Origin of the sequence: Microbacterium paraoxydans (genome assembly GCF_018224615.1) — a bacterium.
Taxonomy (GTDB): domain Bacteria; phylum Actinomycetota; class Actinomycetes; order Actinomycetales; family Microbacteriaceae; genus Microbacterium; species Microbacterium paraoxydans_B.
In genome coordinates, this window is sequence record NZ_JAGTUK010000001.1 from 1,075,592 (window position 1) to 1,131,467 (window position 55,876).

At 72.4% G+C, this 55,876-nt stretch carries 52 protein-coding genes and 1 riboswitch (2 of these 53 cut by a window edge); of the genes, 27 read left to right on the forward strand and 25 right to left on the reverse strand.

The genetic code is table 11. The features are described from left to right. Both KE274_RS05045 and KE274_RS05050 read right to left on the reverse strand, forming a co-directional pair. A protein-coding gene (locus tag KE274_RS05045; protein ID WP_211541541.1) for a primary-amine oxidase crosses the window boundary here: on the reverse strand, positions 1-293 show its 5' end (the start). The gene continues 1,696 nt to the left of window position 1, outside the view; 293 of the gene's 1,989 nt are visible here — the first part of the coding sequence; it begins with the start codon at positions 291-293; its stop codon lies beyond the left edge, outside the window. A 127-nt stretch (positions 294-420) separates the two neighbouring features. Next, on the reverse strand, positions 421-1,005 hold the full coding sequence (locus KE274_RS05050; protein WP_211541542.1) for a TetR/AcrR family transcriptional regulator: 585 nt from the start codon (positions 1,003-1,005) through the stop codon (positions 421-423). A gap of 66 nt (positions 1,006-1,071) precedes the next feature. Between KE274_RS05050 and KE274_RS05055 the strand changes: the two genes are divergently transcribed. Further along, positions 1,072-1,611 carry a hypothetical protein gene (locus tag KE274_RS05055; RefSeq protein ID WP_211541543.1) on the forward strand — a complete coding sequence of 180 codons (540 nt, stop codon included), beginning with the start codon at positions 1,072-1,074 and terminating at the stop codon, positions 1,609-1,611. 56 nt (positions 1,612-1,667) lie between these two features. On the opposite strand, the gene KE274_RS05060 is transcribed toward KE274_RS05055, so the two are convergent. The 6 genes from KE274_RS05060 to KE274_RS05085 form a co-directional block, all read right to left on the reverse strand. Continuing rightward, a complete protein-coding gene (locus KE274_RS05060) occupies positions 1,668-2,879 on the reverse strand; it encodes a multidrug effflux MFS transporter (protein WP_249185841.1) in 1,212 nt (403 codons plus the stop codon). Further along, positions 2,876-3,859: an alpha/beta hydrolase gene (locus tag KE274_RS05065; protein ID WP_211541703.1), complete on the reverse strand. Its 984-nt coding sequence runs from the start codon at positions 3,857-3,859 to the stop codon at positions 2,876-2,878. Before KE274_RS05065 ends, KE274_RS05060 begins: the two co-directional genes overlap by 4 nt. Then, positions 3,856-4,854 carry an alpha/beta hydrolase gene (locus KE274_RS05070; RefSeq protein WP_211541544.1) on the reverse strand — a complete coding sequence of 333 codons (999 nt, stop codon included), beginning with the start codon at positions 4,852-4,854 and terminating at the stop codon, positions 3,856-3,858. The genes KE274_RS05065 and KE274_RS05070 overlap by 4 nt, the downstream gene beginning before the upstream one ends. A gap of 26 nt (positions 4,855-4,880) precedes the next feature. Beyond that, complete coding sequence (locus KE274_RS05075; protein WP_211541545.1) at positions 4,881-5,840, reverse strand: aldo/keto reductase; 960 nt, start codon at positions 5,838-5,840, stop codon at positions 4,881-4,883. An 8-nt stretch (positions 5,841-5,848) separates the two neighbouring features. Beyond that, complete coding sequence (locus KE274_RS05080; RefSeq protein ID WP_211541546.1) at positions 5,849-6,982, reverse strand: zinc-binding dehydrogenase; 1,134 nt, start codon at positions 6,980-6,982, stop codon at positions 5,849-5,851. A 63-nt stretch (positions 6,983-7,045) separates the two neighbouring features. Beyond that, positions 7,046-7,780, reverse strand: a complete 735-nt coding sequence (locus KE274_RS05085; RefSeq protein WP_211541547.1) for an SDR family NAD(P)-dependent oxidoreductase — start codon at positions 7,778-7,780, stop codon at positions 7,046-7,048. 133 nt (positions 7,781-7,913) lie between these two features. Here KE274_RS05085 and KE274_RS05090 point away from each other — a divergent pair, with 133 nt between their 5' ends. The 9 genes from KE274_RS05090 to KE274_RS05130 all read left to right on the forward strand — a co-directional run bounded on the left by KE274_RS05090 (position 7,914) and on the right by KE274_RS05130 (position 17,375). Further along, the gene (locus KE274_RS05090; protein ID WP_211541548.1) at positions 7,914-8,876 is read left to right on the forward strand and encodes an aldo/keto reductase; all 963 of its coding nucleotides are present in this window, start codon (positions 7,914-7,916) and stop codon (positions 8,874-8,876) included. Positions 8,877-8,967: 91 nt separating this feature from the next. Further along, positions 8,968-9,204: a hypothetical protein gene (locus KE274_RS05095; RefSeq protein ID WP_211541549.1), complete on the forward strand. Its 237-nt coding sequence runs from the start codon at positions 8,968-8,970 to the stop codon at positions 9,202-9,204. 511 nt (positions 9,205-9,715) lie between these two features. Then, positions 9,716-11,245, forward strand: coding sequence for an ABC transporter substrate-binding protein (locus tag KE274_RS05100; RefSeq protein WP_249185843.1), 1,530 nt, complete (start codon positions 9,716-9,718; stop codon positions 11,243-11,245). 79 nt (positions 11,246-11,324) lie between these two features. Beyond that, complete coding sequence (locus tag KE274_RS05105) at positions 11,325-12,266, forward strand: ABC transporter permease (protein ID WP_211541550.1); 942 nt, start codon at positions 11,325-11,327, stop codon at positions 12,264-12,266. After that, entirely contained in the window at positions 12,263-14,080 is a 1,818-nt protein-coding gene (locus tag KE274_RS05110; protein WP_211541551.1) for a dipeptide/oligopeptide/nickel ABC transporter permease/ATP-binding protein, read from the forward strand. The genes KE274_RS05105 and KE274_RS05110 overlap by 4 nt, the downstream gene beginning before the upstream one ends. Then, positions 14,077-14,970, forward strand: a complete 894-nt coding sequence (locus KE274_RS05115) for an ATP-binding cassette domain-containing protein (RefSeq protein ID WP_211541552.1) — start codon at positions 14,077-14,079, stop codon at positions 14,968-14,970. The genes KE274_RS05110 and KE274_RS05115 overlap by 4 nt, the downstream gene beginning before the upstream one ends. Positions 14,971-15,017: 47 nt before the next feature. Further along, positions 15,018-15,605 (forward strand): TetR/AcrR family transcriptional regulator, encoded by a 588-nt coding sequence (locus KE274_RS05120; RefSeq protein WP_211541553.1) that lies wholly within the window; start codon positions 15,018-15,020, stop codon positions 15,603-15,605. Positions 15,606-15,639: 34 nt separating this feature from the next. Next, positions 15,640-16,314, forward strand: coding sequence for an alpha/beta fold hydrolase (locus KE274_RS05125; RefSeq protein ID WP_211541554.1), 675 nt, complete (start codon positions 15,640-15,642; stop codon positions 16,312-16,314). 71 nt (positions 16,315-16,385) lie between these two features. Then, the gene (locus KE274_RS05130) at positions 16,386-17,375 is read left to right on the forward strand and encodes a methyltransferase family protein (RefSeq protein ID WP_211541555.1); all 990 of its coding nucleotides are present in this window, start codon (positions 16,386-16,388) and stop codon (positions 17,373-17,375) included. A 111-nt stretch (positions 17,376-17,486) separates the two neighbouring features. Here the strand turns inward: KE274_RS05130 and KE274_RS05135 are convergent, their stop codons facing one another. Then, the gene (locus KE274_RS05135) at positions 17,487-18,830 is read right to left on the reverse strand and encodes an amidohydrolase (RefSeq protein WP_211541556.1); all 1,344 of its coding nucleotides are present in this window, start codon (positions 18,828-18,830) and stop codon (positions 17,487-17,489) included. 163 nt (positions 18,831-18,993) lie between these two features. On the opposite strand from KE274_RS05135, the gene KE274_RS05140 reads away from it, so the two are divergent. Continuing rightward, positions 18,994-20,442, forward strand: coding sequence for a glyceraldehyde-3-phosphate dehydrogenase (locus KE274_RS05140; protein ID WP_211541557.1), 1,449 nt, complete (start codon positions 18,994-18,996; stop codon positions 20,440-20,442). Between the two features lie 39 nt (positions 20,443-20,481). Then, positions 20,482-21,528: a winged helix DNA-binding domain-containing protein gene (locus tag KE274_RS05145; RefSeq protein WP_211541558.1), complete on the forward strand. Its 1,047-nt coding sequence runs from the start codon at positions 20,482-20,484 to the stop codon at positions 21,526-21,528. 9 nt (positions 21,529-21,537) lie between these two features. On the opposite strand, the gene KE274_RS05150 is transcribed toward KE274_RS05145, so the two are convergent. Beyond that, complete coding sequence (locus KE274_RS05150) at positions 21,538-22,980, reverse strand: XRE family transcriptional regulator (RefSeq protein WP_211541559.1); 1,443 nt, start codon at positions 22,978-22,980, stop codon at positions 21,538-21,540. A gap of 110 nt (positions 22,981-23,090) precedes the next feature. Here KE274_RS05150 and KE274_RS05155 point away from each other — a divergent pair, with 110 nt between their 5' ends. Beyond that, positions 23,091-24,956 carry a phosphoenolpyruvate carboxykinase (GTP) gene (locus tag KE274_RS05155; RefSeq protein WP_211541560.1) on the forward strand — a complete coding sequence of 622 codons (1,866 nt, stop codon included), beginning with the start codon at positions 23,091-23,093 and terminating at the stop codon, positions 24,954-24,956. Positions 24,957-25,100: 144 nt separating this feature from the next. On the opposite strand, the gene KE274_RS05160 is transcribed toward KE274_RS05155, so the two are convergent. The 3 genes from KE274_RS05160 to KE274_RS05170 all read right to left on the reverse strand — a co-directional run bounded on the left by KE274_RS05160 (position 25,101) and on the right by KE274_RS05170 (position 28,917). Then, complete coding sequence (locus tag KE274_RS05160; protein ID WP_211541561.1) at positions 25,101-26,993, reverse strand: ABC transporter ATP-binding protein; 1,893 nt, start codon at positions 26,991-26,993, stop codon at positions 25,101-25,103. A gap of 79 nt (positions 26,994-27,072) precedes the next feature. Further along, the gene (locus KE274_RS05165; RefSeq protein WP_211541562.1) at positions 27,073-27,276 is read right to left on the reverse strand and encodes an AsnC family protein; all 204 of its coding nucleotides are present in this window, start codon (positions 27,274-27,276) and stop codon (positions 27,073-27,075) included. Between the two features lie 180 nt (positions 27,277-27,456). Further along, positions 27,457-28,917 carry an MFS transporter gene (locus KE274_RS05170; protein ID WP_211541563.1) on the reverse strand — a complete coding sequence of 487 codons (1,461 nt, stop codon included), beginning with the start codon at positions 28,915-28,917 and terminating at the stop codon, positions 27,457-27,459. 150 nt (positions 28,918-29,067) lie between these two features. On the opposite strand from KE274_RS05170, the gene KE274_RS05175 reads away from it, so the two are divergent. Further along, positions 29,068-29,565: a metallophosphoesterase family protein gene (locus KE274_RS05175; protein WP_211541564.1), complete on the forward strand. Its 498-nt coding sequence runs from the start codon at positions 29,068-29,070 to the stop codon at positions 29,563-29,565. Further along, positions 29,562-30,074 carry a GAF domain-containing protein gene (locus KE274_RS05180; protein ID WP_307872152.1) on the forward strand — a complete coding sequence of 171 codons (513 nt, stop codon included), beginning with the start codon at positions 29,562-29,564 and terminating at the stop codon, positions 30,072-30,074. Before KE274_RS05175 ends, KE274_RS05180 begins: the two co-directional genes overlap by 4 nt. A 37-nt stretch (positions 30,075-30,111) precedes the next feature. Here the strand turns inward: KE274_RS05180 and KE274_RS05185 are convergent, their stop codons facing one another. The 7 genes from KE274_RS05185 to KE274_RS05215 all read right to left on the reverse strand — a co-directional run bounded on the left by KE274_RS05185 (position 30,112) and on the right by KE274_RS05215 (position 35,681). After that, complete coding sequence (locus KE274_RS05185) at positions 30,112-30,465, reverse strand: Fe-S protein (RefSeq protein WP_211541565.1); 354 nt, start codon at positions 30,463-30,465, stop codon at positions 30,112-30,114. A gap of 53 nt (positions 30,466-30,518) precedes the next feature. After that, on the reverse strand, positions 30,519-30,992 hold the full coding sequence (ribH, locus tag KE274_RS05190; RefSeq protein WP_211541566.1) for a 6,7-dimethyl-8-ribityllumazine synthase: 474 nt from the start codon (positions 30,990-30,992) through the stop codon (positions 30,519-30,521). After that, on the reverse strand, positions 30,989-32,257 hold the full coding sequence (gene ribA / locus KE274_RS05195; RefSeq protein ID WP_211541567.1) for a GTP cyclohydrolase II: 1,269 nt from the start codon (positions 32,255-32,257) through the stop codon (positions 30,989-30,991). Before ribA ends, ribH begins: the two co-directional genes overlap by 4 nt. Further along, positions 32,254-32,883 (reverse strand): riboflavin synthase, encoded by a 630-nt coding sequence (locus KE274_RS05200; protein WP_211541568.1) that lies wholly within the window; start codon positions 32,881-32,883, stop codon positions 32,254-32,256. The genes ribA and KE274_RS05200 overlap by 4 nt, the downstream gene beginning before the upstream one ends. Continuing rightward, complete coding sequence (gene ribD, locus KE274_RS05205; protein WP_211541569.1) at positions 32,883-33,926, reverse strand: bifunctional diaminohydroxyphosphoribosylaminopyrimidine deaminase/5-amino-6-(5-phosphoribosylamino)uracil reductase RibD; 1,044 nt, start codon at positions 33,924-33,926, stop codon at positions 32,883-32,885. Before ribD ends, KE274_RS05200 begins: the two co-directional genes overlap by 1 nt. 65 nt (positions 33,927-33,991) lie before the next feature. Continuing rightward, positions 33,992-34,136: riboswitch (FMN riboswitch) on the reverse strand. 72 nt (positions 34,137-34,208) lie between these two features. Continuing rightward, positions 34,209-35,072, reverse strand: coding sequence for an Fpg/Nei family DNA glycosylase (locus KE274_RS05210; protein ID WP_211541570.1), 864 nt, complete (start codon positions 35,070-35,072; stop codon positions 34,209-34,211). A gap of 45 nt (positions 35,073-35,117) precedes the next feature. Next, a complete protein-coding gene (locus KE274_RS05215; RefSeq protein WP_211541571.1) occupies positions 35,118-35,681 on the reverse strand; it encodes a GNAT family N-acetyltransferase in 564 nt (187 codons plus the stop codon). A 77-nt stretch (positions 35,682-35,758) separates the two neighbouring features. On the opposite strand from KE274_RS05215, the gene mfd reads away from it, so the two are divergent. Together mfd and KE274_RS05225 are read left to right on the forward strand one after the other, a co-directional pair. After that, on the forward strand, positions 35,759-39,325 hold the full coding sequence (gene mfd / locus KE274_RS05220; protein WP_211541572.1) for a transcription-repair coupling factor: 3,567 nt from the start codon (positions 35,759-35,761) through the stop codon (positions 39,323-39,325). 34 nt (positions 39,326-39,359) lie between these two features. Further along, positions 39,360-39,962: a gamma carbonic anhydrase family protein gene (locus KE274_RS05225; protein WP_211541573.1), complete on the forward strand. Its 603-nt coding sequence runs from the start codon at positions 39,360-39,362 to the stop codon at positions 39,960-39,962. Positions 39,963-40,026: 64 nt separating this feature from the next. On the opposite strand, the gene gdhA is transcribed toward KE274_RS05225, so the two are convergent. Next, positions 40,027-41,397 (reverse strand): NADP-specific glutamate dehydrogenase, encoded by a 1,371-nt coding sequence (gene gdhA / locus KE274_RS05230; RefSeq protein WP_211541574.1) that lies wholly within the window; start codon positions 41,395-41,397, stop codon positions 40,027-40,029. Positions 41,398-41,525: 128 nt separating this feature from the next. Beyond that, positions 41,526-44,126: a phosphoenolpyruvate carboxylase gene (locus KE274_RS05235; RefSeq protein ID WP_249186090.1), complete on the reverse strand. Its 2,601-nt coding sequence runs from the start codon at positions 44,124-44,126 to the stop codon at positions 41,526-41,528. Positions 44,127-44,300: 174 nt separating this feature from the next. On the opposite strand from KE274_RS05235, the gene nhaA reads away from it, so the two are divergent. From nhaA to KE274_RS05255, 4 genes are all read left to right on the forward strand, one after another. Continuing rightward, positions 44,301-45,470: a Na+/H+ antiporter NhaA gene (gene nhaA / locus KE274_RS05240; protein WP_211541576.1), complete on the forward strand. Its 1,170-nt coding sequence runs from the start codon at positions 44,301-44,303 to the stop codon at positions 45,468-45,470. A 31-nt stretch (positions 45,471-45,501) separates the two neighbouring features. Next, positions 45,502-46,173 (forward strand): MazG family protein, encoded by a 672-nt coding sequence (locus KE274_RS05245; RefSeq protein WP_211541577.1) that lies wholly within the window; start codon positions 45,502-45,504, stop codon positions 46,171-46,173. Positions 46,174-46,243: 70 nt separating this feature from the next. Continuing rightward, positions 46,244-47,506 carry a histidine--tRNA ligase gene (gene hisS, locus KE274_RS05250; protein WP_211541709.1) on the forward strand — a complete coding sequence of 421 codons (1,263 nt, stop codon included), beginning with the start codon at positions 46,244-46,246 and terminating at the stop codon, positions 47,504-47,506. A 54-nt stretch (positions 47,507-47,560) separates the two neighbouring features. Further along, positions 47,561-48,364 (forward strand): SGNH/GDSL hydrolase family protein, encoded by an 804-nt coding sequence (locus tag KE274_RS05255; protein ID WP_211541578.1) that lies wholly within the window; start codon positions 47,561-47,563, stop codon positions 48,362-48,364. Here KE274_RS05255 and KE274_RS05260 read toward each other — a convergent pair. After that, positions 48,336-48,872, reverse strand: coding sequence for a VOC family protein (locus tag KE274_RS05260; RefSeq protein ID WP_211541579.1), 537 nt, complete (start codon positions 48,870-48,872; stop codon positions 48,336-48,338). The genes KE274_RS05255 and KE274_RS05260 overlap by 29 nt on opposite strands. Before the next feature lie 95 nt (positions 48,873-48,967). Here KE274_RS05260 and KE274_RS05265 point away from each other — a divergent pair, with 95 nt between their 5' ends. Further along, positions 48,968-49,750, forward strand: a complete 783-nt coding sequence (locus KE274_RS05265; RefSeq protein ID WP_211541580.1) for an AraC family transcriptional regulator — start codon at positions 48,968-48,970, stop codon at positions 49,748-49,750. Here KE274_RS05265 and KE274_RS05270 read toward each other — a convergent pair. Next, a complete protein-coding gene (locus tag KE274_RS05270; protein WP_211541581.1) occupies positions 49,726-50,982 on the reverse strand; it encodes an APC family permease in 1,257 nt (418 codons plus the stop codon). The genes KE274_RS05265 and KE274_RS05270 overlap by 25 nt on opposite strands. Positions 50,983-51,023: 41 nt before the next feature. Beyond that, entirely contained in the window at positions 51,024-51,494 is a 471-nt protein-coding gene (locus tag KE274_RS05275; RefSeq protein ID WP_211541582.1) for a PaaI family thioesterase, read from the reverse strand. Positions 51,495-51,594: 100 nt separating this feature from the next. On the opposite strand from KE274_RS05275, the gene KE274_RS05280 reads away from it, so the two are divergent. The 5 genes from KE274_RS05280 to eno form a co-directional block, all read left to right on the forward strand. After that, a complete protein-coding gene (locus KE274_RS05280; RefSeq protein ID WP_211541583.1) occupies positions 51,595-52,011 on the forward strand; it encodes a GntR family transcriptional regulator in 417 nt (138 codons plus the stop codon). Beyond that, the gene (locus KE274_RS05285) at positions 52,008-53,078 is read left to right on the forward strand and encodes a DUF1648 domain-containing protein (RefSeq protein ID WP_211541584.1); all 1,071 of its coding nucleotides are present in this window, start codon (positions 52,008-52,010) and stop codon (positions 53,076-53,078) included. Before KE274_RS05280 ends, KE274_RS05285 begins: the two co-directional genes overlap by 4 nt. Positions 53,079-53,080: 2 nt before the next feature. Beyond that, the gene (locus tag KE274_RS05290; RefSeq protein WP_211541711.1) at positions 53,081-54,067 is read left to right on the forward strand and encodes a CPBP family intramembrane glutamic endopeptidase; all 987 of its coding nucleotides are present in this window, start codon (positions 53,081-53,083) and stop codon (positions 54,065-54,067) included. A gap of 4 nt (positions 54,068-54,071) precedes the next feature. After that, on the forward strand, positions 54,072-54,731 hold the full coding sequence (locus KE274_RS05295; RefSeq protein WP_211541585.1) for an O-methyltransferase: 660 nt from the start codon (positions 54,072-54,074) through the stop codon (positions 54,729-54,731). 127 nt (positions 54,732-54,858) lie between these two features. Next, positions 54,859-55,876 carry the 5' portion of a phosphopyruvate hydratase gene (gene eno, locus KE274_RS05300; RefSeq protein ID WP_211541586.1) on the forward strand. 263 nt of this gene lie beyond the right edge of the window, so the window shows 1,018 of its 1,281 coding nt (coding positions 1-1,018); the start codon lies at positions 54,859-54,861; the stop codon falls past the right edge of the window.

Sequence of the window (55,876 nt, forward strand, 5' to 3'; positions counted from 1 at the left end):
AGCACCTCGCCGCGCGTGATCGAGACGATCACCTCGGTCGCGACGCCGGTGGCGGTGTCGAGCAGCGTGACGTCGGCGCGGCGGTCGATGGGGGAGCCCGGGCGCCAGGCGGCGAGCTCCTCCTTGGTGGCCTCGTCGGGCAGCAGCATCGGCACGCGCGTGGTCTCGGTCAGGAGTCCCGCGGTGTCGAGCACGGCACGCGCGGCGGCGATCTCCTCGCCGGTGAGCGGGTCGAGCGGGTGCGGGACGGCGATCTTCTCGATGGAGACGGGCTGCGGGGCGTGGTGGGACATCGTCGACCTCACTATTTTCGAGCGAACGCTCAAGAAACGGGAATGGCACGATGATAGGGCGCGCGAGTGGGCGTGCACAAGCGCGGATCTCGCTGCCGCTCGGGGAGCGCCGCCGGGGTGAGGGGTGTCAGGCGCGCCAGGGGGCGAGGATGCCGTCGAGCACCGCGAGGTGCGCCGCGGCGGGCTGCGGCTCGGTCACCTCGACGATCTGCTGGCCGTACGTGATCGACCGCAGCAGGGCGATCAGGGCGTCGACCGGTGTCTCCGGCCGCAGCTCGCGGTCGTCCATCGCCTCCGCGAGCGCGAGCCGAATGCTCTCCTGCCAGGTCGCGAGCGTGGGGGCGGCCGCGTCGGGCGCGGGGGCGAGCGTGGCCAGGCGTCCCCAGAACCCCACCACGACGTGCGCCTCCGTGCGGGTGAGCTCGTTCACGGGCAGCACCTCGCGCATCAGGGCGTCGAGCCGCGCGAGCCCGCGGAGCCCGGACGTGGCCTCGGCGATGCGGGCGTCGGTGCGGCGCGTGACTTCGGCCGCCGCGGCCCGCACGACGTCGTCGAAGCCGTCGAAGTAGTGCCACAGCGAGCCCGTGGCGACGCCGAGCTCCTTCGCGACCGCGCGGGAGGAGACGCTCTCGTGTCCGTCGCGCGCGGCGACCGCGAGCAGCGCCTCGGCGATCTGCCGGCGGCGCTCATCGTGGTCGACGATGCGGGGCACGTGCCCATCCTCTCGTATGCGGGCGGGGTCTAGCGATTTTGAGCGAGTGATCAATATACTGCGACGGTGGAACCTCTCGTCCCCGCAGCACCGTGGCTGATGGCCGCCGCGGCACTCGTCTCCGCCGTCGCGTGCCTCGCGGCGTGGCGCGCGGTGCCGTGGCAGGGGCGGCAGTCCGCCCTCGTGATGGCCGCCGGGATGCTGCTGCTCGCGGTGCCGGGGCACGACCCGCTCCTCGGGCTCGCGCTGGGCGCGGTGCTGCTGGTGTCGGCGATGCTCGGCACCATGGGTGTGCGCGGAACCCCGGCCGCCGCGGAGTGCTGTCACCGCGCGCTGGTGTCGCTCGTGATGGCGGTGTGCGCGTTCGACGGGGCCGTCGCCGCGACCGGGGCCGACCGAGCCGTCACCCCGACCGGGCACGGCGCCCACGGGCTCGGCGGGCTGCTCTCGGTGTTCGTGATCGTCGGCGTGATCGGCGTGGTGCTGTGGACCGTGGTGGCCGCGTGGGTGCTGCCGCCCGTGCACCGCGGTCGCACCGGACGACTGCTCGCCACGGAGTCGTGGGCCATGGCGGCCGGTGTCGCCGTGATGTGCCTCGGCTTCTGAGCGCGCGCGACCCCGCCCGGCACCGCAACCCCCGGCACCGCCCCGGCTCCGCCGCCTCAGTCCCTCGCGGCCGGACGCACGAACGCCCACGCGGCGACCGCGGCCACCGCGGCAGCGAGGGTCATGGTCACGGCCATCGTCACGGCGTTCGTGCCGCCCAGACCCGCCGCGACCGGAGCGAGCACGGGGCCGAACAGGAACGTCGACATGCCCAGCAGCGCCGACGCGGTGCCCGCCCTGGCGCCGTGGTGTGCGAGCGCGAGCGTCTGCCCGTTGGGCCCGCCCAGCCCGGCGCACAGCATGAAGCCGACCAGTGCGGCGACCACCCCGAGCACGCCCGTGCCCGCGAGCGCGAGCACCAGGAACGTCGCGGTGGCCAGCAGAGTCGCGGTGATACCGCCGAGATACACGCGCAGCGGGCCCCACCGCCGCACCACGAGCCGGCTGGTCTGGCTGCCCGCGATGCTCGCGAGCGCCCCGGCCGCGAACGCGAGGCTGAACGCCTGCGGGCTCAGGCCGAACTCGTCTTGCAGCACGAACGACGACATCGACAGGTACGTGAAGAACGCCACGCCGCCGCCCGCCGAGGCGCACAGCACCGCGGCGAACAGGCGGTCGCGCAGCACCGAACCCGCGTGGCCTCCGAGCACGCGCAACCCGCCGCCGTGCCGCGCCTCGGGCCGCAGCGTCTCCGGCAGCGCGAACAGCACCACCAGCAGCAGGACGACGCCCACCGCCGCGAGCACCACGAAGATGCCGCGCCAGTCCATCACCCTGGCCAGCTGCCCGCCCACCACGGGCGCGATGATCGGAGCAGTGCCCGACACGAGGAACAGCAGCGACAGCATGCGCGACAGCTCCACGCCCTCGAACTGATCGCGCGCCACGGCGAGGCAGATGACGATGCCCGCCGACCCGGCCAGCCCCTGCAGGAACCGCGCGATCAGCAGCACCTCGATGCCCGGTGCGACCGCGCACACGGCCGACAGCACCGCGAACGCCGCGACCCCCGCCACGAGGGGCCGCTTGCGTCCCAACCGGTCGCTGAGCGGGCCCGCCACCAGCTGACCGAGGCCGAGCCCGATCATGCACGCCGACATCGTGACCTGCGCGAGCGCCTCGGTCGTGCCCAGCGAGGCCGCGAGCTGCGGCAGCTGCGGCAGGTAGAGGTCCATCGACAGCGGGCCGAACGCCTCCAGCATCCCGAGCACGAGCATCGCCCGGAGCGTGCCCATGCGGGCGGGCTCCGGGCGCGGCGGCGTGCTCATCCGCCCAGGCGCAGCACGCGGCGCAGCCAGCTCTCCCGCGCGGCGACCGCCGCCTGCGACACCTCGGCGTCCGGCGAGAACCCGGAGAACCCGTGGTACCCGCCCGCCCACACGTGCAGTTCGGCCTGGCCGCCGGTCGCCCAGATGCGCAGCGCGTAGTCGACCGCCTCGTCACGGAACGTCTCCGCCGCGCCCACCTCGATGAACGCCGGGGCGAGGCCGGACAGATCCTCGGCTCGGGCGGGGGCGGTGTACGGCGAGACGCGGTCGGTGAAGCGGTCCGCACCCGCGATCGCGTCCCACGCGGTGTCGTTGTTGTTGCGGTCCCACGCGCCGAAGCCGTCGTACTGCCGGGCGGACGGCGTCTCGTTGCGATCGTCGAGCATGGGGCAGCCGAGCAGCTGTCCGGCCAGTCGCGGTCCTCCCCGGTCGCGCGACAGCAGGGCGACTGCGGCCGAGAGTCCGCCGCCCGCGCTCTGGCCCGACGCGATGATGCGGTCGGTGTCGATGCCGAGGTCGTCGGCGTGGACGGCCATCCACTCCAGCGCCGCGTAGCAGTCCTCCGCCTGCGCGGGTCCGGGGTGCTCGGGCGCGAGGCGGTATTCGACCGCGACGCCGACCACGCCGTGCCGCTCGGCGAGGTCGATCAGCTCGGCCGTGCCGAAGAAGCGGGTGCCGAGCACCATGCCGCCGCCGTGGATCGAGAGCACGGCGGGCGCCGGTGCCGTCGCGGTGACCGCGGGGCGCACGATCGTGATCTCCAGATCGGGCGCACCGGCGGGGCCCGGGATCACGCGGTCCTCCCACGTGACGGCCCTGCCCTCGGCCTGCACCGCGATCGGGGGGATGATCGTGGCGAAGTGGTCGCGGTTGGCGTGGATGGTGTCGGCGCGCAGGGGGATGATCTCCACCAGCTGCACGAACGCGTCGAGCCCGGCGACCAGCTCGGGGTCGTAGGGGACGGGCACCGGGGCGCTCATCGGGCCGACCGCCAGATGCGGCGCAGCCACGACGACCGCGCGGCGAGGGCCGCGCGGGTGATCTCGGCGTCGGGCATGTACATGTCGAAACCGTGCGCTCCGCCGCCCCACACGTGCAGTTCGGCCTGCCCGCCCGTGGCCCAGATCCGCAGCGCGTACTGGGTGTCCTCGTCGCGGAACGCCTCCGCCTCGCCCACCTCGATGTACGCGGGCGGCAGGCCGGAGAGGTCGTCCGCCCGGCTGGGGGCGGCGTACGCGGGGGCGCGGTCGCTGAACGCGAGGTCGTCGCCGAGCACGCATGACCATGCCAGCAGGTTCATGTCGCGCTGCCACGTGCCGATGCCGTCGTACTGGTGACTGGCGACCGTGGTGTTGGTGTTGTCGATCATCGGGCACAGCAGCAGCTGCCCCGCCATGACCGGGCCGCGGCGGTCGCGCGCCATCAGGGCCACGGCGGCCGTGAGACCGCCGCCCGCGCTGCCGCCGCCGACGACGAGCCGCTCGGGGTCGATGCCCAGTTCGCGGGCGTGCTCGTGCGTCCACACGAACGCCGCATAGCAGTCCTCCACGCCGGCGGGGAAGGGGTTCTCCGGGGCGAGCCGGTACTCCACGTTCACCGCGACCACGCGGTGCTCCGCCACGATGTCCACCACGCGCGCGGTCTCCCACGAGCGGTGGCCGACGATCATGCCGCCGCCGTGCAGGTTCACGAACCCCGGCAGCACCTCGGTCTCGGTGCCGGCCGGCCGGAACACCGTGATCTCCAGGTCGGGTGCGCCGGCGGGTCCGGGGATCACGCGGTCCTCCCACACCACGGCGCGACCGGCGATCACGGCGTCGTTGTCGGGGAACAGGCGGTCGACGCCCTCGCGCGGCAGGGTGTCGCGCGTGAGGGGCGGCTGCGGGTTCGCGGCGATCGCGTCCAGCACGACCTGCACTTCGGGGTCGAACGGGACGGGGGTGACGGTGGGGTGTCCGGCGGCGGTGGCGGTCATGATTCTCCGTGGGTGGGATGGGGTGGTCAGGGGCCTTCGGGGTCCACCACGTCGCGGTCGGCCCAGAACGGCTCGACGAGGCGGCGCAGCTCGGCGGCGCCGATCCGGTCGACCAGGGCGGCCGCGTCGAGGTTCGCGTGCAACTGTGCGAGGCGGGAGGCGCCGAACAGCGTGGTCGTGAGCGCCGGGTGCGTGAGCGTGAACGCGAGCCCGAGCTGCGCCGGGGTCGTGTCGAGCGAGGTCGCGAGGGCCGTGAACGCCGGGACGTCGGCGATGATGCGCGCGCGGATGTCGCCGGGGTCGCGGCCGATCTGGCGGTCGCCGTTCACGGTGCCCGCGAGCACGCCGCCCTCCAGGCAGTCGGAGGCCTGCAGCGTGAGGCCCTGCTCCCACAGCCGGGCGAACGGGGCGCCGTCGGGGATCGAGCGCCGCGACACGCTGTACTTCAGCTGCGCGATCTGCGGCCCGGCGACGCCCTCGGCCGCGGCGAGGTCGATCAGCGCCTGGATGCTCGACGCCGACCAGTTGTTCACGCCCCACGCCCGGATGAGACCCGCGTCGGCGAGTCCGGCGAGGTCGAGCACGAGGTCGCGCAGGTCGAGGTCGTCGCGGCGCAGGTCGCCCAGGATCACGAGGTCGGCGTGCTCGGTGCCCACCCGCAGCAGGGCGTTCTCGAGCTGCGGGCGGAACCCGTCGGCACCGAACGCCTCCAGCCACAGCTTCGACGACAGCAGCCACTCGTCGCGGCGCAGCCCGGCCGCGCGCACCATCGCAGAGAAGATCACGTCGGTGAATACGGGCGGGGCGCCGGGCGCGGAGTACACCCCGACGTCGAACAGGTTCACGCCGCGGTCCACGGCCTGCCGCAGCATGGCCACGGCGTCGGCGAAGTCCATCCGGTCGTAGGTGTGCCAGGAGCCGAGCGAGAACAGCGAGGCGTGCAGGCCGCTGCGGCCGATCTCACGGCGGGGGAGAGGGGTGGTCATGGTGCTCCTCAGAGGCTCGGGTCGATGACGGCCTTGACCTCATCGAGCTGGTGCATGTGCGCGATCTTGGCGGAGGCGTCGGCGAGGCCGACCGGGGCGCTGAACAGGTCGTCCCACGGGTAGCGGTCGGCGAACGCGGTGAAGAAGTCGATCGCTCGGGCGTAGTCGGAGATGTCGCCGTTGAGCGACCCGACCACCGTGAGCTCCTTGCCCATGATCGTGCTGAGCGCGAAGCCGTCGCCGGCGGGACCGGTCGATCCGACGATCGTGATCGTGCCGCGCTGCGCTGCCATGCCCACCGCGTCCGGACCCACGCTCGGCGCCCCGGCGAAGTCGAACACGTGGTCCGCGCCGAGGCCGCCCGTGAGCTCGCGCACCTGGTCGACCACGGGTCCGTCGCGGAAGTCGACGACCGCGTCTGCGCCGAAGCGGGCGGCGAGCTCCAGCCGTGCGGCGGGCGCGCCGACCGTGATGACCTGACCGGCACCGGCGATCTTGGCGACCGCGGTGGCGAAGATGCCGAGCGCACCCGAGCCCTGCACGACCACGCGCGAGCCGGGGCGGATGCGGCCGGCCCGCTCGAACGCGCGCAGCACGGTCTTGGCCGCGCAGCCCGCCATCGACGCCCAGGTGTCCTTGACCGCGGCGGGCAGCAGTAGCGTGGCCGCCCCGGGGGTCACGTAGGCGTACTCGGACAGCCCGGCGGTGGCGTAGGGCGGCACGTCGGCGCGCTGCAGGAAGCCGTAGCCGCGGCGGGAGCACGCCACGGGCTCGCGCAGCACGACGCAGCCGTGGCACTCGCCGCACGTGGACTCGGACCAGCCGATGCGGTCGCCGGGGGACAGCGGGCGGCCGAGGGCGTCGCGCGTGTCGGGTCCGGTCGCGACGATCTCGCCGACCATCTCGTGGCCGAGCACCATCGGGAGCATGCCGGGGAAGGTCATCCGGCCCTCCCAGATCTCGATGTCGGTGCCGCACAGCGTGGTGCAGGCGATGCGCACAAGCGCGGCGCCCGGCTCGATCTCGGCGGGCAGCGGGAGGTCCTGCAGCGTGAGCGGTTCGCCGTGCGCGGTCAGCACGGCCGCGCGGGTCGAGGTGGGCAGGGCGGGGGCGGGCGGAGCCGGGGGAGCGGTGAGGGACATGCGGGTCTCCTGTGCGATGGCGGTGCGGCGGTGGCGGTGGCGGTGGCGGTGCGACGGGAGGGGTCAGACCAGGAGCTGGCCGCCGTCGACCGGGACCGAGACCCCGGTGATGTGCGCGGCGGCGTCGCTCGCGAGGAACAGCACGAGCGGGGTGACCTGGTCGACCTCGGCGATGCGGCCGAGCGGGATGCGCGCCTCCCAGGCCGCGCGGGCGTCGGGGTTGGCGGCGAAGTCGGCCGTGAGCGGGGTGAGCACGGGGCCGGGGGCGACCGCGTTCACGCGCACTCCGGAGGTGGCGAGCTCGATCGCGGCCGTGCGGGTGAGCGCGTCGACCGCGGCCTTGGTGGCCTCGTAGTGGCCGAGGCCCGGCGTGGGCTGGCGGGCGCCGATCGAGGAGATGTTGACGATGCTGCCGCGTCCGGCGGAGGCCAGCAGCGCTCCGAACACGCGGAGCATGAGGAAGGTGCCGCGCACGTTGACCCGCAGGGCCGCGTCGACGGCGTCGACCGGGACCTCCTGGAGCGTTCCGCCGCCCGCGACGACGCCCGCGTTGTTGACCAGCACGTCGAGCCCGCCGTCCGCCGCGATCCGGTCCGCGGCGGCGCGCACCGATGCCTCGTCGGCGATGTCGAGGGGGAGGGCGGTGGCGCCGATCTCGGTCGCGACGGCCTCCGCGGCGTCGGCGTTCACGTCGCCGAGGAACACCTCGTCTCCCGCGGCGCGGAAGGCGGTGGCAATGCCGCGGCCGAGGCCGGACGCCCCTCCGGTGACCAGGATGCGGCGCGGGGATGCAGTCATGTTCGTCCTCACTGACGGGTGTTCGACGGGATGACTCCGTTATATTCTACAACCATAGAAAAACACAACCCTGTCCATTTCGGTTGCTGAGCGAGGAGCGCAGCGACGAGACGAAGTACGCAAAGGAGCCGTCATGTCCGCACCCACTCACCCCCGCGTCCCCCTGGTGCCCGGCGGTGCTCCCGTGCCACCGCTCGCGCTCGGTTCCTGGAACACGTGGGATCGCATGGACCAGGCCGAGGCGGTCGCACTGATCCGTCGCGCGGTCGAGCTCGACGCGGGCTTCTTCGACGTCGCGTACTACAACATGGGCCCGCACGCGGAGAACTCGACCACGGACATCCTGTTCGGGCGGGCGCTGCGGGAGAGCGGGGTCGCGCGCGACGACATCGTGCTGTGCGGGAAGCTGTGGCTGTGGGACTGGCCGAATCAGGGGTTCCGCGCGCAGCTCGTCGAGTCGTTGGAGCGGGCGGGGCTCGACCGCTTCGACACCCTCGTCGTGGGCGACTACCTCGACGCGCCGGACCTGCCGCGGCTCGTGTACGACGTGAACGCGCTGATCGCGGAGGGGCTCGTCGGCTCGTGGGGCATCAACAACTGGCGCATCGAGCACACGCGGGAGGCGCTCGCGGAGGCCGAGGCTCGCGGGCTGGTGGGCCCGGGCTTCGCGCAGCTGAAGTACGGCATCGCCCGGCGCGCGATGGCGGAGGGGGAGGCGTACGGGCCCCTGTTCGCCGACGGCGCGCTCACGCTCCAGGCCTCGGACGTGTTCGAGGGCGGGATCCTCGCCACGGGGCGGATGCCGGAGCGGAAGATCGGCGCCGACGTGGGTGGCATCCGCGACCGGATCGCCGCCGTGTACCCCGAGGTCGCGCGGGTCGCCGACGGCTTCGGCGTGACGCCCGCCGCGCTCGGCATCGCCTTCTGTCTGTCCAACCCCGCGACGGCGAATGTGCTGTTCGGGGCGTCGCGGCTCGCGCAGCTGGAGCAGAACCACGCCGCGCTCGCGCTCGCGCGCGACCACGGTGCCGAGGTGCGGGCGGCGCTCGCCGACTGCTGGGTCGACCGCGACGTGCGCGCGGACGGGGTGTGGTGACCCGGCGGAAGCCTGGGGTCTGCGTGCCCGCGTCGCCCTGCTTTCTGTCGTCCGGCGCGGTGCTCCCGTGGGCTATGCGAGCATGATGCACATGGTGGGGCAGGGAGAGAAGGAGCCGGTCGAGTTGCAGCTGACGGCTGCCGAAGCGCTGGTGCTCTTCGAGTGGCTGGCCACGGCCAACGAGAGCGGTGCGCTCGTGGTCGACGAGGCGGAGCGACGTGTGCTCTGTGATGTGGAGTCGCTGCTCGAGACGAAGCTCGTTGAGCCGTTCCTCCCCGGGTATCCTGCGCTCGTTGATGAGGCGAAGCGCATTGTGCGGGATGCCTGACTGTCAGGTCGGACGTGTGGCGGTATCGGCCTCGGTGGTGGACGTGACGGCGGCGGGCGCCGGTTCGAGATCGAGCACGACGTCGAAACCGGAACTCTGAGTCGATAAGAGCGAGGCAGGTCGGAGCTGGTCGGCATGGGCCGATGCCGAGAGTCCGGGAGGCCTCTCGCGTGAACAGCTGATCGCGATGAGTGTGTCGATCGGCGTGCTGCAACACAGGCTGGACGCGGTGCACATCGAGGTCGCTGCATGCATCTCGCGGGAGTCGCGTCCGGCGGGGGCTGGAGAGCCGTGACCCGGCGGGCCGATCGACCGCGATGCCTGCGCGCTCGGTCAAGCCGGATGCGCGCTCGGGCATGACCGGCGGGGGCGGCGGCGAGAATCGCCCTTGCGCTCTTTTTCCACACCTGTAGACTAACCAGCACGACACATCGAAGTGGCGTCGATCCGGTCTCCCGGTCAGAGGCTCTTCGAACCTTCTTCACCACCCCTGCACCCGAGAGAAGGAACCATGAAACGAATGCCCCTCGCGCTCGCCGCAGCCGTGGCCGCGACGCTCGCGCTCACCAGCTGCAGCGGCGGCGGAACGCCCAGCCCCTCCGAGGGTGGCGGTGCCGAAGGCCCCGACGCGCTCAACATCGGCAACTTCCTCGACGTCACGTCGTGGGACCCGTCCCTCGCCGACATCGGCTTCGACGGCCCGTACCTGTCCGCGGTGTACGACGCCCTGATCGCCCTCGACGAAGACGGCGACCCGATCCCGTCGCTCGCCACCGAATGGACCGTGGCCGACGACGACCTCAGCATCGACCTCGACCTCCGCACCGACGCCGTGTTCAGCGACGGCACCCCGGTCGACGTCGACGCCGTGCTCGCGAGCCTCGAGTACCTCAAGGCCGGCGCCCGCTCCGGTGAGGCGTACGTCAACGTCGACAGCTTCGAGAAGGTCGACGACGACACCGTCCGCATCAACCTCACGCAGCGCGACGACACGATCCTCTACTTCATGGGTCTCGGACGCAGCTACATCGCCTCGCCCGCAGCGATCGAGGCCGGCACGCTCGGCAGCGAGCCCATCGGCTCCGGCCCCTACGTGCTCGACAGCGCCACGAGCGTCCCGGGCGCCGAGTACCACTTCACCAAGACCGAGGACCACTGGGACGCCGAGACCTACCCGTTCGCAGAGCTCGCGATCTACCCGATCACCGACGCCACCGCCCGCCACAACGCCATGCTCAGCGGCCAGATCAACGTGCAGTACGGCGACGTCGCCAACCTGGAGCAGGCCGAGCAGCAGGGCTGGAACACCGCCCAGCGCGTGTCCGGCTGGGCGGGCCTGGTCATCACCGACCACACCGGCGTGAAGAGCGAGCCCCTCGGCAAGCTCGAGGTGCGCCAGGCGCTGAACTACGCGTTCGACGGCGCCGCGATCCTCGCCGCGGTCGGCAGCGGGGCCGGAGTCGCCACGAACCAGGTGTTCCCCGACGGCGGACCCATCAACGACCCGTCCCTCAACGACACCTACGCGGTCAACATGGACAAGGCCAAGAAGCTGCTCGCCGACGCCGGCTACCCCGACGGCTTCTCGATCTCGATGCCCATGTCGCCCATCTTCGAGATGTGGAAGCCCTCGGCGGAGCAGGCGCTCACCGAGCTGGGCATCACGGTCACGTGGGACAACATGCAGATGCCCGACTACCAGCTGAACGCGCCGAACTACCCGATGTTCATCTCGTTCCTGGCGATGGACGGCAATGACGTCGCCACGGTGGCGCGGCAGGTCACGAGCGTGCAGTGGTTCAACCCCGCACCCGACTACGCCGAGAACGAGGTCATCGCGCCGCTCGTGGAGAAGGTCCAGACCGAGCGCGGCGACGCCCAGACCGAGGCGGTCAAGGAACTCAACAAGGCCCTGGTCGACCAGGCGTGGTGGTCGGTCTGGTACCAGGCGAACAACATCTACTACACGGCGCAGGGCATCCAGCTCCAGCCCGTGGTGGGGATGATGTTCCCGACCCTCCGCTACATCACCAAGGGCTGACGCCCACCGGGGCGGCCGCACCACACCGGCCGCCCCGGCCCCTCTTCCCCCTCCGACCCCCTCACCCCGAGAGGCCCCCATGCTCCTGTTCACGGCGAAGCGGGTGCTGTCCGGCATCCTGCTGCTCGTCGCGGTCTCGATCGGCACCTTCTTCCTGGCGCACCTCGCGATCAGCGACCCGACCGCCTCGCTCCTCGGCACCACCGCGAGCCCCGCGCAGCAGCAGGCCCTGGCCGAGAAGATCGGCCTCGACCGTCCGCTGCTCGTGCAGTTCTGGGACTGGTTCTCGCACGCCGTGCTGCTCGACTTCGGGCAGTCGTGGCGCAACTTCCAGCCCGTCGGCGCGCAGCTCGCGATCAAGGTTCCCGTGACGCTCTCGGTCGTCACCTTCGCCACGCTCATCACCGCCGTGATCGGCATCGCGTTCGGCATGATCACGGGTCTGCGCCCCGGCACCTGGTTCGACCGGATCATCAAGGGCATCTCGGTCGTGCTGTTCGCCCTCCCCGGGTTCTGGGTCAGCCTCGTGCTCGTGATGTGGCTGGCCGTGCAGCTGAAGTGGTTCCCGGCCGTGGGCTACGTGCCGCCGACGCAGTCCGTCGAGGGGTGGCTGCGCTCGATCACCCTGCCGGCCATCTCCCTCGCGCTGGGTGGCATCGTCGCCGTGTCCGAGCAGCTGCGCAACGCCGTGATCGCCCAGAGTCGTCAGGACTGGGTGCGCACGCTCCGCAGCCGGGGACTGTCTGCCACGCGGGTCAACCTGCACATCCTCCGCAACGCCTCGCCGGCCGCGCTCACCGTGATCGCCCTCATGTTCGTGGGGCTGCTGTCCGGCGCGATCGTGGTGGAGCAGATCTTCAGCCTCCCCGGCCTCGGCCAGCTCACCAACCAGTCCTCGCAGAACGGCGACATCCCGATGCTCCTGGGCATCACGGTCATCTCGATCGTGTTCGTCGTCGTGATCAACCTCCTGCTCGACCTCGTGCTCGGCTGGATCAACCCGAAGGTGCGCGTCGCATGACAACGACCGACATCCGCGTCGCGTTCGACCGGGCAGCCCAGAAGCGCCGGTCGAGCCTGTTCCGCCGCTTCCTGCGCCACCCGGGCGGCTACCTCCCGCTCGCGATCTTCCTGCTCATCGTGCTGGTCGGCGTGTTCGCGCCGCTGCTGGCCCCGATGGACCCGAACCTCGTCGACCTCGCCGCCGCCAAGGCCCCGCCCTCGCCCGAGCACCTGCTGGGCGGCGACTCCACCGGCCGCGACATCCTCAGCCGGCTCATCTACGGCACCCGCACGACCCTGTGGGGCGCGCTCATCACGATCCTCACCGCGCTGGTGATCGGCGTCCCCGCGGGTGTCGCCGCCGGCTACTTCGGGGGCGTGTTCGACCGCGTCGCCACCTGGATCAGCGATGCGCTGCAGTCGATCCCCGGCATGATCATCCTGCTCGTGGTGGCCGCGGGCAGCCGCAACAACTTCGAGCTGCTGATGGCCACGGTCGGCGTGTTCATGGTGCCCGGCTACTTCCGCATCGCCCGGTCGCAGACGCTCGCGGTGCGCGGCGAGCCCTACATCGACGCGGCCCGTGTCTCCGGGCTTTCCGACGGGCGCATCATCTTCCGCCACGTCATCACCGCCGTGTACCCGCCCGTGATCATCCAGACCGCGCTCACCGCGGGCATCGCGATGGGCATGCAGGCGGGACTGCAGTTCCTCGGCATCGGCGACTCGAACGTCCCCAGCTGGGGCGCCATGATGCTCGAGGGCTTCCGCCTGATGCTCACGTACCCGCTCATGCTGCTGTGGCCGTCGGCGGCGCTCGGTCTGACGATCGCGGTGCTCGCGATCATGGGCTCCACGCTGGCGGAGCTGGTGCAGGTGCGCACGCCGCGCGCCCGCCGCCGCTCGCGCCGCTCCGGGCTCGCCGCCACCGCCGCCGACCCTGCCGGTGCTCCCGCGGCCGCCCGGCCCGCGGCCACGGGCTCGACGCGTCACGCCGCGGCGGCCTCGGCCCTGCGCGTGGAGAACCTGCGGGTCGTGCACGCCACGCCCCAGGGCGAGACCGAGGTCGTGCACGGCGTCACGCTCGATGTGGCGCCCGGCGAGGTCGTGGGCATCGTGGGGGAGTCGGGCTCCGGCAAGTCGCAGACCGTGTTCTCGGTGCTCGACCTGCTGCCCTCGACCGGCCGGGCGACCGCCGACGCGATCTGGGTGGGCGGCACCGACGTGACCGCCGCGACCCCGGCCCAGCGGCATGCGCTGCTCGGCCGCACGATCGGCTACGTGCCGCAGGAGCCGATGAGCAACCTCGACCCCTCGTACACGATCGGGCATCAGCTGATCGAGCCCCTGCGCCGCGTGCACGGGCTCAGCCGGGCGGCCGCGACCGAGCGGGCGCGCGCCGTGCTCGTGCGGGTCGGCCTCACCGACCCCGACCGCGTGATGCGCAGCTACCCGCACCAGGTGTCCGGCGGCATGGCGCAGCGCGTGCTGATCGCCGGGGCCATCGCAGGGCGGCCGTCGCTGCTCGTGGCCGACGAGCCGACGACCGCGCTCGATGTGACCGTGCAGGCCGAGGTGCTCGAGCTGTTGCGCGAGCTGCAGGCCGAGTACGGCATGGCGCTGCTGATCGTCACGCACAACTTCGGGGTCGTGGCCGACATCTGCGACCGGGTGATCGTGATGCGCGGCGGCGACATCGTGGAGTCGGGCCCTGTCGACGCGCTGTTCGCCGCCCCCGCCGAGCCGTACACCCGCGAGCTGATCGCCGCCTCGCTCGACGATGCCGAGGGCCGCGCCGAACTCGATCGACACCGCACGGAGGTGCCCGCATGACCGCCGCCACCGAACCCGCCACCGCGGCCTCGACCGAGCCCGCGGCCTCGACCGCGTCCCGCCCGCTGCTGGAGGTGCGCGACCTCGTGGTGGAGTACGGCCGTGGCCGCCACGCCTTCCGCGCGCTGCTCGGCGTCTCGCTCGACATCGCGCCGGGGGAGTGCCTGGGGCTCGTGGGCGAGTCCGGCTCGGGCAAGTCCACGCTCGGCAAGGCCATCCTCGGCCTCGCCCCCGTGACCGAGGGGAGCATCCGCTTCGACGGCCGCGAGATCAGCCGCCTGAGCGGTCGCGCCCGTCGCGCGCTCGCCGACGACGTGCAGGTCGTGTTCCAAGACCCGTACGGCTCGCTCAACCCCGCCCTCACGATCGGCGACATCCTCACCGAGCCGCTGCTGACCACGGGTCTCGGCGCGAAGGCCGCCGAGGCGAAGGTGCGCGAGATGCTCGACCGGGTGCGACTGCCCGCGGCGAGCATGGACCGCTACCCGAGCGAGTTCTCCGGCGGCCAGCGCCAGCGCGTCGCGATCGCCAGGGCCCTGGTGCGCGGACCGCGGCTGATCGTGTGCGACGAGCCCGTGAGCGCACTCGACCTCACCACGCAGGCGACCATCCTCGACCTGTTCATCGAGCTCCAGCGCGACACCGGCGTGGCGTACCTGTTCGTGTCGCACGATCTCGGCGTCGTGCGGCGGGTGTGCCACCGCGTGGCCGTGATGTACCGCGGCGAGCTGGTCGAGGTGGGCGAGGGCGAGCAGGTCACCCGGGCCCCGCAGCATCCGTACTCCGAGCGGCTGCGCCTCGCGTCGCCGGTCGCCGACCCGGTCGCGCAGCGGGAACGCCGTGCGCAGTGGCTCGCTCTGCGGGAGGTGCCCGATGCGGCGGTACGGTAGCTCCAGGCCGGAACTCGCCACTCACCGGACTCGGCCGGAAGGACGCCATGCCGAAGATCATCGACCACGACCAGCGGCGACGGGACATCGTCGAGGTGGCCAAGAGCATCATCCTGAAGGGCGGCTTCGAGGCCGCGACGATGCGCAGCATCGCCGCGGAGGCGGGGTTCGCGAACGGGGCGCTCAAGCACTACTTCCCCGGCAAGGAGAGCATCGTCGCGGCGACGTTCGAGACGATCCTGCAGGAGATGTCGGAGGGCGTGCAGGCGGCGGGCGAGGAGCCGGTCGCGGCGGACGATGCGCTGCGGGGCTTCCTGCAGGCGACGGTCCCGCGCGACAGGGAGCAGATCGCCGCCGGGCGGGTGCTGCTGGCGCTGTGGGAGTACGCGATGGCGAACGAGGCGCTCGCGGAGCTGTATCGCGGACACCTGGCGTCGTGGCGGCGCTCGCTGATCGAGCGGATGGAGGCGGCCCGCGACGAGGGGTCGATCCGCGATCAGGACTACGGGCCCTTCGCCGACGAGTTCATCTCGGCCGCGGTGGGTGCGACCGTCATCAACCTCATGTATCCGGACGGCGACCGACTCGCCGACTACGACAGCTACATCGACCGGTTCCTGGCGCGGCTGCGCTGATCGCGGGGCGCCGGTCCGCACAGGGAGGCGCCGCATGACCGCACAGACCGCTCGACCCGTGGTGTTCCTGCACGGCCTGGCCTCGAACGGGGCGCAGGACTGGCCGGAGCACGAGTGGACGGGGGTGTTCGGCGACCGCCCGCGCGTGGTGCTCGACCTCCCGGCGCACGGCGAGGCCGAGGCGCTCGGCGTGGTGCCCACCTCGGCGGTGCTGGAGGCGCTCGCCGACGCGATCGGGGAGGGGGAGATCGACCTGGTGGGGTATTCGCTGGGGGCACGGCTCGCGTGGGATCTCGCCCGTCATCCGCGCGTCGCCGTTCGTCGCCTCGTGCTCGGTGGCCTGAGCGCGGGGGAGCCGTTCACGCTGGTCGATCTTGCGACGGCCAGGGCGGCCGTCGCGGGGGGTGCGGCGCCCGCGGACCCGCTGACCGCGATGATCGTGCACATGGTGAGCCTGCCCGGCAACCGTCCGGCGGCGCTGCTCGACCTGATCGAGGGCCTCGCGGCGGAGCCGTTCGCCCCGGAGGGCGGCGCGCCGACACAGCCCGTGCTGTTGCTGGGCGGGTCGGACGACCCGATGGCGGCGGGGATCGACGAGCTCGCCGCCCGTCTTCCCGATGCCCGGGTGCAGCGCGTGCCGGGCGATCACCTCGCCGCCCCGCACACCCCGGCGTTCCGGGACGCGGTGGGCGCCTTCCTCGCGGACTGAGCCCGCGGCGTCGGCTGCGCCGACCCCTGACCTTTATTTCCAACGTACGTAGACAATCGAAAGGCATCGTCATGACCGACACCCCCACGCCGGACGCCGCGCGCATCCTCGACATCGCCACCGGCTACATGGCCGCCAAGCAACTGTTCCAGGCCAGCCGGATCGGCCTGTTCGCGGCCGTCGCCGACGGCGCAGACACGGTCGCCGCGATCGCCGAGCGCTGCGGCGTGAGCGAGCGCATCGCGCGACTGCTCGCCGACGCGCTCGCCGCCAAGGGCCTCCTCGTGCGCACCGACGGCCGGTACGCGCTCGCAGACGACGCCGCCGCGTACCTCACGGGCGAGGCCGCCGCGATCGACCTCGCGCCGTTCCTCACCTTCCTCGACGAGATCAGCTACCCGCACTGGCTGCAGTTCGCGCACACGGTCGACACGACCGAGCCGGGCGACCTGCAGATGGACGACGCCCGGTGGGGCACGTTCATGGCCGGCGTGATGACGTACAACCGCCTGCACGCGCAGGAGTTCGGCCGTCTGGTCGACCTCGACGGTGCCACGAACGCGCTCGACTTCGGCGGCCTGTCGGCCGAGTTCGCGCTGTCGGTCATGGCCCGCAACCCGCAGCTGGACACCACGTTCGTGTACGCACCGGGCTTCGAGGGCGGCGTGGCAGAGGCCGTCGAGGCCGCGGGCGTCGCCGATCGCGCGACGGTCGAGGTGGGCGACACCGCGACCGCCACACCGGAGGGCGCCTACGACGCGGTGTTCGCGAACCACGTCATCCACCGCTTCTCCGCGGAGGAGAACGCCCGCATCTTCCGAAACCTGCGCGCGGCGGCGGCCGAGGGTGCGACCCTCACCGTGCTCGACTTCTTCCTGGACGACGACCCGGAGCAGCGCGCGCTCGACGCCCTGCACGCGGGGGAGTACCTCGTGATCGACGGCACCGTCGTGTACCCGGAGTCCGAGGTCCGCGGCTGGCTGGCCGACGCCGGCTGGTCGGTGCGGGACAGGATCGCCCTGCCGGGGAGCCCGCGGGTGCTGGTGGCCACCGCGGTGTGACACCCGCGGTCTGAGACTGGTCCGAGGGGGATCAGAGGCGGGCGGCATGCGTGAACATGCCGCCCGCCGTTTTCGTGGGAGCGCGACGCGGCGCGCGGGGCCGCGGTCGCGTCAGTCGCGCGCGAAGACCGTGCGGCCGTCGACGATCGTGCGCTCCACCGTGACGGAGGTGAACGCGCGCCCCGGCTCGAGCGGATCCTCGTCGAGCACGGTGAGGTCGGCGACGCGACCGGGCTCGAGCGTGCCCTTCCAGGCCGCGGCCCCGTCCTGTCGTGCGGGTTCCACGGTCATGGCGCGCAGGAGGGCGCGGCGCAGGGTGGCGTCGTCCACGGCGCCCGCCGCGGTCACGAGGCGCAGCGAGGCGTCCAGGCTCGGACGCCAGTCCGGCGTCGCGATCGGGGCGTCGCTGGTGAGCGTGGTGAGCGCGCCGGAGCCGAACATCTCGGCGAGCGGCCAGGCGGCGGCGACGCGTGCCTCACCCAGCTGCACCGCGGCCCAGGAGTGCGTGTGCGCGGCGATCAGCGGCTGCACGGCGAACCCGGCGCCGACGTCGCGCATGCGGGCGATCTGCTCCGGTGTCGCGAGGTCGCCGTGCACCACGTAGTGGGGGCCCGGCGCGGCTGGCGTGCCGTCGAGGCGCTCCAGTACCGCCAGGAACTCCGCGATCGAGCGGTCGCCCGTGGCGTGCACCGCGATCTGGAGGCCGCGCGTGGCGGCGAGCTCGATCATGCGCTGGAACGCCGAGAGCGGATCCGTGCCGCCGCGCGTGAGCAGGTGACCGGTGGTGCCGTCGGCGTAGGGCTCGGTGGTCCACGCGGTGGCGAGTGGGGGGATGCCGTCGGCGAAGATCTTCACCCCGGGGATCGCGAGCCAGCGGGGGTCGGTCGCGGGCGGCGGCGTCTGCAGGCCGCGCTCGAAGTCGTCGAGCGTGCTCTCGCCGTCGATCGTGCCGAACAGTCGCAGCAGGGTCACGCGGGAGGTCTGTGCGCCCTCGCGGTGCAGTTCCACGTAGGCGTCGAGCATGTCGCTGCCGAAGCAGCCCGTCTCTCCCTCGTCCTCGCCGGGGCCGATGCCCGGTTCGGTGTAGCTCGTGATGCCGAGTTCGGCGAGCAGTCGCCAGGCGCGGCGCAGGGTGGCGCGTCGTTCGCCGGCGGTGGAGACCAGGCGGCCGGACGGCTGCTCCTCGGGCGGGGTGTCGGAGAAGAACAGGTGAGGCCAGCGGGCGCCGAGCCAGGCGGCGTGCAGGTGCGCGTCGTTGAGCCCGGGGACGACCGTGCGGCCGTCGAGCTCGATGGTCTCCCGAGCGGGCAGCGCCTCGGCGTCGGGGCCGACGGCGACGATCGTGCCGTCGCGGACCGCGAGGGCCGAGGTGAGGGTGTCGCCCTGGTCGAGGGTGTGGATGCGGCCGCCGCGGAGGAGGAGGTCGGCGCCGTCGCCGGAAAGTGCAGTGCTCATTATTCCACCAGTGTAGACGAAAAAGTGCGGCGAGCGCGGAACCGTGACGTCCGATTCGGCGCTGCCGTTCGGCGGCTTGTACGCTGGGGGCATCCCCCGAATCCACCGGCAACCTCGCGCGCGCCGGCGACCTCGGCGCGCGCTCACACATGCAAGGACGCAGATGAACGATTCCGCGGCACCCCGCGACGAATGGACGGCGAGCGAAGAGCTGGCGGAGCGGATGATCCCGCTCGTCGGAGCGCTCAAGCGGGAACGCGACGTGGTCACGTCGCTCCACGGCCACCGGCTGCTGGGCCTGTCGGCGACCGGACTCGTGGAGGTGCACGACCGCGTCGCGCAGCTCGGCCACGGGCGGCTCGCGATCGACGACACCCTGGCCGTGCTCGAGGCCATCCACGCCCTGGGCCCCGGCGCCTCCTCGCTCGACGTTGCCCGGCTCGCCGAGGGACATGCCGCGAGCGGCCGCCCGCTCGACGAGTACCTGGCCGAGGCGCTCGCCCCCGCGATCGGCGCGGTGCCGGCCGACCCCACCGACGTCGTGCTCTACGGCTTCGGCCGGATCGGACGCCTGCTCGCCCGCATCCTCATCGCCCACACCGGCGGCGGCAGCGGACTGCGCCTGCGCGCGATCGTCGTGCGCCGCGGCTCCGACAACGACCTCGTCAAGCGCGCCTCCCTGCTGCTGCACGACTCGGTGCACGGCCGGTTCGCCGGCTCCGTCACGGTCGACGAGGAGGCCGAGCAGATCATCGCCAACGGCACCCGCATCCAGGTGATCTACTCCGACGACCCCGCCGCGATCGACTACACCGCCTACGGCATCCGCGACGCGATCGTGGTCGACAACACCGGCCGCTGGCGCGACGAGGCCGGGCTGTCGCAGCACCTGCGCTCGACCGGTGTCGCCCGCGTGCTGCTGACCGCGCCAGGCAAGGGCGCGCTGAAGAACATCGTGCACGGCATCAACGACGCCGAGGTCACGCCCGAGGACCGCATCGTCTCGGCCGCGTCGTGCACCACGAACGCGATCACCCCGGTGCTCGCCGCGATCGACGAGGCCTACGGCGTGGTCGCCGGGCACGTGGAGACCGTGCACTCGTTCACGAACGACCAGAACCTCATCGACAACTTCCACAAGGGCGACCGCCGCGGCCGCTCGGCCGTGCTCAACATGGTCATCACCGAGACGGGGGCCGCGAAGGCCGTCGCCAAGGCGCTGCCGCAGCTGGAGGGCAAGCTCACCGGAAGCTCGATCCGCGTGCCCACGCCCGACGTGTCGCTGGCGGTGCTGCACCTCACCACGGAGCGCCCGGTCGAGAAGGAGCAGGTCAACGACTACCTGCGCCGTATCTCGCTGCACTCGAAGCTGCGCCAGCAGATCGACTACGTCGAGAGCCCCGAGGTCGTGTCCAGCGACTTCGTCGGGTCGCACCGCGCGGGCATCGTCGACGGGCTCGCGACCGTCGCCCACGACAACACCCTCATCCTGTACGTCTGGTACGACAACGAGTTCGGCTACTCGTGCCAGGTCATCCGCGTGCTGGAGGTCATGGCGGGGTCGCACCCGATCGTGCTCCCGCCGCGCCGCGAGGTGACGCTGCAGGCCTGACGGCTGCCGCGCGGGGATGGCACCCGCCATGATGGGGGCATGACGACCGCGGCTCTGCTGTCCGAGCGCCTCCGCTCCCACCGTCTCACCGCACCGGCGCGCACGGTCGCCGACGCTGCCCGGCACCTGCTGGCCGTGCAGAGTCAAGACCTCACGGCCGGGCGGTGGGCGCTGGCCTGCCGCACACGAGGAGCCGTTCGCCTGCGCGACCTGGACGCCGCGTTCGACCGGGGCGAGCTCGTGCGCGCGTGGACCATGCGCGGCACGCTGCACACGGTGCCCGCGCGCGACCTGGGCTGGATGCTCGAGGTCACGGCGGGGCGGCAGCGGCAGCAGGCGGCGACGCGGCAGCGGCAGCTGGGCATCGATCCGGAGGTCACGGCGACCGCGGTGAAGGCGCTCGTGCCCCGGCTGCGCGACGGCGGGCTCACGCGCGCGGAGGTGTTCGCGGTGTGGGAGGCCGCGGGCATCGACCCCTCGGGCCAGCGCGGCATCCACCTGCTGTTCGACCTCACGATCGACGGGCTCGTGTGCCAGGGGCCGATCGTGCCGCGGGCCGGGATCACGCGCGATCAGCGGTTCGTGCTGGTCGAGGACCACATCCGGGAGCACGAACGGCCGGACGACCCGCTGGCGGAGCTGTTCGTGCGCTATGTCGACGGCCACGGGCCCGCGGCGGTCGCGGACTTCGCGTGGTGGTCCGGCCTCACGCTCGGGCAGTCGCGAGAGGCCGCGGCGCGCGCGGTCGGTCGCGTGAGCGAGGTCGCGGAGGGCGTGTTCGCCGCGTCCGCGCGACCGCGACGCGCGGCCGCTGCCCCTTCGGTGCACGCGCTGCCCGCGTTCGACGAGTACTACATCTCCTATGCCGACCGCACGGCGGTGTGCGCGCCGGAGCACCTCGACCGGGTCGGTCCCGGCAAGAACGGCATGGTGCGCGCGACCATCGTGGAGCGCGGTCGCGTGATCGGCTGCTGGACGCACGCCGCGGCCGCGCACACCGCCGAGCCGGAGCTGTTCCACGAGCCGGAGGACCCGGCGGCCGTCGCGGCGGCGCTGGCCCGGTTCGCGGCGTTCATCGAGGACTGAGGCCCGCGGTCACTCGCTGGCGTGCCTGGCGAGGAAGTTGTACACCTCGTTGTCGTCCACGCCGGGGAACGCGCCGCGGGGGAGCGGCGAGAACATGTGCGTGTGCACGCGGGCGCTCGGCCACGCGCGTCCCTGCCAGCGCTCGGTCAGCTCGGCCGAGGGGCGACGGCAGCACGCCTCGTCGGGGCACGTCGACACGGCGCGGTCGCTGGTCTCCCTGCCGCGCCACCACCGGGCGTCGTCGAACGGCACGCCGACGGTCACCGAGAACTCCCCGTCGGTGGAGGAACCGGTCTGGGTGGAGCACCAGAACGTGCCGGAGGGGGTGTCGGTGTACTGGTGGTGCTCGACCGTGCGGTTCTGCTGCGTGAACGCGGAGCGCGCCTGGAACTTCCGGCACACGCGCTGACCCTCCACGGCACCCGTGACGTCCATCGGCAGCGGCAGTCCGTCGTTCTCGTAGACGCGCGTGATGGCCCCGGTCGAGTCGACGCGCAGGAAGTGCAGCGACATGCCCAGGTGCTGCGTCATCAGGTTGGTCATGCGCATGCCGGCGGCCTCGTGCGTCACGCCGAAGCCGTCGCGGAAGTCCTCCACGGCGAGGTTGCGGTCCTTCTTCGCCTGCTGCAGGAACGCCACGGCGGCCGTCTCGGGCATCAGGCAGCACGCGGCGAAGTAGTTGATCTCCAGTCGTTGCTGGAGGAAGTCGGCGTAGTCGGTGGGCGGCGTGTGACCGAGCAGCCGGTGCGCCATGGCCTGCAGTGCCATCGACCGCAGGCCGTGGCCGCCCGGGATGGAGGCGGGCGGCAGGTAGATGCGGCCGTTCTCCAGGTCGGTGACCGAGCGCGTGGAGTGCGGCAGGTCGTTGACGTAGATGAGCTCGAAGCCGAGCTTCTCCGCCATGATGCTCACGGTGCGGTGCGTGAGGGCGCCCTGCGTGTGCCCGGCGGCCTTGAGCTGTTTCTCGGCGAGTCGCTCGATGTCGGGCAGGTAGTTGTTCTGCGCGCGCATCCGCAGCCGCAGCTCGGTGTTCGCGCGCCTGGCCTCCTCCGGCGTCGCGATGGCCTCGCGCTCCCGGCGCTGCAGTTCGTGGTGGAGCCCGAGGATCGACTCGATGGTCTCGTCGCTCATGCCCTTCGTGACCCGCACGGGGGCGACGCCGAGCTGGCGGAACACGGGGCTCTCCTGCGCGCGCTCGAGCTCGATCTCCAGCGCTGCGCGGCGGTTGGGCGGCTCGCCGGAGATGAGGTCGGTCACCTCGGTGCCGGTGGCCTGCGCGATCGCCTGCAGCAGAGAGAGCTTGGGTTCGCGCTTGCCGTTCTCGATCAGGCTGAGCTGCGAGCCGGCGACGCCGACGACGGCGCCGAGCTCGTCGAGCGTGTACCCGTTCTGCAGACGGTGGTGGCGGATGCGGTGACCGAGCGTCGTGAGGTGGAGTCCGGAGGCGGGCATGGTTTTGAGTCTAGCGAAAGATTCGCAATTCTTTCGATCGAAATCGGCCGAAAGTCCCGCGGTGCACGCCCGAGGATGGATGCAACGCCCCACACTTCTAAGGAGCAGTCATGGCCATGGCCGAAGTCATCACCCCCCGCACGTCTCCCGTCGCGACGACGCGCACGTTCGGCACGGCCCCCTCCTACGACACCCCCGCGATGGCCGAGCTGGTCGCCTGGGTCGAGGAGATCCGGGCGCTCACCCAGCCCGACGCCGTGCACTGGGTCGACGGCTCCCGCGCCGAGAACGACTGGCTGCTGCGCGGCCTGGTCGACGAGGGCAAGCTCATCAAGCTCAACCCCGAGTGGCGGCCGGGCTCGTACCTCGCCCGCTCGCACCCGAGCGACGTCGCCCGCACCGAGGCGCGCACGTTCATCGCGTCCGAGCGCGAGGAAGACGCCGGTCCCACCAACAACTGGGCCGACCCGGCCGAGATGCGCGCCACCATGACCGAGATCTTCGAGGGCTCGATGCGCGGTCGCACGATGTACGTCGTACCGTTCTCGATGGGCCGCGTCGGCGGTCCGCTCTCGCACATCGGCGTGCAGGTCACCGACAGCGCGTACGCGGTCGCGTCCATCGGCATCATGACCCGCGTGGGCGACGCGGTCACGCGACAGATCGCCGAGGGTGCGCCGTGGGTCAAGACCGTGCACTCGGTCGGCGCGCCGCTGGCCGAGGGCGAGCCCGACGTCGAGTGGCCGTGCAACGACGAGAAGTACATCGTGCACTTCCCCGAGACGCTTGAGGTCTACTCCTACGGCTCGGGCTACGGCGGCAACGCGATCCTCGCGAAGAAGTGCTTCGCGCTGCGCATCGCGTCGGTCATCGCCCGCGACGAGGGCTGGCTCGCCGAGCACATGCTCCTGATCCGCGTGATCGACCCGCAGGGCACCGCGTACCACGTGGCCGCCGCGTTCCCGTCGGCGTGCGGCAAGACGAACCTGGCGATGCTGCGCCCGACGATCCCCGGCTGGAAGGTCGAGACGCTCGGTGACGACATCGCCTGGATCCGCCCGGGGGAGGACGGCCGCCTGTGGGCCATCAATCCCGAGGCCGGCTTCTTCGGCGTCGCCCCCGGCACGGGCGAGTCCACGAACGTCACGGCGGTCGAGACGCTCTGGGGCAACACGATCTTCACGAACGTCGCGCTCCGGCCCGACGGTGACGTGTGGTGGGAGGGCCTGACCGACGAGGCGCCCGCGCGGCTCATCGACTGGGAGGGCAACGACTGGACGCCCGACTCCGGTCGCCCGGCCGCGCACCCCAACTCGCGCTTCACGGTCTCGGCGGCCCAGTGCCCGCAGATCTCGGAGGACTGGGAGGAGGCCGTGCCGCTCGACGTGATCCTGTTCGGCGGTCGCCGCGCGAGCAACGTGCCGCTGGTCGTAGAGGCTACGGACTGGACGCACGGCGTGTTCCTCGGCTCGAACATCTCGTCCGAGCGCACGGCGGCGGCCGAGGGCACGGTCGGCGAACTGCGCCGCGACCCGTTCGCGATGCTCCCGTTCTGCGGCTACAACATGGCCGACTACTTCGGCCACTGGCTCAAGGTCGGCCGGGGGCTGCGCTTCGACCGGGCGCCGCGCATCTTCCAGGTGAACTGGTTCCGCCGCGGTGCCGACGGGCGCTTCCTGTGGCCCGGCTTCGGCGACAACTCGCGCGTCGTCGACTGGATCATCCGCCGCATCTCGGGCGACGTGCCCGCGGTCGACAGCCCGATCGGACGGCTGCCGCGCGTGGAGGACCTCAACCTCGACGGGCTCGACCTGCCGGCGGAAGACCTGGACGAGCTGTTCTCGGTCGACCCCGAGGCGTGGAAGGTCGAGGCCGACCTGACCGAAGAGTTCTACGACACGTTCGGCGACCGCGTGCCCGCGGCGCTGCGCACCGAGCTGGCGTCGCTGCGCTACCGGCTCGCGAAGGCGTCGTAGCCCACAGACCGGTGCCGGTTCGGGGGAGCCGGCACCCTCGGGCCTTCGGGCCCCCAGACCCGCGAAGGCGGGGCGTCGGAGACGAACCCATGGCTGAGTGGTCTCCGGCACCCCGCCTTCGCGTTGCCCGTTTCGCGACCCGATTCAGGCGAGGAGCTGGTGGCGAGCGAGGTCGCGGTACAGCGGCGTCGACTCGACCAGCTCGGCGTGCGTGCCCTGGCCCACGACCACGCCGTCCTGCAGCACCACGATGAGGTCGCTGTCCACGACCGTGGAGAGCCGGTGCGCGATCACGACGAGCGTGCGATCGGTCGCGACGGCGTCGATGGCCTCGCGCATGCGCTGCTCGTTCACACCGTCGAGCGACGAGGTGGATTCGTCGAGCAGCAGGATGGGGGCGTCCGTGAGCAGCGCGCGCGCGATCGCGAGGCGCTGACGCTCGCCGCCCGACAGCATCACGCCGTCTTCGCCCACCGGCGCGTCGATGCCGAGCGGGTTGCGCTCCAGGACGTCGCCGAGGTTCACGGCCCGCAGCACCCGCTCGCAGTCGGCGTCGGTGGCGTCGGGCGAGGCGAGGCGGAGGTTCTCGGCCAGCGTGCCGGCGAGCGTGGGGGCGTCCTGCTCGACGTAGCCGAAGTGGGCCCGCAGCTCCTCGCGCGGGTAGGTGCGGGCGTCGTGGCCGTGCACCCGGATGGAGCCGCCCGTCGGGTCGTAGAAGCGCTCGATGAGCGACAGGATGGTGCTCTTGCCCGCGCCGCTGGGGCCGACGAGCGCGACCCGGGTGCCACGCGGCACCGCGAACGACACCCCGCGCAGCACCTCGTGGTCCTGCGCGTCCGGCGCGGCTCCGGCGGTCTCGGCCGACTCCAGGTGGGCGTCGGCGAGCAGGTTCTGCGCCTCCTTCGCGGCGGCGCGGCGGGCGGCCACCACGTTCTCCGGGTAGCGGAAGCGCACGTCGCGGAACTCGATCGCGGGGGCGGAGGGGTCGTCGGCGTCGCGGGGGAGGGCGGCCGCGGTGGCGTCGTCGTCCTGCGTCTCGGTGGGCAGGTCGAGCACCTCCTGGATGCGGCCGAGCGCGCCGAGCGCCTGGTTCACCGAGGTGATCGCGCCGAAGGTCGACGCGAGCGGCATGACCAGCAGGAACAGGAACATCACGAACGCGATGAGCGACGCGATCGAGATGGCTCCGGCGGCGACGCGGAAGCCGCCGACGCCCAGCACCACCAGCAGGGACAGCTGCAGCGCGATGCCGGCCACGGGCACCACGAGGGAGGAGATCTTGGCGATGCGCACGCCGATGCCGTACGCCTCGGAGGCGAGGCCCGTGACGGCGGCCGTCTCGCGCTCGGTGGCCCCGGAGGCTCGGATCGTGCGGATGGAGCCCACGGCGCGCTCGACCCCGGACGCGAGTTCGCCCACTTTCTCCTGCTGCGCGGTCGACGCGGTGCGGATGCGGCCGCTGAGCGCCACGACCACCACGACCGAGAGACCGATCACGACCACGATCAGCAGCAGCAGGATCGGGTCGATCACGAGCATCGCGATCAGGGCGCCGAGGAACAACACGGCATTGCCGACCGCATCGGCGAGGCCCTGCGTGAGCACGGCGTAGAGGAGGGTCGTGTCGGTGCCGACGCGCGAGACGAGGTCGCCGGTGCGGCGCGCGTCGAACTCGGCGGTGGGCAGGTGCAGGATGCGCGCGATGAGCTTGCGGCGGCTGGAGTAGACGACCGCGGTGCCCGTGCGCTGCAGCAGGTAGTGCTGGAAGCCGGAGATGATCGACGAGGCGATCACGAAGCCCACCAGCAGCCACACCAGGATCCCGATCGTGCCGTCGGTCTGCACCGCCTCGATCACCTGGCCGACCAGGAGGGGCTGCACGAGCGAGGTCGCGGCGCCGATGACGCTCAGGACCGCGACGACGACCAGCGTGCGCTTGTGCTCGAACAGGAAGGGGAGGAGCTGGCGGAAGGTGGCGCGGGGGCCGTCGGGCTGTGCGCCCCGGCCGCGTCGGCGTGCTGTCGCCGTGGTGGACATGCGGGACCTCGATCTGGGGAGGGGGACACTTCGACCGTACTCGGGGGCCGGCCGTTTCCTATGCGGAGGCTGTATGTGCTCAGTGCCGTCCGAAGCGGCGGTGGGCGGCCTGCTTGGAGACGCCGAGCGCACTGGCGATCGCCTGCCACGAGTAACCGTTCGTGCGCGCGCGGCGCACCTGGGCCTCCTCGGCGCGGGCGAGCTCGGTGCGCAGGGCGGCGAGGCGGTGGAGTTCGGCGAGCGGCTCGCCGCCCTCACCGTGGGCGATCGTGGTCGTGTTCATCCGAGAACCTCCTGCGTCAATGATCATTGACGGGCGACCGCGTGTCAATCTATGTTGACGATTCGCTTTTTCACAGACCGCGCTCTCGCGCATGCGTCGCACCTGTGGGCGCTCCAGATGGGCCTCACCCGCTGCGACGGCCGCACTCCGGAGAGTGCGGCCGTCGCGGGCGTCCTCGGTCTAGAGCTCGGCCGAGGCGGCGAGACCCAGGTCAGCCTCGTAGTCGTGGTCCTTCGTCTCCGGCGTGAAGATCAGCGCCACGAACGTCAGCACCGCCATGGAGGAGAGGTACACCCCGACCAGCCACGGCTCGCCGCCCACCGCCGCCCACAGGGCCACGGCGATGAAGGGAGCGACCGCCGCACCGAGGATCGACGACACGTTGTACGCGATCGCCGAGCCCGAGTAGCGGACGTTGGTGGGGAACAGCTCCGGCAGCAGCGCGCCCATCGGACCGAAGGTCGTGCCCATGAGCATGAAGCCGAACACCAGGAAGGCCTGCGTGAGCGCGCCGGTGAACTTCGGGTCGGCCTGCGGCAGCAGGAACAGGTTGAACGACAGGCCGAACACCACGATGAGACCGGTGACCCACAGCAGCAGCGTGCGGCGGCCGATGGCGTCGGCGATCGGGCCGGACAGCAGCGTGAAGATGCCGAAGAACACCACGCCGATGATCTGCATCAGCACGAAGTCGGTGTAGCCGAAGCCGAGCCCCGGGTAGAACTGCGCCGCGAACGCCGTGGGGTCGAAGTCCTTCCCGGTCGCCTCGGCGGCGGCACGGGCCGCGGCCGAGGCGGTCTCCACGTCGGCCGCCTTGGTGCCGTACGTGAGGGTGAAGTTCGTCATCAGGTAGAACAGCACGTAGGTGGCCAGCATGATGAACGTGCCGAGGATCAGCTGCTTCCAGTGGTGGCGGAACACGGTCGCGAGCGGCAGCTTGCGGATCGCGCCCTTCTGCTCGGCCTTCTTGAACGTGTCGGACTCGACCAGGCGCAGTCGCACCCACAGGCCGATGATGACCATGACCGCCGAGAACAGGAAGGGCACGCGCCAGCCCCACGACAGGAACGCCTCCGACTTGAGCGCCGGGTCCTCGGGGTGGGGGAGGGCGAAGTTGATGGCGAGGAAGATGCCGTTCGCGATGATGAAGCCGAGCGGCGCGCCCAGCTGCGGGAACGAGCCGTACCAGGCGCGCTTGCCCTTCGGGGCGTTCTCGGTGGCGACCAGCGCCGCACCGGACCACTCGCCGCCGAGCGCGAAGCCCTGCGCGAGGCGGAGGATCAGCAGGAGCAGCGGGGCGACCCAGCCGATCTGCTGGAACGTGGGGAGCAGTCCGATCACGAACGTCGCGATGCCCATCGTGAGCAGCGAGGCGACGAGCGTGGCCTTGCGCCCGAACTTGTCGCCGAAGTGGCCGAACACGACGGCGCCGATGGGGCGGGCGACCATGGCCGCGCCGAACACGGCGAACGAGGACAGCAGCGAGGCCGTGTCGTTGGTGCTGGGGAAGAAGAGGGTCGGGAACACCAGGACCGCCGCCGTCGCGTAGACGTAGAAGTCGTAGAACTCGATCGTGGTGCCGACGAGGCTCGCGGTGATGACGCGCGAGCGGGGATTCGCGGGGGCGGGAGCGCTGCTCATGGGGTCTCTTTCTCGGATGACGCCGCTGGTATACCAGGACCCGGGCGAGTCTACGCCTTCCTGGGAGTTGCCTGGACGTGCATGACGGCTCTTCGCCGCGCGCTCCCGCCATCGCCGTAGAGTCGGAACACGCGATGCGGGGGAGATCACATGACGACGCGGATGCTGCTGCTCGCCGACACGCACGTGCCGAAGCGGGCCAGGCGCCTGCCCGATGCGGTGCTGCGCGCGATCGAGGAGGCCGACGTGGTGGTGCACGCGGGCGACTGGGTCGACGAGGCCACGCTCGACCTGCTCGCCGACCGCGCCAGGGTGCTGCATGGCGTCTTCGGCAACAACGACGGCCCTGCCCTGCGCGCCCGCCTCCCGGAGGTCGCCCGGTTCACGGTGGAGGACACGACCGTCGCGGTGATCCACGAGACCGGGGCCGCAGCGGGCAGGGAGCGGCGCATGGACGCGGCCTTCCCCGACGACGACCTCCTGGTGTTCGGCCACTCCCACATCCCGTGGGACACCGTGACGCCGCGCGGCCTGCGCCTGCTGAACCCCGGGTCGCCGACCGACCGCCGCCGTCAGCCCGCGTGCACCCTGATGACGGTCGTCGTCGAGGGCGACGACCGCATCGACGCGACCCTGGTGCCGCTGTGACCACTCCGCGCGGCGCGGCCGAAGAGCCGGTGGCGTACCGCGCGCCGATGCGGTCGCGCGACGACGGGGTGCCGGAGGGCGCGGCGGTCGAGCGCGCACTCGCGCTCGGCGTGGTGGGCATGGGCGGCCGCGTCGACGGACACCCCTCGGCGCTGGCCGACGCTCTGGCCGCGGTGGACTCCCGCTACGGGGAACGCACGGCCCGGCGGCTCGAGCGGTTCGCGGCGCTGCCCGACGGCGCGTTCGTGTGGACGCGCGACGTCGACGGGGAGGCGTGGCTCGGGCGACTCCGCGGACCGTGGCGCTACGACGGGTCGGACGACGCCGCCGCGGTCGACCTCGTGCATGTGCGCGACTGTGTGTGGCTGGACGCTCCGGTGGCTCCGTCCGAGCTCCCCGCCGCGGTGACCGCGACGTTCGCCCGCGGCGGCCGCAACGGTCAGCGGATCGGTGTCGCGGGCGCCGCTCAGGACACGGCCGCCGTGTGGGCCAGGGCGCGCGGGCAGTGAGGCGCGCGCGCCGGGGCGGTCGTCAGCGTCCCGCGGGTCAGCGCCAGATGACGGCCATGCCGGCGTTCGCCAGCGCGAGGATGCCGACCAACCAGAACACGGCGGAAGGCACCGCCTCGCCGCGCTTCTGCCGCGCGGAGCCGATGCCGAGCAGCGCGCCGATCACGAGCAGCACCACGAGCTTCACGCCGATCTTGACGTAGTTCAGGTCGTACTCGATGCCCCACGGGGCAGCCAGCGCCAGACCGGCCACACCGGCGATCAGGAGGCCGTAGTCCATCAGTCGGGTGATCTGCCGCTTACCGCCGAACGCCTGCGCGGCCCAGGCGCCGAACAGCACCGCGAAACCGATGAGGTGGATGAACACGACGATGTGGCGCAGGATCTCCATGCCCACACCGTACGTGAGGGGGGTACTCCGGCGCTAGCAAGGCCGCCCTGACCTCAGCCGCGCAGCTCCCGGATCACGAGGGCCGTGCGCAGCGCAGCGTCCGCGGCCTCGGCACCCTTGTCCTCCTTCGAGCCGTCGAGGCCCGCGCGGTCCAGACCCTGCTTCTCGTCGTCGAGGGTCAGCAGGCCGAAGCCCACCGGCCGTCCGGCGTCGAGCGACACCCGGGTGAGGCCGTCCGTGGCCGCCGCCGATACGTACTCGAAGTGCGGCGTGCCCCCGCGGATGATCACGCCGAGCGCCACCACGGCGTCGGCCCCGCCCGCGAACGCGGCCTGGGCGGCCACGGCCAGCTCGAACGAGCCGGGCACCCGCACCAGGCGATGCGTGGCTCCCGCCTCGTCCAGCACGCGCTGCGCACCCGCGATCAGGCCGTTCGAGATGGTCTCGTGCCACGTTCCCGCGACCACGACGACGTTCAGCCCCCGTGCGTCGATGCTGCCGGTCTTCGGTGCTCCTGCGCCGCTCATTCCTCGTCCTTCCCGGCCGCGAGGGCCTCCGCGAGCTCTGCCTCGCCGATGATGTGACCCATCCGGTCACGCTTGGTCTCCAGGTACTGGTGGTTGTTCGGGCCCACGCCCACGATCAGCGGCACCTGCTCCACCACGTCGAGCCCGAGTTCGCGCAGCTGGTTCACCTTGTCGGTGTTGTTGGTCAGCAGCCGCACCTTCGACACGCCGAGGTCGGCGAGGATGCCGGCCGCGGCGGCGTAGTCCCGCGCATCGGCGGGCAGCCCGAGGGCGAGGTTCGCGTCGACCGTGTCGAGGCCCTCCTCCTGCAGGCTGTAGGCGCGGAGCTTGTTGATCAGCCCGATGCCGCGGCCCTCGTGCCCGCGCATGTAGACCACGACCCCGCCGTCCTGCTCGATCGCGTCGAGCGCCGCGTCCAGCTGCGGGCCGCACTCGCACTTGAGCGACCCGAACGCCTCGCCGGTCAGGCATTCGGAGTGCACGCGCACGAGCGCGGTCTCGCTGAGCTCGCCCGACACGACCGCGATGTGGTCGGTGCCGGTCACGCGATCCTTGTAGGCCAAGAACCGGAACGACCCGTGCTCGGTGGGCACGGTGGCGTCGGCGCGCAGGCTCACGCGGCGACCGCGGTGCGCGGCCGGCGTCGCCCCCGCCGGGTCGATCTCGTTGAGGTACGCGATCAGCTGCTCGATCGTGATCACGGGAACGCCGTCGCGCGCGCCCAGCTCGATCAGTCCGGGCAGCCGCATCATGCTGCCGTCCTCCGCGACGACCTCGGCGATCGCGCCCACCGGCCGGAGTCCGGCGAGCTTCATCAGCTCGACCGCGGCCTCGGTGTGCCCGCTCCGCTCGCGCACGCCCCCGTCCACCGCCCGCAGCGGCAGCACGTGGCCGGGGCGGATGATGCTCGTCGCGGTCGAGTCGGGGTTCGCGAGCACGTTGAGGGTGCGGGCGCGGTCGCTCGCGCTGATGCCCGTCGTCACGCCCTCCGCGGCGTCCACGCTCACGGTGTAGGCGGTGGAGCGCGCGTCCTCGCTCGCCGCGACCATGGGCGGCAGGTTCAGGTGGTCGGCGAGATCGGCGGGCATGGGGGCGCACAGGAATCCGGACGACCACCGCACGGTCCACGCGACCCACTCGGGCGTCGCCAGCTCGGCCGAGAGCACGACGTCGCCCTCGTTCTCCCGGTTCTCGTCGTCGGCCACGAGCACGGGCCGCCCGGCGCGCAGCGCCTCCAGGGCCTCGGGGATGGATGACAGGCTCATCGCGAGCCCCCTTCCGCTACGGCGCGGAACGCGAGCAGACGCTCGACGTGCCGCGCGAGGATGTCGGTTTCGAGGTTCACGCGGTCGCCGACGACGCGGGAGCCGAGCGTGGTCGCGGCGAGCGTCTCCGGGATGAGCGAGACCTCGAACCAGGGCGACGGCTCGTCGGGTGCGCTCACGGCGCTCACCGTGAGCGAGGTGCCGTCGACCGAGATGGAGCCCTTGTCGACCACGAGCGGCGCCAGCTCGTGGGGGAGCGACACGCGCAGCACGCTCCACTGCGCACCCGGCCGCACCTCCCGCACCTCTCCCGTGCCGTCGACGTGACCCTGCACGATGTGGCCGCCGAGTCGCGCCCCGACGGGCATCGCCTTCTCGATGTTGACACGGGTCCCAACCCGGGCGGAGCCGATGGCCGCGACGTCGAGCGTCTGCTTCATGACGTCAGCGTCGAACGTGTCGGCGGTCGAACCGACGACCGTCAGGCACACGCCGGAGACGGCGATCGACTCGCCGTGCACCGCGTCGGCCGCGGCCTTCGGCGCGCGCACCGTCAGGCGCCAGCCGTCGCCGGACTCCGCGATCGCGGTGATCTCGCCGATCTCCTCGATGATTCCGGTGAACATCAGGAGGCACCTTCCTTGTCGGGGGTGTGGGGGTCTGCGGGGCGGGCGACGGCCAGGAGGTCGGCGCCCAGCGGCACCCACTCCTCGACGGTCAGCCGACGCGCCTGGTCGATGCGCGACACGCCGATGTCGGTGAGGGCGAGGCGGCCGCCGCCCAGGAGCACGGGTGCGACGTACGCGAGAACGCGGTCCGCGAGCCCGGCCGCGACGAACGCACTGGCCAGAGTGGGCCCGCCCTCCACGAACACGCTCTGGAGCCCGCGCGTGTGCAGGTCGGCGAGCACGGCGTGCAGGTCGCGGGTGTCGTAGAACAGGGGAGTGTGCGGGTGGCGGTGCACGGCGGCCTCGGCGGGCGTCGCGCGGGCGCCGATCACGACCGGCACGGGCTGCCGGGCATACAGCGCCTCCCCGTCACGCGCCGTCAGCGCCGGGTCGTCGGCGAGCACGGTGCCGGTGCCGACCACGATCGCGTCGGACTCGGCGCGGCGCCGGTGCACGTCGGCGCGCGCCTCCGGTCCGGTGATCCAGCGGCTCGAGCCGTCGTCGGCGGCGGCGCGGCCGTCGAGGCTCTGCGCCCACTTGACCGTCACGTGCGGGCGGCCGAGACGCTTCGCGGTGAGCCAGGTGGCGATCAGCGCCTCGGCCTCTGCGGCGCGCACACCCGACTCCACGTCCACCCCCGCGGCGCGCAGCCGCTCGGCACCGCCGCCGGACACCTCGCCCGGATCGTCGAGGGCGTAGACGACGCGCGCGACACCGGCGTCGATCAGCGCGACGGCACAGGGGCCCGTCCGGCCGGTGTGGTTGCAGGGCTCCAGGGTCACCACCGCGGTCGCGCCGCGCGCGCCACCCTCCGGCAGCTTCGACAGGGCGTCGACCTCGGCGTGTGCGGTTCCGGAGCCGCGGTGCCACCCCTCCGCCAGCACCTCGCCGTCGGGGGACAGGAGCACGGCGCCGACCTGCGGGTTGAGCCCGCGGGGGCCGCGGCGGGCGAGCTCGAGTGCGCGGTCCATCGCCCGCTGCTCGATCGCGGTCACTGCCATCCGTCGTCCTCTCTGCGGCCTCGGGGCTCTGGCAGGGGTGGCGGAACGGACGCACACGCGTGCGCCTCGTGCTGCCTCCCTTCCGGACTAGCGAGGTTGCCCTCGCATCACCGTCGGTCCCGGAGTTCCACCGGATCGGCATCCCGATCACTCGAGACGCTCGCGGACTGTCACCGCCGGTTCGGATTCTCACCGACCCCGGAGCACGTTGCTGCTCTGAGTGTACTCAACGCCGTCGTCGCGATTTCATTCCGTGGCATGGATCCGCGTCCGCGGCGGCGATCACTTGAGCAGGCGGGAGAGGCGGCGGTCGGCGAGGATCTTGCCGCCGGTCTGGCACGTGGGGCAGTACTCCAGCGACCGGTCGGCGAAGAACACGCTGCGCACGGTGTCGCCGCACACGGGGCAGGCCTCGCCGCGGCGCGCGTGCACCTGCATCCCGCGCCGCTTGGCGTCTTTCAGATCGGCGGGCGGCTTGCCGGAGGCCGCGGCCACCGCCTCGCGCAGCGTCTCCTGCATCGCGGCGAACAGGCGGTCGACCTCGGCGTCGTCGAGCGTCGCGGCGATCGCGTACGGGGACATGCGCGCGGCGTGCAGGATCTCGTCCGAGTAGGCGTTGCCGATCCCCGCGATCACGCCCTGGTCGCGCAGCAGGCCCTTGATCTGCATGCGCCGGCCGGCGAGCAGCCCGGCGAACGCCTCGCGCGTGAACCCGGGGTCGAGCGGGTCGGGCCCCAGGCGCGCGATGCCCGGCACCTCCTGCGGATCGCGCACGACGTACACGGCGAGCGACTTCTTCGTGCCCGCCTCGGTCAGGTCGAAGCCGCTGCCGTCGTCGAGCGCCACGCGCAGCGCGATGGGCGTCTTGCCGGGCTTGATGAGTGTGGTCGGCAGGCTCTCGTACCACCGCAGCCACCCCGCCTTCGCCAGGTGGAACACGAGGTGCAACTCCGCGCCGCACGACAGCACCACGAACTTGCCGAGTCGCGCGGCCGCCGTGATCTCTGCCCCGTGGAGCGCCGTGAGCGGCGGGTCGTAGGTCTTCAGCGCCGCGATGGCCGACAGGGACGCGCGAGTGATGGTGCGTCCCACCGCACGCTCGCCGAGGAACGCGACGAGTCCTTCGACCTCCGGCATCTCGGGCATGCAGCCATCCTGTCACCGGCCTCCGACGCTGTCACGCGTGCGCCGTCAGAGCACGGGCCAGGCCACCGGCGTGCGGTCGTCGTCGCGGAGCAGCCCGGCGATCCACCCGTCGTCGCGTCCGCGCTGGCTCGTGAGCGCCTGACGGAGCGTGCCCTCGAACCGGAACCCCAGGGCACGGGCGGCGCGGGCCGACGGCACGTTGCCGACCACGGCCTGCCAACGGACGCGCGCCAGGCCGAGCTCCGCGAATCCCCAGTCCAGCACGGCGCGCGCGGCCTCGACCAGGTAGCCCCTGCCGCGGGCCTCCGCGGTAACCCAGAAGCCCAGCTCGGCGTGCCCGCCCGCGCGGTGCTCGACGATGTGGTGCAGCCCGATCATGCCCACGAGCACGCCGTCGGCGTACATGCCCCACACGGTCTGCGAGCCGTCGGCCCACCACTGCGCCACGAGCCCGACGAAGTCCTCCGCGTCCTGGCGGAAGTAGGGGCTCGGCACGGTCGTCCAGCGGGAGATCTCCGGGTCCTGGCACGCCTCCGTGATCGCGTCCACGTCCACCGATCCGGGGGCGTGGAGGACGAGACGTTCGGTGGTGAGGGTGACCGCAGGCATCCCTCCAGCCTAGGACGGGCGGATCGCAGTGCCGTGCGGCCGACCGCAGTGTCGGCGGGCGCGATTAGGCTTGTCCGGTGACTGTTCCGGGGATTCTGCGCGCCTTGGAAGAGGCGTCTCTGTATCGTGACGCTCTCGCCTGGGCGCATACCGACGCCGACCTCGGACTGGTCGACGGTCTCGACGCGCCCACGCTCGCCGGGCTCCTGGCGAAGCGCGCCGCGGCCGGGCACCCCGCCGCCCTGCTCGCGGTGGTGCCCACCGGGCGCAGGGCCGAGACGCTCGCCGCGGCCATGTCGGCCTACGTTCCCGACGCCGAGGTGCTCACGTTCCCCGCATGGGAGACGCTGCCGCACGAGCGGCTGAGCCCGAGCCCCGACACGGTGGGGCAGCGCCTGCAGACCCTTCGCCGGATCGCCGACTGGTCGGGCGACCACCCGCTCGTGGTCGTCGCCTCCGTCCGCGCCGCCCTGCAGCCGATCGCGGGCAACCTGGGGGAGATCGCCCCGCTCGAGCTCGCGGTCGGCAGCCGGGGGCACGAACTCGACCACGTCGCGGAGCAGCTCGTCGAGCGGGCCTACTCGCGTGTGGACATGGTGTCGCGCCGCGGCGAGTTCGCGGTGCGCGGCGGCATCCTCGACGTGTTCCCTCCCACGTCGGAGCACCCGTACCGCGTCGAGTTCTTCGGCGACGAGATCGACCAGATCCGCGCGTTCTCGGTGGCCGACCAGCGCTCGCTCCCCGGTGACGTGTCGGCGGTCGACCTGCCGCCCAGCCGCGAGCTGCTGCTGACCGCCGAGGTGCGCGACAGGGCACGGGCGCTGATCGGCGGCTTCCCCGCCATCGCGGGCATGCTGGAGAAGATGGCCGAGGGCATCCCGGTCGAGGGCATGGAGTCGCTGCTTCCCGCCGTGGCCGGACCGCTGAAGTCGCTCGTGGAGTACCTGCCGGCGGGCAGTGCGACCGCGGTGGTCGACCCGGAGCGGGCGACCGCGCGCGCGATCACCCTGGGCGAGACCAACCGCGAGTTCCTCGACGCGGCCTGGAGCGCCGCGACCTCCGGCGCCTCGGCCCCCATCGACCTCGGCGCCGGCGACTTCCTCACGGTGGCCGACCTGCGCGACGTGGTGCGCGACCGCGGCGGGGTGTGGTGGCGCCTCAGCCCGTTCGGCATCGGCGACGCCGACCCGGAGAGCGTCGAGGCGTCGGCGGTCATCCCGTCGTTCCACGGCAACGTCGACGGCGCGATCGCCTTCGTCGACGCGAAGGTCTCCGACGGCTGGCGGGTCGTGGTCATCGCGACCGGTCACGGGCTGGTCGATCGCGCGCGCGACGTGCTGTCCGACCGGGGCGTCGCGGCCCGCGCCGTGGAGTCGCTGACCGAGGCCCCCGACCCCGGGGTCGCCACGCTCGTGACGGGCGCGGTCGAGGCCGGGTTCCAGGTGCCGGAGGCGAAGCTCGCGGTCCTCACCGACAACGAGTTCTACGGCCGCACGATCGGCGGCGACCAGCGCGTGGTGAAGAAGCTCGCGTCGCGCCGCAAGAACGTGGTCGACCCGCTGCAGCTCAAGCAGGGCGACTTCGTGGTGCACGCCACCCACGGCATCGGCCGCTTCGTGGAGATGACGCAGCGCGAGGTGTCGACGGGCGGCCGCCACGCCGCGAAGTCCGTGCGCGACTACCTCGTGCTGGAGTACGCGCCGTCCAAGCGGGGCTACCCGGGCGACAAGCTCTTCGTGCCCACCGACCAGCTCGACCTGCTGTCGAAGTACGTGGGCGGTGAGGCGCCGACCCTGTCGAAGATGGGCGGCAGCGACTGGGCGCAGGCCAAGGGCAAGGCACGCAAGGCCGTGCGCGACATCGCGGTCGAGCTGGTGAAGCTGTACTCCGCACGCATGAGCGCCAAGGGCCACGCGTTCGGCCCGGACACACCCTGGCAGCGCGAGCTGGAGGAGGCGTTCCCGTTCGCCGAGACGCAGGACCAGCTGCAGACCATCGACGAGATCAAGGCCGACATGGAGCGACCGATCCCGATGGACCGGCTGCTGTCGGGCGACGTGGGGTTCGGCAAGACCGAGGTCGCCGTGCGCGCCGCGTTCAAGGCCATCCAGGACGGTAAGCAGGTGGCGATGCTCGTGCCGACCACGCTGCTCGTGAAGCAGCACCTGGAGACGTTCACGGAGCGCTTCGCTGGCTTCCCCGTGAAGGTGCGCCCACTGTCGCGCTTCCAGACCGACAAGGAGGCGAAGCTCACGCTGCAGGGCCTGCTCGACGGCACGGTCGACATGGTCATCGGCACGCACCGCATCCTCACCGACCAGGTGATGTTCAAAGACCTGGGCCTGATGATCATCGACGAGGAGCAGCGGTTCGGCGTCGAGCACAAGGACGCGCTGAAGAAGATGAAGACCAACGTCGACATCCTGGCGATGAGCGCCACGCCGATCCCGCGCACCCTGGAGATGGCCGTCACCGGCATCCGGGAGATGTCCACGCTCGCGACGCCGCCGGAGGATCGCCACCCGATCCTGTCGTTCGTCGGACCGCGCAGCGACAAGCAGATCGCGGCGGCCATCCGGCGTGAGATCCTGCGCGAGGGCCAGGTGTTCTTCGTGCACAACCGCGTGCAGTCGATCCAGCGCATCGCCGCGCAGCTCGCCGAGCTCGTGCCGGAGGCGCGCATCGCGGTCGCGCACGGCCAGATGGGGGAGCACGCGCTGGAGCAGGTCGTCGACGACTTCTGGGAACGCAAGTTCGACGTGCTCGTCTCGACCACGATCATCGAGACCGGTCTCGACATCTCCAACGCGAACACGATCATCATCGACCGTGCCGACAAGTACGGCCTGAGCCAGCTGCACCAGCTCCGCGGGCGCGTCGGCCGCGGTCGCGAGCGCGCCTATGCGTACTTCCTGTACGACGACATGAAGCCGCTGAGCGAGACCGCCGCCGACCGGCTGCAGACCATCGCGGTCAACAACGACCTCGGCTCGGGCATGCAGGTCGCGCTGAAAGACCTGGAGCTGCGCGGGGCGGGCAACCTGCTCGGCGCGGAGCAGGCGGGGCACATCGCGGGCGTCGGGTTCGACCTGTACCTGCGCATGATCGGCGAGGCCGTGGCGACCTTCCGCGGCGAGGAGGTCGAGACGGGGCAGGAGCTGCGGCTGGAGCTGCCGCTCGACGCCCGCATCCCGGAGGACTACATCGACAGCGAGCGACTGCGCCTGGAGGCGTACCAGAAGTTGTCCGCCGCCTCGGCTGCGACGGCGAAGGACGACGCGATCGACCTCGTGCAGGAGGAGCTGATCGACCGGTACGGCACCCCGCCCGAGGAGGTCGCCGGGCTGTTTGCGATCGCGCGACTGCGCCGCAGGGCCGCCAGGGCCGGGCTCACCGACGTGGTGGCCATGGGGTCCAACCTGCGCATCGCGCCCGCGCGGCTGGAGGACTCGATCAAGGTGCGGCTGCAGCGGCTCTACCCGAAGGCGAAGCTCGTGGCCGGCGGAGAAGCCCTCGTGGTGCCGATGCCCACCGTGCCCGCCGCGGTCGGCGTGGGCGTGGAGCCCCTGCCCGACGCGCAGCTGCTGGAGTGGGTGGGGCAGCTGTTCACCGCGATCTTCCCGGAACCCGCCACCACGACCTAGCCGTCCGCGGGGTGCTCGGGGCTAGTCTGGCCGCATGTTGTACGAGCACCTCGGGGCTCGCCCCCGCATCCACGACAGCGCCGTCGTCGCCCCCACCGCCGTGATCTCCGGTGACGTGGAGGTCGGGCCCGGCTGCCAGGTGCTGCACGGCGCCGTGATCACGGCCGAGGGCGGTCCCATCACGCTCGGCGAGCACGTGATCGTGATGGAGAACGCGTTGATCCGCGCGACCGCGGCGAACGCGGTGCACATCGGCGACCACACCCTGGTGGGGACGCTCGCGAGCATCGCGGGCGCGACCGTGGGCGAGGAGGTGTTCTTCGCCTCGGGGGCCCGCGTGTTCAACGGCGCGCTGGTGGGCAGCCGCTGCGAAGTGCGCGTGAATGCGATCGTGCATCGGCGCGCGGTGCTTCCGGAGGGCACGGTCGTGCCGATCGGCTGGGTCGCGGTGGGGGACCCCGTGCAGCTGCTGTCGCCGGACAGGGCGGAGGAGATCGCGGCGGCCCAGCCCGAGCTCGACTTCCCCGGGCACGTGTTCGGCGTCGATCGCGACACCCCGGATCTGATGGTGCAGCTGACGGAGCGCTACGGCAGTTCGCTGGCGCGGCACGCGGACGACCGTCCCGTCGCCGGCTGAGCGCGCGGGCGCGCAGGAGACGAAGCCGAGCACCCCGCCGATGCCCGGCTTCGCCGGCTCGATGTCAGATGACGCCCTGCGCGAGCATGGCAGCGGCGACCCTCTCGAATCCTGCGATGTTGGCCCCGGCGACGTAGTCGCCCGGAACTCCGTACCGTTCCGCGGCGTCGAACGTGGCGCCGTGGATATCCGCCATGATCTCACGGAGCTTGTTCTCGCTGTCGGCGAATGTCCACCGCTGACGCGAGGCGTTCTGGCTCATCTCCAGCGCGGAGGTGGCGACACCGCCCGCGTTGGCGGCCTTGCCGGGGGCGAACAGCACTCCCGCCTTCTGGAACGCCTCGACGGCTTCGGGCACGCACGGCATGTTGGCGCCCTCGGAGACCGCCTGCACACCGCCGGCGATCAGCGCCTCGGCGTCGGCCAGGCTCACCTCGTTCTGGGTGGCGGAGGGCACGGCGATGTCGACCGGCACCTCCCACACGCTGCCGCCCTCGACGAACCGCGCGCTCGGACGGCGCTTGGCGTACTCGACGATGCGGGCGCGCTCGACCTCCTTCAGCTGGCGCAGCAGGTCGAGGTCGATTCCGGCGTCGTCGACGACGTAGCCCGACGAGTCGGACGCGGTGACCGCGGTCGCGCCGAGTTGGGTGGCCTTCTGGATTGCGTAGATCGCGACGTTGCCGGAGCCCGAGATGCCGACGCGCTTGCCGGCGAGGGAGTCGCCGCGCACGGCCAGCATCTCCTGCGCGAAGAACACGGCGCCGTAGCCGGTGGCCTCGGTGCGCACCTCCGCGCCGCCCCAGCCGGTGCCTTTGCCGGTGAACATGCCGGACTCGTGGCGGTTGGTGACCTTGCGGTACTGGCCGAACAGGTAGCCGATCTCCCGGCCGCCCACGCCGATGTCGCCCGCGGGGACGTCGGTGTGCTCTCCGAGGTGCCGGTACAGCTCGTTCATGAACGACTGGCAGAAGCGCATGACCTCGGCGTCGGACTTGCCGTGCGGGTCGAAGTCGGAGCCGCCCTTGCCGCCGCCGATGCCCTGACCCGTGAGCGCGTTCTTGAAGATCTGCTCGAAGCCGAGGAACTTGATGATCGACAGGTTCACCGAGGGGTGGAACCGCAGGCCGCCCTTGTACGGGCCGAGCACGGAGGAGAACTGGATGCGGTAGCCGCGGTTGACCTGCAGCTTGCCGGCGTCGTCGACCCAGGGCACACGGAACAGGATCTGGCGTTCGGGTTCGACCAGGCGCTCGAGGATGCCGCCGTCGACGAACTCCGGGTGGCGCTCCAGCACGGGCGCGATCGAGTGCAGCACCTCGTGCACGGCCTGGTGGAACTCCGGCTCGTGCGGGCTGCGCGACAGCACGGTGTCGAACACGGGCTGCACGGACTCGGCGAGCGGATGGAAGTCGGCGGTGGTCGTGACGGTCACGCGGGGGCTTTCTGGTGGGGGATGGGGTGCAGGCGATCGTGTCGCGTGAAGGCAGTGCCGGTTGGGCCGAGCTCTCACTCTAGCGTCGGCCCCGGAGGGGGCCGCGCCACGCGACGGGCGGCCGCGGGTCAGCCGGTGTTCTGCAGTCCGGCTGCGACGCCGCTCACCGAGAGCAGCAGCAGACGCTGCTGCTCCGCGTCCGCTCCCGAGCCCTCCGGCTGCGGCGCGGCGGAGCGCAGCGCGCGGAGTGCCCGCAGCTGCAGCAGGGACAGGGCGTCGACGTAGGGGCTGCGCAGCTGCACGGCGCGCTGCAGCACGGGCTTGTTCTCCAGCAGCCCGTCGCCGCCGGTCAGCCGCACCACCCACTGGCGCGTGAGGGCGAGCTCGTCGAGCACGAGGGCCGCGAGGTCGTCGCGGTCGCCGAGTGCCAGGTACTGCCGTGCGATGCGCTCGTCGGTCTTGGCGAGGCTCATCGCGACGTTGTCGACCATGGTGTGCAGCAGCGGCCACTCGCGGTACGCCTCGCGCAGCAGCTCCTCGTCGCCGACGGCCTCCAGTGCGGTGCCGAGGCCGAACCAGCCGGCGAGGTTGATGCGGGCCTGGGTCCACGCGAACACCCACGGGATCGCGCGCAGGTCTTCCAGCGACTCCACCGACAGGCCGCGCCGGGCGGGACGGGAGCCCAGCGCGAGCAGGCCGATCTCCTCCATCGGCGTGACGGTCGCGAACCACGGCGCGAAGCCGTCCGCCTTCACGAGCGAGAAGAACCGCTCGCGCGACGCGGCGTCCATGGTGGCGGCGACATCGGCGTAGCGCTCGGCGGCACGGCTGGTGCGCTCCTCCACCGTGGGGGAGGAGGCGAGCAGCGTGGCGGCCGCGACCTGGTCGATGTGACGCATGGCGATCGCGGGTTCGCCGTAGCGCGCGAAGATCACCTCGCCCTGCTCGGTGAGCTTGAACCGGCCGTCGACCGAGTGCGGGGGCTGCGCCAGGATCGCCGAGTTCGCCGGGCCGCCGCCGCGCCCGAGAGCGCCGCCGCGGCCGTGGAACAGGGTGAGCTCGATGCCGGACTCCTGCGCCCAGCGCGCGATCGTGGCCTGCGCCGCGTAGAGCGCGAGGTTCGCGGCGACCGGTCCGACGTCCTTCGACGAGTCGGAGTAGCCGAGCATCACCTCGAGGCGGTTGCCCGTCGCGGCCATGCGCTCGCGGAACTCGGGGAAGGTCACGGCCTCGGCGAGGATCCCCGGCGCGGCCTGCAGGTCGGCGAAGGTCTCGAACAGCGGCACGACGTCGAGCACCGGGGCGTCGTCGCCGAGCGCGTAGCGAGCCAGGCGGTGCACGTTCGCGAGGTCGGACGCGGCCTGGGTGAACGAGACGACGTAGCGTCCGGCCGCCCGCAGCCCGCGGTCGCGCTGGATGTCCGCGATCGCGCGGAACACCTCCAGCACCTCCTCGGTCTGCGCGCTGATCGGGCCGCCGGCGTCGAGTTCAGCCAGGGCCGTCGCGTGCACCTGGGAGTGCTGGCGCACCTCGAGCTCGGTGAGGTGGAAGCCGTAGGTCTCCACCTGCCAGATCAGGTGCTGCACCCCGCCGAACGCGTGACGGCGGGCCCCCGCCGCGGCGAGCGAGGACTGCACGGCGCGCAGGTCGGCCAGCAGCTCCTCCGGGCGGGTGTAGGCGCGGTCGCCGTCGCCGAGCCTGGTGGCGGCCACCCGGCGCGCAAGCACCAGCAGCACGCGGCGGTGCGGTTCCTCGGGCGACCGGGCGGCGAGTTCTGCGGCGACCTCGGGCTCTGCCGCGGCGAAGGTGTCCCACAGCGCCACGACCTCGGCGCTCGGGGGCGTGTCGTCGGCCGAGAGCGTGAGCGTGCGACCGATCCGGTCCAGGGCGCGTTCGAGCCCGCGCAGCACGTGGTCGGACGCGATCTGCGAGGCCTCGCGCGTGACCGCGGCGGTCACGAACGGGTTGCCGTCGCGGTCCCCGCCCACCCACGAGCCGATGCGCACGAACGACGGGACGACGGGCGCGCTGGCGCCCGACTCCTCGCCCCGCAGCGCGTCGTCGATGCGGCGGTACACGTGCGGCACGGTCGTGAAGAGCGTCTCGTCGAACACGCCCATGACGGTGCGGACCTCGTCGGTCGGCGAGGGCTTCTGCGCACGCAGGGGTGCGGTCCGCCAGAGCGTGTCGATCTCCTCCAGCATGCGGCGGCGGGCGCGGTGCTCCTCGGCCCCGCCGGCGCTCGCCGCATCGTGCTGGGTGAGCAGCTCGGACAGGCGGCGGATGCTCGACGACACCGCGCGGCGGCGGGCCTCGGTCGGGTGCGCCGTGAACACGGGGTGGAAGCGCAGCCCGGCGAGGCGGCGGCGCGCTTCGTCCTCGCCGACCTCGTCGCGCAGCCGCGCGTAGGCCGTCGCGACCGTGTCGCTGGCGTCTTCCCGGCCGGGCTGGCCCGCGCGCTCGCGCAGCACGCGCACGCGCTGGTGCTCCTCGGCGAGGTTGACCAGGTGGAAGTAGCAGGTGAAAGCCCGGGCGACCTCGTCCGCGCGGGCGATCGTGAAGGACTCCGCGATCGCGGCGGCGCGCTCGAACGCGTCGGAGGTCTCGTCCTCGTAGGCCTGGATGGTCGCGAGGCGGAGGCGCTCGACGTCGTCGAACAGCTCGTCGCCACCGGCTTCGCGGAGCACCTGGCCGAGCAGCTGGCCGAGCATCCGCACATCGGAGCGCATGGCATCGGGAATACCGCGCCCGGCTTCGAAGCGACCGATCACGCGGATGGCCTCGGTGGGCGTCGGCTCGGAGAAAGCGGGGGAATCGGGGGTCACCCTCCGAGAGTATCCCGGGCCGTGGGGGCCTCCTGCACGCATGACGACCGTGTGACGTCGCCGCCTACGATGGAGGCGATGCGCATCACAGCGAACCCCCTCCGCGGTCAGCAGTTCCCCGCCGTCCTCCTGCTCGTGGCGGCGGGACTCGGGCTCCTCCTCGCCAATCTGCCGACGCACGACGCGCTCGCCGCGCTCCTGGACGCGCATCTCGCGGTGCCGGGCACCGCGCTCGACCTCTCCGTGGCGCACTGGGTGTCGGACGGCCTGCTGGCAGTGTTCTTCCTGGTGGTCGCGATCGAGCTGCGGCATGAGCTGACCCACGGCGAGCTCGACTCCCCGCGCAAGGCCGTGCAGCCGGCGATCGCCGCGACCGGCGGGGTGCTGGTCCCGATCGTGGTGTACCTGCTGATCGCGGGTGGCCCGCAGACGGCGTCCGGTTGGCCGATCCCCACGGCCACCGACATCGCGTTCGCGCTCGGTGTGCTGGCCATGTTCGGTCGCGGCCTGCCCTCGCGCGTGCGGGTCTTCCTGCTGGCCCTCGCGATCCTCGACGACATCATCGGCATCGTCTTCATCGCGGTGCTGTTCGCGCACGACGTGCAGTGGCTGCTGTTCGTGCTGGCACTGCTCGGCGTGGCGGTGTTCTGGCTGCTCAGCCGTCTGCTCCACGCGAAGGGACACCCGCTGATCGCGGTCGCGATGACGGTGGTGGGTGTCGTGACGTGGGCGCTCGTGGCCTCATCCGGCGTGCACGCCACGATCGCCGGGGTCATGCTCGGGCTGGTGATGGCGCCGGTTCCCGCCGGTCGCACGCGGCACGCGCTCGAGCCCACCGTCAACGGCGTGATCCTGCCGCTGTTCGCTTTCGTCGCGGCGTTCGTGGTGATCCCCGCCGTCGCGCCGACGCAGCTGTCGCCCGCGTTCTGGGGGATCGTGGTGGCCCTGCCCGTCGGCAAGATCATCGGCATCACGGTGTTCGGCTGGCTCGCGATGCGCATCCGTCCGCGGGGGTCCGACCCGGCACTGCCGTTCGCCGATATCGTCGCGGCGGGAGCGCTGGGCGGCATCGGCTTCACGGTGTCGCTGCTGCTGGCGAACCTGGCCTTCGCGTCCGATGCCGGGCTGCGCGACCAGGCGATCCTCGGGGTGCTGGTCGGCTCGCTCCTGGCCCTGATCCTGTCCGCGGTCGTCGTGACGCTGCGGGCCCGCTGGTACCGTCGGCTCGCAGCGGCCCCGTCGGCCTGACCCCGGCCGCGCCTCGAACAGTGGAGGAAGCATGAGCTCGTCCCCGGAGTCCGCGCACGACACCTCCGATCCGCTGCGGGCGGCCGCCGACACCATGCGGACCGTGCGCGAGCGGTGCGTGTGGTCGCAGCGCATCACCCACCGCGATCTCGTGCCGTATCTGATCGAGGAGTCGCATGAGGTCATCGACGCGGTGGAGTCGGGCACGCGCGCGGATCTGCGGGAGGAGCTCGGCGACCTGCTGTGGCAGGTGCTGTTCCACGCCGCGATCGCCGCGCAGGACCCGGACGACCCGTTCGACATCAACGACGTGGCGGCCGCGCTCACCGAGAAGATGGTCCGGCGTCACCCGCACGTGTTCGGCGACGAGGTCGCGACGACGCCCGAGGACGTGCTGATCCACTGGAACGCGGCGAAGGCGGCGGAGAAGCGTACGCGGAGCAGCGTGCTCGACGGCGTGCCCCGGGGCATGCCGGCTCTCGCCCTGGCGCAGAAACTGGCCGGCCGGGCTGCGGGAGCCGGGGTGACCGTACCGGTCGCGCCCGCGGTCCCCGACGCGGCACCCGAGACCGAGGCCGAGCTCGGCGACGCACTCCTGGAGCTGGTCGCGACCGCGCGCGCCCACGGGTGGGACGCGGAGCGGGCGCTGCGCGAGCGGCTGCGGCGCCTGGAGGACGAGGTGCGTGCGGCGGAAGCCGACTGAGCCGCACGCACGGGGCCCGCCGACGACCTGGGAAGATGGACGCGTGGCTACTGTGAACCCGCCGCGCGGCATGCGCGACTTCCTCCCCGCCGACAAGGCCCGCCGTGAGCGCGTGCTCTCCGTCATCCGCGAGCGCTACCGTGCGCACGGCTTCGACGAGATCGAGACGCCCGTGGTGGAGGAATACGAGCGGTTGCACGCGGGCATCGGCGGCGACAACGAGAAGCTGTCTTTCGCGATCCTGCGCCGCGGGCTCGACGCCGAGGCGATCCGCGCGGCGGCCGACGACCCGGCCGCACTGTCGGACCTGGGGCTGCGCTACGACCTGACGGTGCCGCTCGCGCGCTTCTACGCCAGCAACCGCGGGCAGCTTCCCGGGGTGTTCCGCTCCGTGCAGATCGCGCCGGTGTGGCGGGCCGAGCGGCCGCAGAAGGGCCGCTACCGCCAGTTCGTGCAGTGCGACATCGACATCATCGGCGACGCGTCGGCGCGGGCGGAGGCCGAGCTGCTGGTGGCGTCGCTCGACGCGGTGGACGCGCTGGGCCTCGAGGGCGCCACGGTGCGCATCAACGACCGGCGCATCCTTGACTGGATGCTCGGTCACCTGGGCTTCACGGCCGAGGAACGCCCGCAGGTGCTGATCACGATCGACAAGCTCGACAAGATCGGGCCGGAGGGGGTCGCGGCGGAGCTGCGCGAGCGGGGGGTCACGGAGACCGCGGTCGCCGCGTTCGAGGAGTTCCTGCGCCGCCCGCAGACTCTGGAGTACCACCCCTACGGCGAGCGGCAGATCCGCAAGGCGCTGCCCGATGGCGTGCCGGACGAGCTGATCGCTCACCTCACCGGCATCGGCGACGCGGTGGCCGCGGCACGCCCCTCGGTCGCGGAGCACGTCGAGATCCCGCTCGTGTTCGACCCGTTCCTGGTGCGCGGCATGGGGTACTACACCGGCACGATCTTCGAGCTCGCACACCCGTCGGTCGGGTACTCGCTCGGCGGGGGCGGGCGGTACGACGGCATGATCGGCCGGTTCCTGAAGCAGGACGTGCCCGCGGTGGGCTTCTCGCTCGGCTTCGAGCGCCTCGTCGACCTGGTGTCGGCCGACCCCGACACGGAGGCGCAGGCGATCGTGCTGGTGCACGACGCGGACGTGCCGGTGGGGGAGCTGGTGGCGCACAAGGCGGCGCTCGTGGCGAGGGGCGCCCGGGTGCGGCTCGAGCAGCGCACGAAGAACCTGAAGGCGCTGCTGGAGCGCTCGGCCGCCGACGGCTACACGCACTTCGCGAGCGTGCGCGCCGGTTCGGACGAGCTCGAGGTCAAGACGCTCGCCTGACCCGCGGTCGCGGGCGTTCACCGGGAGTTCACGGCGTTCGGCTCGAATCGAGTCGTGCGCCGTCTCCGCCTCGTGCTCGCTGCCGTCTCCGCCGCGGTGCTGCTACTCGTAGGGGCGCGCGTCGTGCTCGCCCGGCAGGCCGCCCTGGCGCGGCGCCGCATCGGCAAACCGCTCGGCGAGGAGTCGCTCGACGCGGACCGGGTGTGGCGGCCGGGCCTCGAAGGCACCCCGGTCGACCTGCTCCTGGTGGGCGACTCTCTCGCGGCGGGCCTCGGGGCGCAGCGGCGCAAGCAGACGCTGGGCGGGCGGCTCGCCAAGGCGCTGGCGCGCGCCCTGGAGCGTCCGGTGCGGCTGCGCACGGTGGCGGTGGTGGGGGCGGAGTCGCCCGATCTCGCGGCGCAGCTCGACGCCCTGCCGCCGGATCACCGTCCCCACGTCGCGGTGATCGTCGTGGGCGGGAACGACGTGACGCATCGCCTCGCGGCCGCCGAGTCGGCGCGACATCTGGACGACGCGGTGCGGCGCCTTCGCGACCTCGGCGCCGGGGTCGTGGTGGGCACGTGTCCGGATCTGGGGGCGCTGCGCGCGGTGCCGCAGCCGCTTCGTCGCATCGCCTCGAGCCTGTCGCGGCGGCTCGCCGAGGTGCAGGCCGAGGCCGCGCGCCGCGCGGGGGCCGAGCCGGTCGATCTGCGTCGCGCCGTCGGGCCCCTGTTCTTCGACGAGCCGGAGGCCATGTTCAGCCTGGACCGCTTCCACCCGAGCCCGCTCGGCTACCGGCGCACGGCAGAGGCGCTGCTTCCCGCGGTGCGGCGGGCGGCCGTCGCGGCGCTCAGCTCGCGTCGCTCGGAGCCGCGCTGAACGACGCCGCCCACTCGGCGACGCGGCGCGCGCTCTCCTCGTCCGACAGATCCTCGACGCGGCTAAGGATCGACCACCGCACACCGAAGGGGTCGCGGATGCTGGCGAAGCGGTCGCCGGAGACGAAGTGGGCGGCGGGCTCGCGCACGGTCGCCCCGGCGGCGACGGCGCGGTCGACCACGGCGTCCACGTCGTGCACGTACAGGCCGAGCGAGTAGCAGACGTCGTCACCGGAGGGCGGGGGGACGAGGTGGTAGTCGGGACTCGGCTCGCCCAGCTGCAGCCGGCCGGTGCCGAAGTCGAGGTCGGCGTGGGCCACGACGCCGCCGAACTCGGTCACGTCGACCACGCGGGCGCCGAACACGTCCCGGTAGAACGCGATCGCGCCCGCGGCGTCGGGAAGGGCGAGGAATGGGGTCAGCGAGGTCACGCCGTGCGGGCGGCCGTCGGTCGTGTGCGCGCCGGTCACGCCGGTCGTGGGCAGGTCTGCGGGTGTCTGATCGCTCATGCCGCCACGGTAGGTCGCGCGCGCCGCGGGCCGCTTGAATCTGCGCGACACGTCCGGCCGGGGCGGGCGTCGGCGGTGGCCCCTACGCTGAGCCCATGGTGAATCCGACCAGGGGGGTGCTGTACCCCGCGCGGCTGCCGCAGTTCCACCGGCTGCCGGCCCCGCGCGAGGTCGGTCACCTCGTGGCGTGGTTCTGGATCCCGGAGTGGGACATCGAGCCGGGGCGCGCCTCCCGGCAGGAGATCGTGTCGTATCCGGCGCTCAATCTGGTGGTCGAGCAGGGCGGGGTGACGCTCTCCGGTGCGACCACCCGCCTGTTCCACCGTGACCTGAGCGGACAGGGCTGGGCGGTCGGCGCGCTCCTGCGGCCCGCGGCCGTGCCCGCGCTCGCGCCCGATCCGGCGGCGCTCGTCGACACCTCCCGCCCCGTCGTGGCACCGGAACTCCACGACGACGTGTCCGCCGCGATGCGCACGGGGGAGGGGCACCGCGAGCGCGCGGTGGCCGCATTCGCCCGGTGGCTCGCGGCGAAGGCCACGCGGGACGACGCCGAGGCGCAGCGCGCGAACGCGGTGTTCGACGTCCTGATGGGCGAAGACGACCCGGCACTGACGCCCGAGGAGGCCGCGGCGCGCCTGGCGGTGTCGGTGCGGACGCTGCAGCGGCTCACGCACCGGCACGTGGGACTGTCGCCCGCGGCGATGATCCGCCGACGGCGACTGCAGGAGGCCGCGCAACGCGTGCGCGACGAGCCGGGGGTCGACCTGGCGTCGCTCGCGGCGGAACTCGGTTACGCCGACCACGCGCACCTGACGCGCGACTTCCGGGCCGTGCTGGGCATCGCGCCGCGCGGTTACCGCTCCGCGCTGCGGGAGTGACCGGAACGCCGGGCGACCCGCAGCCGCACGAGCCGGTAGGCGATCCCGGCGAGCACCACGGCGGTGCCGGCCAGGGAGGCCGCCACGGGCAGCGTGTTGACGAGCAGCAGGCACCCGAGAGCCCCGGCCACCTGCAACGCCCGTGGCGTCCGTCGGGCGGCCCCGTGCTGCCGGAAGGCCGCGGCGTTCGCGATCAGGTAGTACAGCAGCACGCCGAACGACGAGAACCCGATCGCGGTGCGCAGGTCGGCGGTCAGCACCAGCACGATCACGAGCGCTGCGAGCGCGAGCTCGGCGCGCTGGGGAACCTGGTGCCGGTCGTCGATGCGGGCGAGGAAGCGCGGCAGGTCGCCCTCCCGCGCCATCGCGAGCACGGTGCGGCCGATGCCGGTGAGCAGCGCCAGCAGGGCCCCGAGTGAGGCGGCGGCCGCGGCGATCCGCACCACGGGGGTCAGGCCCGGCCAGCCCGCGGCCACGAGCACGTCCGCGAGCGGGGCGGTGGTGCGCTGCACATCGGCGCCCAGCACCAGGATCACGGTGATGCCGACGAGCGCGTAGACGGTCACAGCGCCCCCGAGAGCCAGCGCGATCGCGCGGGGGATCGTGCGCGCGGGGTCGGTGACCTCCTCGCCCATCGTCGCGATGCGGGCGTAGCCGGCGAACGCGAAGAACAGCAGTCCGGCGCCCTGCAGCACGCCGTACGCGGTCGCGTCGGGGAGCGGGGCGGGGGTCGCGGCGGGGGCGGCGCCGAGTCCGAGGATCACCACGACGGCGAGCCCGAGCAGCGAGCACGCGACGAGGATGCGGGTGAGCAGCGCGGTGCGGGTGACCCCGAGGCAGTTGACGACGGCGAGGGCCGTGACCGCGAGCACCGCGACCGGCGTCTGCCACGCGGAGGGCACGGCGTAGGCGGCGAAGGTCATGGCCATGGCCGCGCAGCTCGCGATCTTGCCGATCACGAAGCTCCAGCCGGCGACGAAACCCCACCACGGCCCGATCTCCGCGCGCGCGTAGGCGTAGGTGCCGCCCGACACGGGGTGGACCGCGGCGAGCTGCGCCGAGGCGGTGGCGTTGCAGTAGGCGACGACGGCGGCGATCGCGAGCGCGATCAGGATGCCGCTCCCGGCGACGCCGATCGCGGGCGCCCAGACGGCGAACACACCGGCGCCGATCATCGAGCCGAGCCCGATCGCGACGGCGTCGGGCAGCGTCAGGCGGCGGGCGAGGGGCACGCGGCCATCGTCCCACGCGCGGGTGAACGAGCGGTGTCGTGTCAGCCGCGGGCGGCGGTGACGCGCTTCTTCTCCCGGATGTAGACCTGGCGTCGCACGGTGGCCACGGTGTCGCCGTCGCGGTCGGTGATCACGGTCTCGAACCACTCGAGCACCTTGCCGCCGCCGTGGGCCCGCTGCCGCAGCTCCTCCGCCTTCTCGCGGGGCACCGAGAACTCGGCCGTGAGCACGCCGCGTCCCGGCTTGAGGAATTCGATCTCGCCGCGGGTGTCCCACACCACGTAGTCGCGCCCGAGCTGGTGCATCACGAGCATGAAGAAGTACGGGTCGGTCATGGCCGACATGGAGCCGCCGAACGCGGTCTTGACGTAGTTGCGGGTGAACACGTTGACGTGCAGTTCGACGGTCGCGTGAGTCCAGTCGTCGCTGAATCGGCGTACGCGGATGCCGCTGAACAGGTTCGGGATCCACAGGCTCATGCCGACCGCGAGTCGGCGGGGGGTGATGCGCATGAGGTCAGTGTGGAGGATTCCGCCTCATCCGGCGAAGACGTCTGGAGGGTTGGCACAGTTGTTCTAGTTCACCTAGAATAACTAGCGATAGGAGGTCGCCATGCTGATCCGCGTCGACGTCGACAGTCCGCACGCGCTGTACGACCAGGTCGCCGCGTCCATCCGCGCCGACATCCTCGCGGGCGCGCTCGTCCCCGGCGACCGCCTGCCCGCGGCGCGCGACGTCGCGACCGCCCTCGACATCAACCAGCACACCGTGCTGCACGCCTACCAGCGACTGCGCGACGAGGGCCTCGTCGACCTGCGTCGCGGCAGGGGCGCGGTCATCGCGGCGTCCGCCGCCCCGCTGGTCGAGCTCGCGCACGAGATCGACGGACTCGTCCGCCGCGCAGCGGCCGTGGGTGTCTCCGCCGAGACCCTCGCGGGCATCGTCCGCACCCACCGCGCTCCCGTCGACGATCCCGGTACCCGCGCGCCGCGCCGCACCAACCGCACCACCGAGGAGGACTCGCCATGACGACCCACGACCTCACCCGCACGCCGCCCGCGCTCCTGCGCCGCGCGCGCCTCGTTTTCGTCGTGGTCGCCGTCGTGGTGCCGGTGCTCATCACGGCCGCCACCACCGCCGTGCTGCTCGCGTGGCTGCCCTCCTTCCCCGCGTCGGTGGCCGTGCACTGGGGCCTGAACGGTGCCGACCGCTTCGACACTCCGCTCGTCTACCTCTGGGTGCTGCTGGGCGTCGGGCTCGGTGTTCCGCTGCTGATGGCGGTGACCACGCTCGCCGCGGTCGGCGCGCACTGCGGCGGCACCGCCCGGCTGATGGGCGCCTTCGCCGCGGGCATGTCCGCGTTCGCCGCCGCCATCAGCCTCGGGTCGCTCGGGATCCAGCGCGACCTCGCCCCGACCGGCGAGGTACCCGGGATCGGCGGGGTCATGGCCCTCGCGTTCGGGGTGCTCATCGTCATCGGCGGCCTCGCGTGGCTGGTGCAGCCACGCGTGCGTCCGGAGCCCGGTCACACGCTCGAGCCGCGGCACGCCGTCCGGGTCGCCGACGGGGAGCGCGTCGTCTGGGTCGGCACGACGACCATGCCCCGCGGGGCCCTGGCCTTCCTGCTCGTGGTCCTCGCCGGGCTGATCGCGCTCGCGGTGTGGATGCTGGTGGGCGGCGTCTCCGGGTCCTGGATCGCGTTGCTGGTGACAGTGGTGGTGGCCGTCGCGATCGCCGCGACGACGTCGTTCCGGGTGCGCGTGACACCGGAGGGGTTCACCGCCCAGGCGCCGCTCGGCTGGCCGCGGCTGCGCCTCCCGATCGACCGCATCGTGTCCGCGCGGGCCGTGACCGTCTCGCCGTTCGGCGAGTTCGGCGGGTGGGGCTGGCGCTTCTCGCCAGACGGCCGCAGCGGCATCGTGATGCGACAGGGCCCGGCGATCGAGGTCGCCCGCCGCGACCGAGGGCCGTTCATCGTGACGATCGACGGCGCCGAGGAGGCCGCGGCGCTGCTGCAGGCCTACGTCGACCGCCCGCCCGCACGACCGGTCCGGGGCGACGCGGCGGACGGCACGACCGAAGGGAGCGGACGGTGAGCATGGACGACACGACGCCGCGCGCGGGAGCAGGGCTGACGCGCGTGCCGTGGACAGCGGTGGCGGTGTTCACCCTCATCTCCTGCGGGCTCGCCTGGCTCGTGGCGCTGCCGCTGTGGCTGGGCGCGGGGCTCGCCGAACCGATCTCCACGCTGCTGCTGCCGGTGATGATGCTCACCCCCGCGCTCGCCGCACTGCTGGTGGTATTCGCGCTCGGGGTGCTCTCGCGGGGCGAGCGGCTGCGCTTCCTCGGTCTCTGGCCGTTGCGTCCGGCGAAGCGCGTGGTGTGGTTGCTGGTCGCCGCCTGGCTCGTCCCGCCGGTCCTGGTCGGCCTCGGCATCCTGGTGTCCGCCGCGCTCGGGTGGGTGCGGCTCGACCTCACGTTCGGAGCGTTCGCCGCCGAGCTCGCGCGGACGCTCCCGGCCGGCACGCCGCTGCCGCCCGTCGAGGTCGTGGTGTTCGCTCAGCTCGCGATGATCCCGCTCGGCGCCCTGCTCAACGCGGTGTTCGCGTTCGGTGAGGAGCTGGGCTGGCGTGGCTGGCTCCTTCCCGCACTCCGCCCGCTGGGCACGTGGCCGGCGCTCCTGCTCAGCGGTGTGATCTGGGGCCTCTGGCACAGCCCGATCATGCTGCTCGGCTACAACTTCGGCCGCACCGACGTCACGGGTGTGCTGTTCATGATCGGCGGCTGTGTCGCGTGGGGGGTGCTGTTCGGCTGGCTGCGCCTGCGCTCGGGCTCGGTCTGGCCCGCGGTGGTCGCCCACGGATCGCTCAACGCGGCGGCCGGCATGGTGGTGCTGTTCGCCGCGGCACAGCCCGACCTCGCGCTCGCGGGACCGCTGGGCGTCGCGAGCTGGATCGTCGCGGCTGTCGTGACCCTCGTGCTGCTGCTCACCGGTCAGTTCCGCGCGCAGCCGCCGCTGGCTCCGCCGCGATCGCATGCCGGGTCCGTACCGCTTGACGTGCCGCGTGCGCCGGGGGTTGGCTGAGCGCATGGACTCCACCCCCGCCTCCTGGGCCAGCGCCGACTCCTTTCTCGCCGATGTGCTCCTGGAGCCCGATCCCGCCCTCGATGCGGCGCTCGCGGCGCAGCGCGCGGCCGGCCTGCCGGAGATCGAGGTCGCGCCGCTCGCGGGCAAGCTGCTGAACCTGCTGGTGCGGCTGAGCGGGGCGCGGCGCGTGCTGGAGATCGGCACGCTCGGCGGCTACTCCACGATCTGGCTCGCGCGGGCCGTGGGGGCGGAGGGCCGCGTCGTGACGATCGAGGCCGAAGCGGACAACGCCGCCGTGGCCAGGGCGAGCATCGACGCGGCCGGCGTGGGCGACCGCGTGGACATCCGCATCGGCCGTGGCGCTGACGTGCTCCCGACCCTGGTCGGCGGCTTCGATCTGGTGTTCATCGATGCCGACAAGGAGTCCAACACGGTGTACCTGGACTGGGCCGCGCGCCTCGGGCATCCCGGCACGGTGATCGTGCTCGACAACATCGGCCGCGACGGCGAGATCGTGCGCGAGGACTCGACGGATCCGAAGGTCCTCGGCACGCGGGACGGGCTGCGCATGCTGGGGGAGGATCCCCGGTTCGACGCGACCGCGCTGCAGACCGTCGGGCTCAAGGGCTGGGACGGCGTGGCCCTGGCTCTCGTGGTCTGAGACGGCGACCGGCCTAGCATCGCGACGGCGCCGCCTGTCACCCCGGCGGCGTCCGAGCCCGGGGCTAGACTGGGGCGCGGATCGACGACGCTCCACACAACCTTTTCCCTGAGCAAGGAGCACATCAGTGGCACTGATCGAGGCTGTAGGCGCACGCGAGATTCTCGACTCGCGCGGAAACCCGACCGTCGAGGTGGAGGTGCTCCTCGACGACGGCATCGTGCAGCGTGCGGCCGTGCCGTCCGGTGCGTCGACCGGCGCCTTCGAGGCGTACGAGCTGCGCGACGGCGACAAGGGCCGCTACGGCGGCAAGGGTGTGCTCAAGGCGGTCGAGGCCGTGATCGACGAGCTCGGCCCGGCCATCGAGGGCGTCGAGGCGAGCGAGCAGCGCATCGTCGACGAGATCCTCATCGAGGTCGACGGCACCGACAACAAGAAGCGCGTCGGCGCGAACGCCATCCTCGGTGTGAGCCTCGCGGTCGCCAAGGCCGCCGCCGACTCCGCCGACCTTCCGCTGTTCCGCTACCTGGGCGGCCCCAACGCGCACGTGCTTCCGGTTCCGCTGTTCAACGTCATCAACGGCGGAGAGCACGCCGACAACGGCATCGACATGCAGGAGTTCTTCCTCGCCCCGATCGGCGCCGAGACCTACTCCGAGGCGCTGCGCTGGGGCGTCGAGACCTACCACGTGCTGCGCGCCGAGCTGAAGGCGGCGGGCTACGCGACGGGCCTGGGTGACGAGGGCGGGTTCGCTCCCGACCTGCCCAGCAACCGCGAGGGCCTCGACTTCCTGGTCAAGGCCATCGAGAAGGCGGGCTTCACGCCGGGCACCGACATCGCGCTGGGCCTCGACGTCGCGGCGACCGAGTTCTTCAAGGACGGCGTCTACCGCCTCGACAACAAGGACTGGGACGCTGCCGCGCTGACCGAGTACTACGTGGGCCTGGTCAACGACTTCCCGATCGTCACGATCGAGGACGCGCTGGCGGAGGACGACTGGGACAACTGGAAGCACCTCACCGAGGCGCTGGGCTCGAAGGTGCAGCTCGTCGGCGACGACCTGTTCGTCACGAACCCGCAGCGTCTGGCCGACGGCATCGCGCGCGGCGTGGCCAACTCGCTGCTGGTGAAGGTCAACCAGATCG

What these genes read in the sequence shown, in the direction of transcription:
- KE274_RS05105 (WP_211541550.1), top strand. Translation starts at nt 11,325, where the DNA reads ATGCTCCTGTTCACGGCGAAGCGGGTGCTGTCCGGCATCCTGCTGCTC.
- KE274_RS05130 (WP_211541555.1), top strand. Translation starts at nt 16,386, where the DNA reads ATGACCGACACCCCCACGCCGGACGCCGCGCGCATCCTCGACATCGCC.
- KE274_RS05115 (WP_211541552.1), top strand. Translation starts at nt 14,077, where the DNA reads ATGACCGCCGCCACCGAACCCGCCACCGCGGCCTCGACCGAGCCCGCG.
- nhaA (WP_211541576.1), top strand. Translation starts at nt 44,301, where the DNA reads ATGCGCATCACAGCGAACCCCCTCCGCGGTCAGCAGTTCCCCGCCGTC.
- KE274_RS05260 (WP_211541579.1), bottom strand. Translation starts at nt 48,872, where the DNA reads ATGAGCGATCAGACACCCGCAGACCTGCCCACGACCGGCGTGACCGGC.
- KE274_RS05150 (WP_211541559.1), bottom strand. Translation starts at nt 22,980, where the DNA reads ATGCCCGCCTCCGGACTCCACCTCACGACGCTCGGTCACCGCATCCGC.
- KE274_RS05060 (WP_249185841.1), bottom strand. Translation starts at nt 2,879, where the DNA reads ATGAGCACGCCGCCGCGCCCGGAGCCCGCCCGCATGGGCACGCTCCGG.
- KE274_RS05200 (WP_211541568.1), bottom strand. Translation starts at nt 32,883, where the DNA reads ATGTTCACCGGAATCATCGAGGAGATCGGCGAGATCACCGCGATCGCG.
- KE274_RS05135 (WP_211541556.1), bottom strand. Translation starts at nt 18,830, where the DNA reads ATGAGCACTGCACTTTCCGGCGACGGCGCCGACCTCCTCCTCCGCGGC.
- ribH (WP_211541566.1), bottom strand. Translation starts at nt 30,992, where the DNA reads ATGAGCGGCGCAGGAGCACCGAAGACCGGCAGCATCGACGCACGGGGG.
- hisS (WP_211541709.1), top strand. Translation starts at nt 46,244, where the DNA reads ATGCGCGACTTCCTCCCCGCCGACAAGGCCCGCCGTGAGCGCGTGCTC.
- KE274_RS05215 (WP_211541571.1), bottom strand. Translation starts at nt 35,681, where the DNA reads ATGCCTGCGGTCACCCTCACCACCGAACGTCTCGTCCTCCACGCCCCC.
- KE274_RS05280 (WP_211541583.1), top strand. Translation starts at nt 51,595, where the DNA reads ATGCTGATCCGCGTCGACGTCGACAGTCCGCACGCGCTGTACGACCAG.
- ribD (WP_211541569.1), bottom strand. Translation starts at nt 33,926, where the DNA reads ATGGCAGTGACCGCGATCGAGCAGCGGGCGATGGACCGCGCACTCGAG.
- KE274_RS05295 (WP_211541585.1), top strand. Translation starts at nt 54,072, where the DNA reads ATGGACTCCACCCCCGCCTCCTGGGCCAGCGCCGACTCCTTTCTCGCC.
- KE274_RS05100 (WP_249185843.1), top strand. Translation starts at nt 9,716, where the DNA reads ATGAAACGAATGCCCCTCGCGCTCGCCGCAGCCGTGGCCGCGACGCTC.
- KE274_RS05235 (WP_249186090.1), bottom strand. Translation starts at nt 44,126, where the DNA reads ATGCGCTCCGATGTGCGGATGCTCGGCCAGCTGCTCGGCCAGGTGCTC.
- KE274_RS05145 (WP_211541558.1), top strand. Translation starts at nt 20,482, where the DNA reads ATGACGACCGCGGCTCTGCTGTCCGAGCGCCTCCGCTCCCACCGTCTC.
- KE274_RS05265 (WP_211541580.1), top strand. Translation starts at nt 48,968, where the DNA reads ATGGTGAATCCGACCAGGGGGGTGCTGTACCCCGCGCGGCTGCCGCAG.
- KE274_RS05080 (WP_211541546.1), bottom strand. Translation starts at nt 6,982, where the DNA reads ATGTCCCTCACCGCTCCCCCGGCTCCGCCCGCCCCCGCCCTGCCCACC.
- KE274_RS05165 (WP_211541562.1), bottom strand. Translation starts at nt 27,276, where the DNA reads ATGAACACGACCACGATCGCCCACGGTGAGGGCGGCGAGCCGCTCGCC.
- KE274_RS05155 (WP_211541560.1), top strand. Translation starts at nt 23,091, where the DNA reads ATGGCCATGGCCGAAGTCATCACCCCCCGCACGTCTCCCGTCGCGACG.
- KE274_RS05095 (WP_211541549.1), top strand. Translation starts at nt 8,968, where the DNA reads ATGGTGGGGCAGGGAGAGAAGGAGCCGGTCGAGTTGCAGCTGACGGCT.
- KE274_RS05085 (WP_211541547.1), bottom strand. Translation starts at nt 7,780, where the DNA reads ATGACTGCATCCCCGCGCCGCATCCTGGTCACCGGAGGGGCGTCCGGC.
- KE274_RS05125 (WP_211541554.1), top strand. Translation starts at nt 15,640, where the DNA reads ATGACCGCACAGACCGCTCGACCCGTGGTGTTCCTGCACGGCCTGGCC.
- KE274_RS05090 (WP_211541548.1), top strand. Translation starts at nt 7,914, where the DNA reads ATGTCCGCACCCACTCACCCCCGCGTCCCCCTGGTGCCCGGCGGTGCT.
- KE274_RS05170 (WP_211541563.1), bottom strand. Translation starts at nt 28,917, where the DNA reads ATGAGCAGCGCTCCCGCCCCCGCGAATCCCCGCTCGCGCGTCATCACC.
- ribA (WP_211541567.1), bottom strand. Translation starts at nt 32,257, where the DNA reads ATGAGCCTGTCATCCATCCCCGAGGCCCTGGAGGCGCTGCGCGCCGGG.
- KE274_RS05160 (WP_211541561.1), bottom strand. Translation starts at nt 26,993, where the DNA reads ATGTCCACCACGGCGACAGCACGCCGACGCGGCCGGGGCGCACAGCCC.
- KE274_RS05070 (WP_211541544.1), bottom strand. Translation starts at nt 4,854, where the DNA reads ATGACCGCCACCGCCGCCGGACACCCCACCGTCACCCCCGTCCCGTTC.
- KE274_RS05065 (WP_211541703.1), bottom strand. Translation starts at nt 3,859, where the DNA reads ATGAGCGCCCCGGTGCCCGTCCCCTACGACCCCGAGCTGGTCGCCGGG.
- KE274_RS05245 (WP_211541577.1), top strand. Translation starts at nt 45,502, where the DNA reads ATGAGCTCGTCCCCGGAGTCCGCGCACGACACCTCCGATCCGCTGCGG.
- KE274_RS05210 (WP_211541570.1), bottom strand. Translation starts at nt 35,072, where the DNA reads ATGCCCGAGATGCCGGAGGTCGAAGGACTCGTCGCGTTCCTCGGCGAG.
- KE274_RS05275 (WP_211541582.1), bottom strand. Translation starts at nt 51,494, where the DNA reads ATGCGCATCACCCCCCGCCGACTCGCGGTCGGCATGAGCCTGTGGATC.
- KE274_RS05225 (WP_211541573.1), top strand. Translation starts at nt 39,360, where the DNA reads ATGTTGTACGAGCACCTCGGGGCTCGCCCCCGCATCCACGACAGCGCC.
- KE274_RS05285 (WP_211541584.1), top strand. Translation starts at nt 52,008, where the DNA reads ATGACGACCCACGACCTCACCCGCACGCCGCCCGCGCTCCTGCGCCGC.
- KE274_RS05185 (WP_211541565.1), bottom strand. Translation starts at nt 30,465, where the DNA reads ATGGAGATCCTGCGCCACATCGTCGTGTTCATCCACCTCATCGGTTTC.
- KE274_RS05120 (WP_211541553.1), top strand. Translation starts at nt 15,018, where the DNA reads ATGCCGAAGATCATCGACCACGACCAGCGGCGACGGGACATCGTCGAG.
- KE274_RS05140 (WP_211541557.1), top strand. Translation starts at nt 18,994, where the DNA reads ATGAACGATTCCGCGGCACCCCGCGACGAATGGACGGCGAGCGAAGAG.
- KE274_RS05110 (WP_211541551.1), top strand. Translation starts at nt 12,263, where the DNA reads ATGACAACGACCGACATCCGCGTCGCGTTCGACCGGGCAGCCCAGAAG.
- KE274_RS05175 (WP_211541564.1), top strand. Translation starts at nt 29,068, where the DNA reads ATGACGACGCGGATGCTGCTGCTCGCCGACACGCACGTGCCGAAGCGG.
- KE274_RS05290 (WP_211541711.1), top strand. Translation starts at nt 53,081, where the DNA reads ATGGACGACACGACGCCGCGCGCGGGAGCAGGGCTGACGCGCGTGCCG.
- KE274_RS05075 (WP_211541545.1), bottom strand. Translation starts at nt 5,840, where the DNA reads ATGACCACCCCTCTCCCCCGCCGTGAGATCGGCCGCAGCGGCCTGCAC.